Annotated in this window: 37 protein-coding genes and 1 tRNA gene; 15 read left to right on the top strand and 23 right to left on the bottom strand. The window is 61.6% G+C overall.

From position 1 onward, the window contains the following. Window positions 1–174: 174 nt before the first annotated feature. The 6 genes from PLL20_07595 to PLL20_07570 form a co-directional block, all read right to left on the bottom strand. Window positions 175–321 (bottom strand): hypothetical protein, encoded by a 147-nt coding sequence (locus PLL20_07595; GenBank protein HPD29841.1) that lies wholly within the window; start codon window positions 319–321, stop codon window positions 175–177. 127 nt (window positions 322–448) lie between these two features. Beyond that, window positions 449–1,756 carry a trypsin-like peptidase domain-containing protein gene (locus PLL20_07590; protein ID HPD29840.1) on the bottom strand — a complete coding sequence of 436 codons (1,308 nt, stop codon included), beginning with the start codon at window positions 1,754–1,756 and terminating at the stop codon, window positions 449–451. A 980-nt stretch (window positions 1,757–2,736) separates the two neighbouring features. Beyond that, entirely contained in the window at window positions 2,737–3,933 is a 1,197-nt protein-coding gene (locus PLL20_07585; GenBank protein ID HPD29839.1) for an MltA domain-containing protein, read from the bottom strand. A 396-nt stretch (window positions 3,934–4,329) separates the two neighbouring features. Beyond that, window positions 4,330–4,734: a zinc-ribbon domain-containing protein gene (locus PLL20_07580; GenBank protein HPD29838.1), complete on the bottom strand. Its 405-nt coding sequence runs from the start codon at window positions 4,732–4,734 to the stop codon at window positions 4,330–4,332. 303 nt (window positions 4,735–5,037) lie between these two features. Continuing rightward, complete coding sequence (locus PLL20_07575; protein HPD29837.1) at window positions 5,038–5,703, bottom strand: MBL fold metallo-hydrolase; 666 nt, start codon at window positions 5,701–5,703, stop codon at window positions 5,038–5,040. Continuing rightward, a complete protein-coding gene (locus PLL20_07570; protein ID HPD29836.1) occupies window positions 5,700–6,887 on the bottom strand; it encodes a hypothetical protein in 1,188 nt (395 codons plus the stop codon). The genes PLL20_07575 and PLL20_07570 overlap by 4 nt, the downstream gene beginning before the upstream one ends. Before the next feature lie 558 nt (window positions 6,888–7,445). Between PLL20_07570 and PLL20_07565 the strand changes: the two genes are divergently transcribed. Further along, window positions 7,446–7,727, top strand: a complete 282-nt coding sequence (locus PLL20_07565; GenBank protein HPD29835.1) for a hypothetical protein — start codon at window positions 7,446–7,448, stop codon at window positions 7,725–7,727. Between the two features lie 87 nt (window positions 7,728–7,814). Here PLL20_07565 and PLL20_07560 read toward each other — a convergent pair whose 3' ends face one another. Next, window positions 7,815–8,606 (bottom strand): GDSL-type esterase/lipase family protein, encoded by a 792-nt coding sequence (locus PLL20_07560; GenBank protein HPD29834.1) that lies wholly within the window; start codon window positions 8,604–8,606, stop codon window positions 7,815–7,817. A 567-nt stretch (window positions 8,607–9,173) separates the two neighbouring features. On the opposite strand from PLL20_07560, the gene PLL20_07555 reads away from it, so the two are divergent. From PLL20_07555 to PLL20_07545, 3 genes are all read left to right on the top strand, one after another. Further along, a complete protein-coding gene (locus PLL20_07555) occupies window positions 9,174–10,880 on the top strand; it encodes a glutamine--tRNA ligase/YqeY domain fusion protein (GenBank protein HPD29833.1) in 1,707 nt (568 codons plus the stop codon). Between the two features lie 380 nt (window positions 10,881–11,260). Then, entirely contained in the window at window positions 11,261–12,889 is a 1,629-nt protein-coding gene (locus PLL20_07550; GenBank protein ID HPD29832.1) for a beta-N-acetylhexosaminidase, read from the top strand. Between the two features lie 67 nt (window positions 12,890–12,956). After that, a complete protein-coding gene (locus PLL20_07545; GenBank protein ID HPD29831.1) occupies window positions 12,957–16,226 on the top strand; it encodes a DUF6259 domain-containing protein in 3,270 nt (1,089 codons plus the stop codon). Window positions 16,227–16,327: 101 nt separating this feature from the next. On the opposite strand, the gene PLL20_07540 is transcribed toward PLL20_07545, so the two are convergent. Both PLL20_07540 and PLL20_07535 read right to left on the bottom strand, forming a co-directional pair. Then, window positions 16,328–18,451, bottom strand: coding sequence for an ABC transporter permease subunit/CPBP intramembrane protease (locus tag PLL20_07540; GenBank protein HPD29830.1), 2,124 nt, complete (start codon window positions 18,449–18,451; stop codon window positions 16,328–16,330). Then, complete coding sequence (locus PLL20_07535; GenBank protein HPD29829.1) at window positions 18,448–19,272, bottom strand: ATP-binding cassette domain-containing protein; 825 nt, start codon at window positions 19,270–19,272, stop codon at window positions 18,448–18,450. The genes PLL20_07540 and PLL20_07535 overlap by 4 nt, the downstream gene beginning before the upstream one ends. Before the next feature lie 329 nt (window positions 19,273–19,601). Between PLL20_07535 and PLL20_07530 the strand changes: the two genes are divergently transcribed. After that, window positions 19,602–20,378: a ThuA domain-containing protein gene (locus PLL20_07530; GenBank protein HPD29828.1), complete on the top strand. Its 777-nt coding sequence runs from the start codon at window positions 19,602–19,604 to the stop codon at window positions 20,376–20,378. Window positions 20,379–20,381: 3 nt separating this feature from the next. Here PLL20_07530 and PLL20_07525 read toward each other — a convergent pair whose 3' ends face one another. From PLL20_07525 to PLL20_07515, 3 genes are all read right to left on the bottom strand, one after another. Continuing rightward, window positions 20,382–22,334, bottom strand: a complete 1,953-nt coding sequence (locus PLL20_07525) for a carbon starvation CstA family protein (GenBank protein ID HPD29827.1) — start codon at window positions 22,332–22,334, stop codon at window positions 20,382–20,384. Between the two features lie 219 nt (window positions 22,335–22,553). Next, window positions 22,554–23,156 carry a hypothetical protein gene (locus tag PLL20_07520; protein HPD29826.1) on the bottom strand — a complete coding sequence of 201 codons (603 nt, stop codon included), beginning with the start codon at window positions 23,154–23,156 and terminating at the stop codon, window positions 22,554–22,556. A 12-nt stretch (window positions 23,157–23,168) separates the two neighbouring features. Continuing rightward, on the bottom strand, window positions 23,169–24,575 hold the full coding sequence (locus PLL20_07515; protein ID HPD29825.1) for a class II fumarate hydratase: 1,407 nt from the start codon (window positions 24,573–24,575) through the stop codon (window positions 23,169–23,171). Window positions 24,576–25,029: 454 nt separating this feature from the next. Between PLL20_07515 and PLL20_07510 the strand changes: the two genes are divergently transcribed. The 3 genes from PLL20_07510 to PLL20_07500 are packed head-to-tail and all read left to right on the top strand — an operon-like array spanning window position 25,030 to window position 27,571. Continuing rightward, window positions 25,030–25,998 carry a prepilin-type N-terminal cleavage/methylation domain-containing protein gene (locus tag PLL20_07510; protein HPD29824.1) on the top strand — a complete coding sequence of 323 codons (969 nt, stop codon included), beginning with the start codon at window positions 25,030–25,032 and terminating at the stop codon, window positions 25,996–25,998. 37 nt (window positions 25,999–26,035) lie between these two features. Further along, window positions 26,036–26,569 (top strand): hypothetical protein, encoded by a 534-nt coding sequence (locus PLL20_07505; GenBank protein ID HPD29823.1) that lies wholly within the window; start codon window positions 26,036–26,038, stop codon window positions 26,567–26,569. A 36-nt stretch (window positions 26,570–26,605) separates the two neighbouring features. Further along, complete coding sequence (locus tag PLL20_07500) at window positions 26,606–27,571, top strand: PepSY domain-containing protein (GenBank protein HPD29822.1); 966 nt, start codon at window positions 26,606–26,608, stop codon at window positions 27,569–27,571. 179 nt (window positions 27,572–27,750) lie between these two features. Here the strand turns inward: PLL20_07500 and PLL20_07495 are convergent, their stop codons facing one another. Then, window positions 27,751–28,668, bottom strand: a complete 918-nt coding sequence (locus PLL20_07495; GenBank protein ID HPD29821.1) for a GTP-binding protein — start codon at window positions 28,666–28,668, stop codon at window positions 27,751–27,753. Window positions 28,669–28,673: 5 nt separating this feature from the next. Then, a complete protein-coding gene (locus PLL20_07490) occupies window positions 28,674–30,044 on the bottom strand; it encodes a uroporphyrinogen decarboxylase family protein (GenBank protein HPD29820.1) in 1,371 nt (456 codons plus the stop codon). A gap of 616 nt (window positions 30,045–30,660) precedes the next feature. Between PLL20_07490 and PLL20_07485 the strand changes: the two genes are divergently transcribed. After that, window positions 30,661–31,299, top strand: a complete 639-nt coding sequence (locus PLL20_07485) for a hypothetical protein (protein HPD29819.1) — start codon at window positions 30,661–30,663, stop codon at window positions 31,297–31,299. A 254-nt stretch (window positions 31,300–31,553) separates the two neighbouring features. Here the strand turns inward: PLL20_07485 and PLL20_07480 are convergent, their stop codons facing one another. Beyond that, window positions 31,554–33,134: a UbiD family decarboxylase gene (locus PLL20_07480; GenBank protein HPD29818.1), complete on the bottom strand. Its 1,581-nt coding sequence runs from the start codon at window positions 33,132–33,134 to the stop codon at window positions 31,554–31,556. Between the two features lie 27 nt (window positions 33,135–33,161). Continuing rightward, window positions 33,162–37,610 carry a hypothetical protein gene (locus PLL20_07475; protein HPD29817.1) on the bottom strand — a complete coding sequence of 1,483 codons (4,449 nt, stop codon included), beginning with the start codon at window positions 37,608–37,610 and terminating at the stop codon, window positions 33,162–33,164. A 161-nt stretch (window positions 37,611–37,771) separates the two neighbouring features. Between PLL20_07475 and PLL20_07470 the strand changes: the two genes are divergently transcribed. The 6 genes from PLL20_07470 (at window position 37,772) to PLL20_07445 (ending at window position 45,285) form a co-directional block, all read left to right on the top strand. After that, complete coding sequence (locus PLL20_07470; protein ID HPD29816.1) at window positions 37,772–38,251, top strand: metallophosphoesterase; 480 nt, start codon at window positions 37,772–37,774, stop codon at window positions 38,249–38,251. Further along, window positions 38,248–38,670, top strand: a complete 423-nt coding sequence (locus PLL20_07465) for a PEGA domain-containing protein (protein HPD29815.1) — start codon at window positions 38,248–38,250, stop codon at window positions 38,668–38,670. Before PLL20_07470 ends, PLL20_07465 begins: the two co-directional genes overlap by 4 nt. 414 nt (window positions 38,671–39,084) lie before the next feature. After that, window positions 39,085–39,157: transfer RNA gene (locus PLL20_07460), tRNA-Ala, on the top strand. 260 nt (window positions 39,158–39,417) lie between these two features. Next, entirely contained in the window at window positions 39,418–39,804 is a 387-nt protein-coding gene (locus PLL20_07455; GenBank protein ID HPD29814.1) for a hypothetical protein, read from the top strand. Window positions 39,805–40,303: 499 nt separating this feature from the next. After that, window positions 40,304–42,337: a DUF2961 domain-containing protein gene (locus PLL20_07450; GenBank protein HPD29813.1), complete on the top strand. Its 2,034-nt coding sequence runs from the start codon at window positions 40,304–40,306 to the stop codon at window positions 42,335–42,337. Window positions 42,338–42,747: 410 nt separating this feature from the next. Further along, the gene (locus PLL20_07445; protein HPD29812.1) at window positions 42,748–45,285 is read left to right on the top strand and encodes a DUF1080 domain-containing protein; all 2,538 of its coding nucleotides are present in this window, start codon (window positions 42,748–42,750) and stop codon (window positions 45,283–45,285) included. 275 nt (window positions 45,286–45,560) lie between these two features. On the opposite strand, the gene PLL20_07440 is transcribed toward PLL20_07445, so the two are convergent. From PLL20_07440 to PLL20_07410, 7 genes are all read right to left on the bottom strand, one after another. Then, window positions 45,561–46,505 carry an NAD(P)H-binding protein gene (locus PLL20_07440; GenBank protein HPD29811.1) on the bottom strand — a complete coding sequence of 315 codons (945 nt, stop codon included), beginning with the start codon at window positions 46,503–46,505 and terminating at the stop codon, window positions 45,561–45,563. Between the two features lie 225 nt (window positions 46,506–46,730). Next, window positions 46,731–48,359, bottom strand: a complete 1,629-nt coding sequence (locus PLL20_07435; protein ID HPD29810.1) for an NADP-dependent glyceraldehyde-3-phosphate dehydrogenase — start codon at window positions 48,357–48,359, stop codon at window positions 46,731–46,733. A gap of 129 nt (window positions 48,360–48,488) precedes the next feature. Continuing rightward, window positions 48,489–49,472, bottom strand: coding sequence for a DUF2156 domain-containing protein (locus PLL20_07430; GenBank protein HPD29809.1), 984 nt, complete (start codon window positions 49,470–49,472; stop codon window positions 48,489–48,491). Then, the gene (locus PLL20_07425) at window positions 49,462–50,589 is read right to left on the bottom strand and encodes an SDR family oxidoreductase (protein HPD29808.1); all 1,128 of its coding nucleotides are present in this window, start codon (window positions 50,587–50,589) and stop codon (window positions 49,462–49,464) included. Before PLL20_07425 ends, PLL20_07430 begins: the two co-directional genes overlap by 11 nt. Before the next feature lie 938 nt (window positions 50,590–51,527). Continuing rightward, window positions 51,528–52,565: a sugar phosphate isomerase/epimerase family protein gene (locus PLL20_07420; protein ID HPD29807.1), complete on the bottom strand. Its 1,038-nt coding sequence runs from the start codon at window positions 52,563–52,565 to the stop codon at window positions 51,528–51,530. Window positions 52,566–52,786: 221 nt separating this feature from the next. Further along, window positions 52,787–54,058 carry a YkgJ family cysteine cluster protein gene (locus tag PLL20_07415; protein HPD29806.1) on the bottom strand — a complete coding sequence of 424 codons (1,272 nt, stop codon included), beginning with the start codon at window positions 54,056–54,058 and terminating at the stop codon, window positions 52,787–52,789. Window positions 54,059–54,121: 63 nt separating this feature from the next. Beyond that, a partial coding sequence (locus PLL20_07410) for a hypothetical protein (GenBank protein ID HPD29805.1) occupies window positions 54,122–54,542 on the bottom strand: 421 nt, incomplete at its 5' end.

Genomic DNA, 54,542 nt, shown 5'->3' with positions numbered 1-54,542 from the left:
CTGATCAGACCGAGGGGAACCGAGGGGATAAACCCCTCGGCTCGTCAAGACGTCAAGACCGAGGGGATAAACCCCTCGGCTCGTCAAGACCGGGGGGGCCAGCGTCCGCGGCGTGACCGCAATCGGGCGGTCCTCCCTTGACACGACGGGCGGCGGTGCCGCGAGCCGGAGGCTTCAACGCTTGGCGTTGGCCGTCGCGTCAAGGGTTCCGGCGTCCCAGGTATAGTCGAACGTGCCATCATGCAAGAGGTTTCCGTCATCGTCACAGGCAAACGCCTCGGCCAGACCGAAGTGCAGCCACAAGAAGCGCGAAAAGCGCAAAAACAAGACTCATGCTCACCTTCGTCTCCGCGCCCCTCTGCGTCCACTGCGGTGAAGTGCTGATTGCTGACGGCCGATCGCTGACCGCTTCTCAAAAACTAGCTGGGTCCCCGTTGCGACGCCCTGGTCACGGGTTCAGGATCTTGCGGATGCTTTCGGCGCCGACGGCGAAGCCCAGACCCTCGGTGCCGCCGCCGGAGAGCTTCCAGTCACAGACTCCGATGACGAGGCCGTCGCGGTCGATCAGCGGCCCACCGCTGTTGCCGGGGTTGATGGCCGCGTCGGTCTGGACCCACTGGGCCAGCTTGCCCGCCCGGACAGCGCTGACGATCCCCTTGGTCACAGTACCGGTCAGGCCCCTGGGTGCCCCTAATGCATAGCATTCATCGCCGAGGCTCGGTTCGGAGTCTCGTAGCCGAAGTGGCTGCAATCCGATGGATTTGCTCAGGATCAATACAGCAAGGTCTGTGTCCGAATCGAATCGCAGCACCACGGCAGAGGCTTTCTGCCCTTCGGGCGTTCGTATCAAGATCAGGCTGGCCCCCTCGACTACGTGATTCGCCGTCAGGATGGTCCTGGGAGTATCGATGCAGAACCCCGAGCCGATGGCCTCATCTGCCTCGATGAACACGACCGACCGTGCCGCTGTCGCCACGACTCCATCGGAAGCCGGGCGTGAACCGGCGGGGCCTGGGTGAGTCGCCGCTGCGAGTTCAAATCTGGCCGCCTTCGCCTCGATCAGCGAGCGCATTCGCTCCTCGAATTCCGCATAGGGCAGCTTCTCCGAGGCGGCGGCAGACCATTCCGCATCGATTTCTGCCACCGTAGCGTCATCCATCAACAGAATCTTCTGGGCGACTTCATCCCAACCGGGCGAGTGCTTCAGTACCCAGCCCATCGCCGAGGGAAAGGAAAGCGTGCCAGCGTACGTCGCACCTGGGTAGTACGTCGTATGTGCAGTGTTTCCGTACACGTTGGTGTAAGCGTTGCCGGGCGCGGTATAAACAAATGGTCGCTGACTCACGTCTGTCTTGGTGATCAAGAGCACATCGCCGCCTTCCCTGGCTGCGCGCCGCGCCATCTTCTGCTTCAACTCTGGCAGCGAGGTGTAGGCATTGCCCCGGCCAGCTATGATGCCGATAAGACGATAGTCGTGCGAGCCAAGCTGAGAGGTCAGTTCGTGCCTGGCCTTGATGCTCAATGCTGACCTCTCCCGAGGGCTGTTGTGGGGCAACTGCAACTGGGCGGCGAACTCCTCACTTCGGCCAGGATGACCATCCACCACCCTTGCACTTTGGACAGGCTCGATCTTCCACTGCCCCAGCGGCCTGTAGTCGATATTGCACAGGGCGCAGCCCCATATACACAGGGGCAGCAGACTGGTGACGATAATCACACGGCCCGGGATAGATTTCCGCCTTCGCGAAGCTGTCATGCTGATGTCCGCCTTTCTTGTCCAGCCTTGATTCCCATAGCTTTTCTGCCGACTAACATTTTGCCGCTTTTCAGCCGAACGTAAAGCCCAGTCGCTTGTTGGCGAGCCAGAGGATGGGGAGCTCGGTCTTGGCGAATCCGGCGGCGATGAGGTAGGGGTTATGGGCACGTTTCTGGAAGTGAACGTGAATGTTGTCCGCGTCCCTCCGCGTCCACTGCGGTGAAACACTGTTTCTCCGGCCGCTGAAGGCTGATCGCTCTTGTCAACCGCTGAGTACGCTGAGAAATGTGCCCTCCTGTTACCACCTTTACTGAAAATGGCTTCTGAACCCTTTTCCGGGCCCAAGACCGAGGGGATAAACCACCGAGGGGATAAACCCCTCGGCTCGTCAAGACGTCAGGACCGAGGGGATAAACCCCTCGGCTCGTCAAGATGTCAAGACCGAGGGGGTAAACCCCTCGGCTCGTCAAGATGTCAAGACCGAGGGGATAAACCCCTCGGCTCGTCAAGACCGGGGGGGCCAGCGTCCGCGGCGTGACCGCAATCGGGCGGTTCTCCCTTGACACGACGGGCGGCGGTGCCGCAATCCGGAGGCTCCAACGCATGGCGTTGGCCGTCGCGTCAAGGGTTCCGGCGTCCCAGGTACACTTGAAGAGGCCGTCGGTCTTGTGGTTGCCGACCTCATCGCAGATGAACGACTCGCTCGTCGAGGTTACCGGGCAGGTCTGCGGGTTGCGGGTGTTGGTCTGGTTGCAGCGGTTCAGGTCATCGGCACAGTAGCGCAAGGTCGGGGTTGTATAGTCCCCGATCGTCACGTTCTGCCGGTTGCCGATGCGGTGGTACCCGTACAGTCTCCTCTCGGCGGTTCCCCGCGATACAGCGTCAGCGGGTAACGTACAGAAGAAAACGGCCGGACCAGCATGCTGGACCCGGCCGTTTGGGTGGTGTTGTCCGCACGGTGACGCGCGGGGGTTTGACCGTTATTCCTTCACTGCGATGTAGTAGAGTTTGCCTTCAGAGAAAGTACGTCCGGCGAGTTCGCCGATCTCGGGGCCGGTGCCGATGAACAGGTCGCCGCGACCGGCCGCCCGGATCGCACCGCCGGTGTCCTGGTCAAACGCGAAGGCCTTGTAGCGGTGGTCGGCAATCTCGCCCACGCCGTTGAGGCGGGCCGGGAGAACCGTCTGAATATACGCCGGGCAGGCCCGCGGATAGACCTGCTTGTCGGTGGCAAGCGAACGATACGGCGAAACCGGCACGTTCAGGCTGCCAAAGGGGCCGCCCTGGCGCGGGGTAAAGAACACGTACCGTTTGTTGACCGCCAAGCTTGAATCCAGCTCCTCCGGATGCTCCTTGAAATACCGGATGAGACCCTGCAGAGACAACTCCTTCGGCGGGATCATGCCCCGATCGACCAGTCGCTGGCCGACGGAGGTGTATTCATGGCCGTTGTCGCCGGCGTAGCCGATTTCCAGGAACGAGCCGTCCTCGAGGCGGAGTTTCCCGGATCCCTGTACGGTGACGATGTACGCCTCGAAACGGTCTCGCAGGTAACACAGTTCCAACCCCTGACCAGCCAGTGCGCCGTGCTCGATCTCCGGGCGGGTCAGGTACGGACCGCCGCCCTTGCGTTGATAGGTCATCGTGGCCTCATTCAACTCAAGGTCGGGTGGCCTCTTGTACAAGGGGTACTTGAACTCCGCGTCGGGCTTCAGGCGAGCGTCGAAGATCGGGCGATAGTAGCTGGTAAAAAGTACCGTACCCTTGTCGTCGCATCCACGCGATACGTAGATGTCGAACCGCTCCTTGATCAGACGGTCGAGTTCTTCGGGCGACTTGGCCTCCCGGAGCGTATCCATGAGCGTCTGGACGCTGCGGATCGCCCGATCATGTGTGATATCCAGGTATGGGAAGTACCTCTTCGACGACTCCTTGCTTAAGTACTCCAGGCTGTTGGCCGCCGCGTACTCGAGATTGGTCTGGTGGTAGTAGGCCTCGCTGAAGTCCGGGTACTGTGCCGGATCAGTAATTTTAACCAAGGCCATCTCGCCTGGAGGCAATTTCTTCCAATAATCAGGCGGCTCCGGTTTGATCTCCACCGGCGGCTTTGGACAGCCGAAGATCCCCGCCACCATGAACGTGAGACCGAGATAGATCCAGCGACGCGTGACCATCATAGAAACGTCCTCCCTGGCCAATCCTGCCTGCCTGCGACGCGACGGCCGCCGGCCGGCAACCATGACACACTACTGATCCACGATTGTGCTCTCGCCCCTTGATCCCACCCCCGGCGAACATCACCATTATCGGTGGTTTGAACGGCCTTCAGCAACGAACTTGCGTGACAATCGGAGCAAGAAACGCGTACGGATTGCCGGCAACCGATCCGACGGCCCCTTGTGCGGTTGGACGAGGAGCTCTGTCGACGGTTATTCGCCACACAGACGATGCCCCGCTGTCAGGACGGCGAATTTCCGACAGGCAATGCGGACAGGATGCCAATCGCTTCAGTTGCCATCAGCAGCTCGTGCCAGAATGGTGACAAGAATCGGCCGAGGCGTCCCCTGGAGTTGTCAACCTGTCTTGCGAAGTGAACCGCCGCCAGTCGGCGCGGAGTCAATGACATTGCCGACATCGCCCGACAGAGGAACGCGCGGCTCCGTCGGCACTGAGCGTGGACGTTCGACAGGCGTCTCTTCGTGAGACTCGGGATGACTCGGGTCACTGCCACTGATGATCCGAGGCCGGGGAGCCAGGAACTCGTCGTCTGAACCTTCGTTGAGCCAACGAAGAATGTCATCTTCCGTGGGCGGATGGTGAAGATCGCCAGGCCTGCGTCTGGGGGCGAGCTGGGCCACGCGAAATGAGGTGCCGCACTTGGCACAGCGGGCCCGGTGGCCGATGCCGGAGGCAGGCACGCGGTACCTCGCGCCGCAGGCGGGGCATCGGGTCTCGATCTTGCCCTCATGGCCTGGCATGGCCGGTCCTCCGAGAGCCTCCTTCCCGGCGGTCTGACGTATCGAGCCGCACGTCGCCGACCACCCGGCGCTGATACTCCGGGCATCGAGTGCGGCACCTGCGTTATGACAACTTTGAGAAGTATCTGGCTGGCTCCACCACCCTCAGGCGGTGGCCCCTCTTCGCGGTGCCTTCACTCAATTCTATGCCCGCAGCGCCGCAGATTTCAACGCGTTTTCCGGCGGGATTCGGCCACGGACGTGCGGCACCATCCCGACGAAAACAGCGCGGACCGCTGCGCCGCGCTGGAAGCGCCCAACCAATCATTCGGCCAGGAAGGGGTTCGACTTTCGTTCAATCCCGATGGTGGTCGGGGGCCCGTGTCCGGCGTAAACAACGGTTTCATCCGGCAGGGTCAGGAGGTTGCGGCGAATGTTGGCAAGCAGTTGCCGACCGTTCGAGCCCGGGAAATCCGTCCGCCCAATACTGCCCGGAAACAGGGCATCGCCCGTAAACACCACGCCCGCCTGGGCACAGTAGAATGAGACCCCGCCGGGTGAATGCCCCGAGGTGTCCAAGACCTGCCAGGAAAGGTTCCCAAGCAGCAAGGTCATTCCGACGATCAGCTCCAGGTCGGCGGGGGTCTCGACGCTCAAATCGATTCCGAACATGGCGGACAGGTTTCGGCGTCCGTCGGCGAGCATCGGCCTGTCCGACGGGTGAATACCCACCTGGGCCACGGGAAACGCGCCGTGAACCTTATCGATGCCGGCGATGTGGTCCCCATGCCCGTGGGTCAGAAGGATCTTCTCCACGGTGATACGCTCGGTGATCGCGTAATCCACGAGGTTGTCGACGGCGGGTGCAAAACTCGGATCGATCACCCAACCGACGCGATTTCCATCATCGGATGAGACACTGACGACGTAGGCGTTCTCGGCGAAACTCGGATCGACAAAGGCCTTAATGCGAAGGTCGTTGCGGCTCACTGCTTTTTCCTGTTCTCCAGAAGTTGAAGAAGCGTCCTGGCCCGCTCGGCGCCGGGCGTTTCGCCGTAAAGATCGATGATCCGGCGGCACTGCCGGGCTGCCTCGTCAAACTGACGCTGCACGACCAGCCGCTGGGCGTTCACGTACATGGACAGTGCCTGCTCAGCCCGGCGGCCGGCAAGGCGGTCGGCAATTTCGCGGCGAACGGCGGGGTCGGACTCCAGGTGCAGACGCAGGGCCTTGGCCTCGCGCGCAAGCGGTCCGGCGACGAACCGGCCCTCGATTTCCTGCAGGACCTCCACGGCATCGGCCGCCCGCCCCTCGGCCATGAATGCCCGGGCTCTCGCCAGTTCGAGCCTTCCGGGAGCCTCGATTTCCTTGATCAACTGCTCCGCCCGACGCACGTGCAACGGTTCGTGCCAACGTCTTTGCAGGCAGATTCGATCGAGCGCCGGCAGGTCGGCGACGAGGCGGGCAGCGGCCATCCGGTCAAGAGCAGCGCCCACTTGATCGGCACAGCGATCGAAAAACCAGTCAATCGCTTCCTGGGCCACGTCGCTGTCGAGCACGTGGCCGATGCGAGGGCGATCCAGATCGATCCTGGCACCGGCGGTTCGAAGCCGTTGGAGACCCTCGCGCATTTGCTCGTGGTTGATGTCCGCGATGCCGACCGCGTAGAACACCGGTACGTGCGCCTTGGCCTTGACCTGCTCGCCGGTGATCCAGGGGGGGACATAGTTGGCCAGCGCGGCCACGGCCGTGACGGGAACCTCCTCGACATAAAGAAGCTCAAAACTCATTGCCCCGCCGGCCGAGAAACCCGTTAACAGCACTCGCTGCGCGTCGTAGCTGACATTTGCCCGCAAGTGCTTGAACATGGCGTGAATGACGGCCGTATCACTGTTTCGCCATCCGGGACCGACGCCCTGTGGTGCCGTAATCAACGGGGGAATCCGCATGCTGCGAGCGGCCCAGAACCCGACCGTCTGTTCCGCGGTGTCGTCGGTGCCGTGCAATGCAACAATCAGCGGCGGCAGTTGGCCCGAACCGTAACCGGCGGGCTTGCGCAACACGTAGAACGCGGGGCCGCTCTTGCCTTGAACCGGCAACGGGATCCGTTCGATCGCGGGAGACGAAAGGAGCGGAGCGGGACCACTGGCCGGCTTCGAGGCAGTAGCAGGCAAGGAGGTCTCCGTCGGCTCAGAGCCTGGACGAAAACCAACAGGACCAGACGGTAGGGCAGCGTCGAGGTCGCCACGGCGACCGAGACCTGCAGCATAGCTGAGTCGCGGGCGGCAGGTCTCCGCCGTCTCCTGCGGCTCCGACCATGCCCTGGCTTGCCCACACGCGCTCTCAGCGGGTCTGGTCTTACCCATGGCCGGAGGCTGACGAGCAGCAAGTACCGCAACCAATACAAGACCCTCGGCAACCAGAGACCGAAGCGACCCTCTGCTCAGCAGCTTCAAAACGGGTATCTCCATGTACCAGCCGCAGTTCATTCTACAGGCTCGCCGATCGGCTTCAATTCGGTTGTCTTCTCCTGATCTAAGCGGCGTCGCGTGCCGTACCCTACTCGCGCGAAGAGGAATGCTCAGTCTGAGCGAGTGCCGACGAGGGCGTCGGCACCCCGAGTGGGGCCGGCTCTACGCGTCGGCGTGGCGGGTTTCGTCACGCTTTGGGGACCCTGTGGGAACCTTCTCCGCCTCCGTGCGTCTGATATAATGAGGTCAGGAGGTGCTATCATGACCAGTCACCTCGTTCGGCTTGGCACTCTGCTGGGGCTTGCCGCAATCACCGGGCTCAGTTCCACGGCCATGGCTGCAAGGCCGCAATTCGCATATCGGCCTCCCGCGATGCGATCGGCGGTTCCACCGATCATTGTGAAAAAGGTGCAACCCGGCCCGGTCATCATCAAGCCGTCTCAGGCAGTCATCATTCCCATTCCAACGACCTGGGACGCAGTGATGATGCCGATCCCGACCGACATCGATGCGAAGATCGTGCTGCTGAGAACCAAGCCCTGACCGACCCCGACGGGCCGGCGGCAGCCAGGTTGCGGCAGGCTCTGGCAGCGTCGAGGTTGCCGTCGGCGACCGAGACCTGTCCTATTCCTACAGTCGGAGGCCGTTGGCCCGGGCGGCATCGTTGAGCACGCGAGCCATGATGGCGTAGCCGGCGTAGTGCGGATGCAGGCCGTCGCGGGCCAGATCCCTGGGCAACTCGCCGGCCGAGTTGCTCATGTGCGCGGCGTAATCAACATAGATGCAATGTTTGGCGGCACACATGGCTTTCAGTTTCTCGTTGATCTTGGGCAGGATCGGGGCCTTGCCCGCATGGTTGCCGGTGTCCGGGTTGGTCGGAAGGATCGAGCAGATAAAGACGTTGATGCCCGCTTTTTGAGCGGCGTCCACCATCGCCTCCATGTTGGTCATCACCTGGGACATTGTCTCATCTTCGGTCTTCTTCGCGCTCAGCATACGGGCAACGTCGTTTGTGCCGGCCAGAATCACGACGTTCCGCGGTTTGAGCTGGATGACGTCCGCCTCGAAGCGTCGGGCCATATGCGGCGTGATGTCCCCGCCGATGCCGCGATTGAGGATGACCCCGTCGCTCGGTGCAAAGTAGGCAGCCAGTTCCCACAGTTCGGTTATCGAGTCGCCCATGAACACCGTGCCGACGGCCACGTCCTGGCGGATGACCTCCTCGTTCCAAAAGTCAAACCGCCCGCGGAGTCGATCTGCGGGGGCGTTGTCGCCGAACATGCCCGGCTTAATCAGTTGCTGCTTCTGCTCGTCGGTGCGGCCGGCCCGCTTGATAGCCGGGCTGATCCCACATCCACCGGTTGCCACCAGACCCAAGAGGGTCGCCGCCACCAGCCAGTCTCGTCGATTCCTGATTTGCATGTTTGTCTCCATTCTTCGCTATGAAGTTGAACATTCGTTGCGCCTGCAGCCGGGTATCAGTGTAACCTCCTCGGTGCCCTCTTACGAGGAGCGAGACAGGGGGACCGAGGATCGGGCAACGGGGGCGGCAGCAGAATCGGCCTATCTGCCCTTCGGGAAAGACCGCTGAAGCGGCGTGTTTCCCGTTCGCGTTCACCGCCAACCTTTGATTTCTGCGCAAAGAATGCAACGCGTCTCTTCTCCAGAACGGCCCTTTTTCAGGGGTTTCCCAAACACTGATGCTTGCAGTACCTGCGCAGAGATCAATAAGGCCGGCCGCCTTTTTGCGGACCACAACCCAAGCGCTCTGCGATCCAGAAACATGCGCGCAAAACGCGCACCAGTTGCGACGGAAGAGGCCAAGGCGCATGCCCACGCAAAGCCGTGGGGATGTCACCCGGCACGGGGTGCGGCGTGCCGGAGCCCGGATATGGATCACGGATCAAGGAGAGGTATAATGCCAAACCTGCCCGGCGATGCGGGGTCGGCGTCGGATCCTGCTCGCCTTTTTCGAAGGAATACCAGGACATGGCCACGACCGAAGGTGAATTATTCCGGACCTTTATTCACGACATTATTGATGAGGACATGCGCACGAACCGCTGGGGCGGCCGGGTAGTGACCCGCTTCCCGCCGGAGCCCAACGGGTACCTGCACATCGGGCATGCCAAGAGCATCTGTTTGAACTATGGGCTGGCCCGCGACTACGGCGGCAAGTTCAACCTGCGCTTCGACGACACCAACCCGGTCAAGGAGGAGCAGGAGTACATCGACTCGATCATCGAGGACGTCCGCTGGCTCGGTGCCGACTGGGAAGACCGATTGTTCTTTGCGTCGGATTACTTTCAGCAGATGTACGAGTGGGCAGTCCAGCTTATCAAGGCGGGCAAGGCCTACGTTTGCGACCTGAGCGCCGACCAGGTTGCCGCCATGCGCGGCACGGCGACCGAACCGGGCCAGGAGAGCCCTTATCGCAATCGCAGCGTCGAGGAGAATCTCGATCTTTTCGAGCGGATGAAAAAGGGCGAGTTCCCCGACGGTTCGCGGACGCTGCGGGCCAAGATCGACATGGCCTCGCCGAACTTCAACATGCGCGATCCGGTCATGTACCGCATCCTCCACGCGACTCACCCGCACACCGGCGACGAGTGGTGCGTCTATCCGATGTACGACTGGGCCCATGGGCTGGAAGACTCGATCGAGCAAGTCACGCACTCGATCTGCACGCTGGAGTTCGAGAACCACCGCCCGCTGTACGACTGGTTTCTCGACCAGCTGGGCATTTACCACCCGCAGCAGATCGAGTTTGCCCGGCTCAATCTGACCTACACGGTGATGAGCAAGCGCAAGCTGCTGCAACTGGTCAAGGAAGGGCTCGTGCGTGGTTGGGACGATCCGCGTATGCCGACGATCTGCGGCTTGCGGCGCCGGGGCTACACGCCGGAAGCGATCTGGAACTTCTGCCGGCGGATCGGGGTGAACAAGTACGACAGTATTGTGGACATCCAGCTTCTTGAGCACTGTATCCGGGAGGACCTCAACAAACGAGCCCCACGGGTCATGGGCGTGCTCCGGCCGCTGAAGGTGGTCATCGACAATTATCCTGACGGGCAGGTCGAGGAGCTCGACGCGATCAACAACCCCGAGGACCCCGGCGCCGGGACCCGGCACGTGCCGTTCTCGAAGGTGCTGTACATCGAGCAGGACGACTTCCGCGAGGTCCCGCCGCCGAAGTACTTCCGACTGACCCCCGGTCAGGAGGTGCGGCTCCGCTACGCCTACTTCGTCAAGTGTACCGGCTGCGTGAAGGACCCGGCCACGGGCGAGGTCAGCGAAGTCCACTGCACCTACGACCCGGCCACCCGCGGCGGCGACTCGCCCGACGGCCGTAAGGTCAAGGGGACGATTCACTGGGTCTCGGCCGGCCAAGCCGTCGACGCCGAGGTGCGGTTGTACGACCACCTGTTCAGCAAACCCGATCCCGACGACGTTCCCGAGGGACAGGACTGGAAGACCGGCCTGAACCCCAACTCGCTGGAAGTGCTCACCGGCTGCAAGGTCGAACCGAGTTTGGCCAACGCCGCCCCCGGCAGCCGATTCCAGTTCGAGCGAATGGGCTACTTCTGCGTTGATCCGGATTCAACGCCCGGCAAGCCGGTCTTCAACCGCACGGTGACCCTCAAGGACACCTGGGCGAAGATCGCGGGCAAGCAGGAAGGCAAACCCAAAAGGTAGGGCATGGTCGAAGCCGCCAAAGGCGGCGGAGACCTGCCGAACGATCTGATTTCAGATTGGCGATTTGAGATTTGAGATCCGGCCTGGTGGCGGGGTTGACCCGGCAGCGACAGGGTCGTAACAGTGGAGTCGGCGTATCCCGAGCAACGAAGCAACACTTTGCAGGGCGGGACGTGCTCACCGGCCGTTTGCCGGAGGAGTCGGTGGATTCTGTGCCGGCGAACGAGGGCCGTATGACATCGATTTGCGAGCGGATCAAGACGGCCCTCAGAACGGCCGGTCAGTTGGGTCCAGGCAGGGCTCTCATGCTCCCGGCTTTGTCAGGGGTGGTTATCATGGCCGCATCTGCCCTGACGTTTTGAATACCACAGGAGGTTCACATGTCCAAGTCAACGCTGCCGCTGATCATGGCGAGTGCAAGCATCGCCGCCGGACAGGCCGGGCTCGCCGCTCAAGGCTCCGCCTTGCCGGTTATTCCCCAACCCGCCAGAGTGGAACGCGCGGACGGCGTGTTCGTCATTGACGAGAACACTGCGATTGTCGTCGACGCCGCGAGCATGGCCGAAGCGTACAAGCTGCAGGATTACCTTGCCCCGGCGACGGGTCTGCGCCTGAAGCTTGTTGAGAACGCCGGATCGCAAGGTGCCATCACACTGAGAATCGCGGACTCGTTCGCCGCTCTTGGCGAGGAAGGATACGCGCTCATCGTCGCTCCCGACGGCATCCTGATCGGGGCCAGAGCCCGCGCCGGCCTGTTCTACGGCATTCAGACGCTTCGGCAGTTGCTGTCGCCCGCAATCTTCCGCTTAGCGCGGGTAGAAGGCGTGCGTTGGGAGGTCCCGTGCGTCCGGATCGAGGATCAACCTCGCTTCAGGTGGCGCGGCTTGCTGGTCGACACCGCTCGCCACTTCGTACCGAAGTCAGCGCTGCTCAAGTTCATCGATACCATGGCTCTGCACAAGTTCAACAGTCTGCAGCTTCACCTGACGGACGACCAGGGCTGGCGAATCGAGATCAAGAAGTATCCCAAGCTCACGGAGATCGGGGCATGGCGGGACGAGACCCTTGTCGGTCATGCCCACGCGAAACCCTGGCAGTTTGACGGCCGCAAACACGGCGGGTTCTACACCCAGGATGACATCCGCGAGATCGTCCGTTATGCGGCCGATCGGCATATCAACGTCGTTCCCGAGATCGAGATGCCCGGCCACGCGCGGGCGGCCATCTCCGCCTACCCGCATCTCGGATGCAACCCCGACACGCCGCTCAAACCGTGGACCGTGTGGGGCGTATGCCCGGACATTTTCTGCCCGACGGACCAGACCGTGGCGTTCCTGCAGGACGTTCTGGCAGAAGTGATGGAGCTTTTCCCCAGCCCGTACATTCACATCGGCGGAGACGAAGCGGTCAAGGATCAGTGGAAGGCCAGTCCCGTGGTGCAGGCCCGCATCAAGGAACTGGGTTTGAAAGACGAGGCCGAGATGCAGAGTTGGTTCGTCAAACAAATGGACGCCTTCCTGACCAGAAAGGGGCGCCGGTTGGTCGGCTGGGACGAGATTCTGGAAGGCGGCCTGGCACCCGGAGCGGTGGTCATGTCGTGGCGCGGCGAGAAAGGCGGGATCACGGCGGCCAAGTCGGGGCATGACGTGGTAATGGCACCGACGTCACACACCTACCTGGATTACTACCAGGGCCCGAAGGATAGTGAGCCGCTTGCCATCGGTGGTGACCTGCCGATCGAGAAGGTTTACGCGTATGAGCCCATCCCGGCTGATCTGAGCGAAGAAGAAGCCCGGCGCGTGCTCGGAACGCAAGGGCAGCTCTGGTCGGAATACATTCCCAACCCGAGGCACCTTGAATACATGGCCTATCCTCGCGCGGCGGCACTGGCCGAGGTCGCATGGTCCGCCAAAGGGCAACGGAACTTCGATTCATTCCTGGAACGGCTGCGACAGCACGTGCAGCGGTTGCAGGTGATGGATGTCAACTTCCGGCCGCTGGACAGGTAAGCACCGGCATTGCGTGACCGAATATGGGCCGGTCGCCAGACCGGGCGGGTTTGTCTCGGAGTGTGCCATGCGATTCGAGTTCTTTCGGGCTGCATCGGTCTGTCTGGTCCTTGCGGCGGTTCACGTGTCACCGTTGCCGGCCGGAGAGGCTTCTCGCGAGCGCCAGCGCGTGGAAATCGGGTGGCACGACGATTTCCGAACCGACAGCGGCTGGCTTCGTGAGAATAGCGATGCGCCGGATCACGGGGATCATGCCGCAATCGCTTTCGGTTCGGATGGCGCCGTCGTCAGCGTGGCTTCTTCGAATCGAGCGACGGCTTGGACACGGACCACCAACCCGATATGGGTGAACGTGTTTCCGTTCCTTGAGGTCCGGTACAGCATCCGTGAAAGCGGATCGGGGGCACAGGTCTGGCTGCTACTGTCCGACGACTCCACCGGCCCGGTGACGCCCGGTGCTCTGAATCCGGAGAACCCGCTCGCCGGTGACCACGAGGCGCTTGTGGGGCCGTTATCGCGTGACCAGGACCGTGCCGTATTCGACCTGCGGGCCCTATTCCCATCGGATCGGGTGGCCCGGATCAGCCTGCGGATCACCACGGAAGCCGCGCCGACCACCGTTGAACTGCGGCGACTTGCATTCTGGGCATCGGATCCGCGTCTGCCATCGCCGCAAGCGACTCGACCGACCTGTACAGCGATTTTGCCCCCAGAAGATGACTTTTCAACGAGCCGCCCTTCGCAACGAGGTGTCTGGCAGCCCGTTCAATTGCCGCAACGCGATGTGATCTCCGCAGCATGGCTGACCTCGGCTCTGGAGACGCCGGTCGACTGGCCGGCCGGCAAAGACATCGAGCGAGGGGGCATCCTGTTTCGGCTGGGTGATGCGGACCGGGCGGCGATGTGCAGCGGGGTCATGGAGAGGGAAAGTCTGGACGTGAGCGGAAGCTCACAGGGCTGCGAGTTGGCCCTGCTGTTGGCGACGCGCATGTTCGGCAGCGGCGTCGCGTGGTACGGGCAGGCGTCGGTCAAGCCTCGCACCACGATCACCTCGCCCCATCAGCTCGCCGTCCGGCTGGAGTATGAGGACGGAAGCACCAGCATTCATCTTCCCTGGTCGGTTCGCCGCAAGACGTGGGCCGTCGATCGCTCGCCGGACGTCTACATCGTGCCGATGGATGCCGACAAGAGCCTCGTTCGTTTCAGTGTTGTTGACGGGATGAGCTACGGCCAGGTGTTTCTGCTTGCAGCGAGCTTGAACTCCACCTCATCGCCGTCATTTCCACAGTTGCGCCCGAAAGCCGAACCACGACGAACGCGCCAGGCTCCGGTGCCTGTCACCTCGCCGACACAATGGCATCGCGCCGGGAATCGCTTCACCGTCAACAACGCATGGTTGCGTCTGGCGGCTGAAGTAGAGACCGGTCTGCGTCTGGAGCAACTTGGGCTCGTGCCTTTCGATCGGGAAATCCTCAACGCGAAGTCTCCCGCACCTTTTGTCGAGGTCCTCGGCGAGGATGGCCGGGTATTGTCTATGCGATTCGAGGCCGGTAACGCCGGAGACACGGCCGGTGGGGCTCGTCTGGACTTTCGTTGGTCTCTGGCCCCGTCGGAACACAAGCTCTCCTTGTCCGTGTCCGTTGAGGATGCCGGCCGCATCCGCATGGTTCCGACGCTGCACAACCAGACCGCCCAGACGTGGAAGACGGCCCTTCGTATCGCACAACTTCGAGAATGCCGCATTTCCCCCATCCCAGGCGATAGCGGCTATCTGGTCGGGACACGAAACGCCCTGCAGAGTCGTGTGCCCACTTCCATCCGAAAAGACTACAGCGGCGTATGGCCGTTGCCCCTTGTCGATCTTTTCGCCGAGCAGGCCGGTGGCGGGTTGGGCTTGTTCGTGATCGACTCGAACCTGTTGCCCAAGGCGATCGAGTTCAAGCAGACCGATAGCGGGGCCGACATTGCCATCGAGATTCGTGAGCTGACCGTCCCGCCCGATGGCCATCTTGTTCTCCCTCCGGTAACGCTCATGGCACACACCGGAGACTGGCACGATCTATTCAATGCGTACCGCGCCGAGGCGGTTGCCGAGACGCCGCCGGATGACAAGCGGCTTGAAGAATCGTTCTACTGCCGGCGAGACTACCCCTTGGGGGGGACTGGACACCTGTTCACCCCCTTGTCGTTGCGGTACACCCCCGAGCGCCTGATCGCCGAGTCCAACGAGGCCTTTGGCGGAATCCACATGATCGACATCTCTGGATGGGCCTACAGCCGCGCGACCGGGCGCGTCGGCGACTATCTCTCGAACGATCTTGGCGGGCTGAGCGAGCTTCGTCGGATGGTGGAGCGCTCACACGCTGAGGGGATCAAGGTGGGCCTGTACTTTGAGGGGTACCTTATTGACCGGCGGTCGGACCTGGCCAGGAAGGCGTTGCCCGACTGGCAGTCGGTGGACAAGACGGGCAAGCCGCGCTGGTGGTCGGGGGACATGGAGTTCTTTGCATGTCCGGGCGTCGAGGCGTGGCGGCGTGAACTGGCCGGCAGGATCGCCAAGGTGGCGCACGAAACGGGCGCGGATGCCGTCTATGTCGATCAGTTTGGCCTGCTTGGGCCGGGCAAAGCCTGCTGGGCTCCGAACCACGGGCATCCAATCCCCTCCAACCCCATTCTGGAAGAACGGGCGATGCTGCGGACCATTCGTGAAGCATTGGATAAGCAAGCCCCGGGCACCGCGATATACATCGAGTACACTCCGGTCGACGGCCTGATGGATCTCGTGGACGCCGCGTTCGACTATGGTCTGTGGGACGTCGATGCCGGCTGGCATCCGGCCTCGCTGCCCTTGTACCGGTATGTGTTTCCCAAGCTCGCATCATTCGAGATGGTCGGCCACGGGATCCGGCCCATTCCGGTCGAGGTTGACGACCTGCACCGCTGCATCTTTCACGGATTGGGAATCTGGCTCAAGGGCAGGGCGGATTCATGGTACACGCCGCAGTTCCGCGAACTCGCCCGGCAGGCATACCCGATCTTCCGTGAGCATGCGGACATCTTCCGTTCGCGGCAGTGCGAGCCGCTGGTTCCGACGCTGCAAGAGGACCTCTACGCGAACCGTTTCGCCGGCCGTGACCGAACGATCATCACCCTGTACAACGCCGGCTGCTCGTCAGTGGCCGGCGAACTGATGCAGGTCCCGCTTCCGCCGGAATGGTCGGTGGTCAGTCTCCTCCCGCGCGGCGAGGCCGACGCCCAGCGCGACAAGGAACAAGTGACGATTCGTGGCACCGTCGCACCGCGGTCGGTGGCCGTGTTTCTGCTCTCTGCACCCTGACGGACTGTAACAGGCCCCTGGACCGGCATCTTGCCGGTCCAATCGACCGGCCGAAAGGTTCTGCGGCGGGTCTCGGTCGCTGTAGCGACCTCGACCATGCCCTACCCTGAGAAGCCGTTGGCAGTGCTGGACCGGCGTTGCCTCAGCGTTGCCAGGATGGCCAGGCCTGCCAACAGGAGGACTGCCGCGGGGATCACCACGTGGATGGGCAAGAGCCTTTCCGGCTCGCGGTCAATGCCCGCCAGTCCCAGCCAGGCGGCCGCGCGGGGCATGTTGGGCAAAACCATGAGAGCGGAGTTGTGCATGGCGTGAGCCAGGATTCCCGGCCACAACGAACGTGACTGCCAGCACAGGTACCCGAGCAACATGCCCATCAGTGCGGTGACCGGTATCTTGTCCACGACGAAATGGAAGGCCCCGAAGATCAGGCCAGCGCCGATCACGGCCGTCCATTTGCCTGATGCACGCCCGAGGCCGCTGAGGAGAAAGCCGCGAAACAAGAATTCCTCGGTGACAGCCGGGATCAACGCCAGAAGAAGCACGATCGTCCTGAGGGATGCGTTCTCGGCTCCTTCTGACAACACGCGGTCCAGTTGCGCAAGAGCTTCCGAAGGCGGTATGACGCGAGTCTGCAAGGCGAAGCACTCGGTGGCGACGGCCCAGCTCGAGACTCCGATCAACAGCGCCGCAAGCCAGGCCCGTGCCGGCGGCAGCCGCAGGCGGAACGTGTTGACCAGGTCGATTTTGAGGAAGGCCGCCACGGCCAACGGCAGCAGCAGGAACAATCCGCCGAACTGGACGACCGCCAGCCAGATCAATCCGCTGATGAGGCGCTCCAGCAGGAGGTTGGAGAACAAGGAATTGATGAAGAAGACCGCCGGAAACAGCAAGGCGATCAGGACGACGGCTTGGGCCACGGTTGGGGCCGGCGACGGCTGCATGAGTCGTCGTAGCAGGAGCGTCCGATAGGAACCGGCATCGGCAAACAACACGGCCTCCTGACCGAAAAGTCGCGCCGCGACGCCGACGGCTGCTGCCGCGTACAGTGTTGTGGACAGCAACACGATGACCACTTGCGGCCAGGTGCAGGTTTGCTGGAACAGCTCGCGGGCGAGAAGGACCATGTTGCCCACCGGCATCACAAGGAAGATGCCCTTGAGCTGGATGCTGGGCAGCGTCGCAGCAATCGCCGGCACCAGGGCGAGAATGATCACCGGCGTGACGTAGGTCTGGGCCTCCTTATAGGAGCGGGCGAAGCTGCACACCGCGACGAGAATAGCGGAGGACAGCAAGGCGAACGGAATCATCGAGAACACGATGATCGGCAAGGTCGAGGCGGGGAACTGAACGGGCGCCTCGGCGTTGGCAAATGCCTTGGTCAGGCCGCCGAAGTGCATGGTCGCCCCGACGCTCAGCACGTTGACGAAAGCGGCCAGCAGTCCGATGGTTGCGACCACCAGGAACTTGGCCGTTACCAGGTGCAGGACGGGCACAGGTGTTGCAAGCAAAGCTTCGAGCGTTCCGCGTTCCCGCTCGCCGGCCGTCAAATCGATCGCCGGATAGATTGCCCCGGTGATGGTCATCAATACCAGGATCACGGGGACGATCAGGCCAAGGGCCCAGCCGCCGCGCTGTTGCCCGGTGGCCGTCGAAAAGGTCTCGATACTCACCGGGTTGAGCACCAGGTCCACGACGGGCTCGGTGCTCGGCATCATGAGGGGGCGAGACTCGAGAAGCCTCTCAAGCGAATCGCGCGTCATTCGCTCGCGATATCGGTTCAGCGCCGCCGTGAGTTGCTCCATGGCCGTCCGGCTGCGGGCATTGACCTCGTTGAAGGCGATATGAACCGTCAGTCGCTCGGGAAAGGGGCTTGGTCGAGGCGACACCTGCAACTCCACGTGAAGCTGCACCTCGTCGCCGAGCAGCGTGAGCGGCGTGTTGCCGGGCCGAATGTCGAAAGTCGGCTGATCCTTGGCGTCGGCGTCCTGTGCGAGTACCACTCTCGCCAGGAGGTTGTCCGCTTCTTCCATTGTGGGCGTCTCGACGACGAAGGTCTGGGATCGCAGCTTGGCCTCATCGCTTTCGACCGCTCGCACGAAGCCGAGCATGAGCGCCGGGTACATCACCACCGGAATGATGATCATTGCGAGCATCGCCCGCCGATCGCGGAGAATGTTGAGCAATTCCTTGCGGTAGATGGCCCCGATTCGCACATATCGGTTCATGCGACCACCTCTTCGCCCGGCGGCTTGAACGGCAGCGTCGGCGCCATTGCCTGGCCGACGAGCCGGAGGAAAACGTCCGTCAGCCGCCGGCAGCCGGCCATCTCTCGCAACGTCTGCAGGTTGCCCTCGGCAATGAGTCGACCCTCATGAAGCAAGCCGATGCGGTCGCAAAGGGCTTCCGCCTCATCGAGGTGATGCGTACTGAGCAGGATGGCCTTGCCCAGCTCGCGCTCGTGACGGATGAAATCGAGAATCAGCCGGTTGGTCAGCACATCAAGGCCCAAGGTCGGCTCGTCCATGACCAGCACGGGGGGGTCGGCGATCAGGGCCCGGGCGATGTTGGTTCGCTGCTTCTGGCCCGTGGACAGCGCCCCGCAGCGCAGTTCGGCGAAGTCCGCCATTCCCAGCCAGTCAATGAGCTGATCGACTCGCCTGGTGATCAAGCCGCGCTCCAGGCCGTTCAACTCCGCAAAGTAGACCAGGATTTCACGAGCCGTGAGCCGGTGGTAGAGGCCCGTGCCGGCGGTGAGGAAGCCGATGAATCCGCGAACCGAGGAAGGGTCTATGGTGACGTCCACGCCGTTGACGATGGCCCGACCGGCGGTGGGCCGCATGAGGCCGGAGACGATCCGCAGGGTGGTGGTCTTCCCGGCGCCGTTGGGACCGAGGAGGCCGTAGATCTCGCCGGCATTCACGTGGAAGCTCAAGTGATCCACGGCCCTCTTGGGCGGACCGATCGGGGTGGGGAACTCCTTGGTCAATTCCAGGACTTCAAGCAAGGGCACGAAAACGCCTCCAACATCGCAGCGGTCGGCCGGCATTGTCGTGCCTCCGGCGACGATTGACAAGAAAAGGGAGCCCGCCAGCCCGCATGGGTAGGTACGAAGCGGACGGCCGAAGGTTCACGTCGGATCGCCGCCGCAGCGGGCGCATCTTGTTTTCAGGCATCGGTTTTATCCGTCCGCCGCTGCTGTGGGATGTGTTCTGCGTCAGGCGGAGGGTTCGGCAGATAAGTCGCCGGAGGCATCGCCACCGGATCGGCTGGTGAAGGCGCCCCCTGCGTCCGGAAGGCGGGTTGGGGCAGTTGTGCTCGGGCAGCAATCGAGTTAACGTCTGATCAGGATGAGCCTCAATGTGAAAGGAGAATCTGATGACAACTCGTCGTATCATCATCGTTGTGGCGGCAAGCCTGTGTCTCGTCGGTTTGTCGGCCGTGGTTCCCGGTTTTCCGCAAGCCAGCCTGGCCGCTCAAGTTCCAGCCGAGCCGGCGGCCTCACCGGCGTCATCGGGGCCGGTCAAGACCCTGCTGGTCACCGGCGGGCCGATCCATGACGGCAAAGCCATCGGCGATCTGGTCGAGGAGACAATGAAGAAGAGCGGGCTGTTCGACGTGACGCGTGCTCACGAGGACCTCGATGCCTTTCTGGCCGATCGCATTGCCCCGTTTGATCTGGTCGTCTTCTACTACACCCTTGGCGAACTGAAAGAAGCCCAGAAACGCGGACTGATGAGCCATATCGCTTCGGGTAAAGGCTACGTGACGTTCCATTCGGGGGCAGACTCATTCCGCGGCGATCCGGATTATCAGGCATTCGTCGGCGGCTATTTCAGGACGCATCCGCACTATCGGCAATACCAGGTCAGCATCACGGAGAATGACAGCCCGATCACCAAGGGCATCGACGAGTTCATGATCACCGACGAGCAGTACATCCTCGACTACGATCCGCGGGTGACGGTACTGGCCAACGCTTTGTTCAAGGGCAAGCTCATGCCGGTGATGTGGACCAAGCCCTGGGGCAAGGGGAGAGTGTTCTATCTGGCGCTGGGCCACGATGTCAAGGCCTGCCAGCAGGAGATGTTCAAGAAGCTGCTGCTCCGCGGGTCTCTTTGGGCCGCCGGCCGACCGGTGGTCGATCCGAAGTGAATTTCACGGCTGAATGGGGAATGCACCGCGAGCATTTGCCCTTTCGGCCAGCCACCGCCGCAGAGCGAGAGTCACCACCGCAACGGTGGCCACGAGTACGATGATCGCTACCACCGTCAAGGCCGGCTTCTTCGGCCATGTGGTGAGCACCGGCCAGTAGCTGGTGAACAGGAGCCGGACCAGCATCCAGACGGAGGTCACGAGCATGAACAATGCCGGCAACAGCGTGTACCACACCGCCCGACGATGCGCCATCAACCAGACGGTTGCCACGATGAGCGCCAACGCGGCCAGGAGTTGATTGGCAGAGCCGAATATGGGCCAGACCGCCGCGTAGCCGCGCATCGCCAATAGAAGCATCAATGCGACTGCAATCCCGGAGTTGACCCAGTAGAGCCGCAGGCAACGCAGCACTGCGTTCAGGAGCCCATGAGTCGCGATGACTTGGAAGCGTGCTTGCGAGGCTGCGGCCACCTTGTCAGGGCTCAGCCCTCCCGATCCGGCGACTTCGCCGACTTGGGCCTCACTGATGGGGCTTCCGGAAGCCGTCGCGGCAAAGACGTCGTAGCGGGCGAACAGCGTCGACCAGCCTTCTTCGATCATGTAGCGGGTCAGCCGGACGGCGGTGTCCAGCGTGGTCACCAGGAACCCCTCGAGCAGCAGCATCGCGCCCAGGGCCCCGGCCGCGATCGGTATGCCCAGGCCGATATGGGCCGTGTAACCGACTCCCATCGCGAAAGTCAGGACAGGATTGCCCTTGCCCGCCGTCGGATAGCAGTACGTGCTGTAGCTCTGCATTGACAATCCGACGATGAGTGCGCAGACCACACAAACCGCCAACAGGCTTTCCAGAAGCATCCCGAAGTAGCCGACGTGACGGGCGGCTTTCTCCTTCTCGAGTTGCTTGCACGTCGTACCGCCCGCGCACAGGCTGTGGAAACCGCTGACTGCTCCGCACGCGATGGTCACGAAGAGCACCGGCCATCCGGGGCCGAGCTTGGCGCTGCCCCCGCTCCAGTTGTTCATGGCGATCGCCGATGCTCCCGCGATCTCGCCGCCGCCTCGCACTGCCGCGGCGATGAGTGCCACCGCAAGGAAGATGATGCCAACGTACAACATGTGGACGTTGATGAAATCCCGGCTTTGCAGGAACATCCATACGGGGACGCCGGCGGCGAAGAGCACGTATATACTGATCAGCAGCTTCCAGGTCATGGGTTCAACGGCCATTGGCAGGTATAGGCCGATCGCTACCGACACGGCACAGATGAGGATCGCCAGGCCCGAGCACAGCCAGACCGGCCAGCGTCGCTTGATGTACAAGAAACCGATCAGCGGCGAGAAGGCGGTAATCACCACGACGGAGGTCGACGCGATGCCCCCGATGATCGCGTGGGGCTCTTCCTGGCCGGTCATGTCGTTTACCCATGAGACTTCGCGAAATATCGTTTCGCCGGGCTGCATCTTGAGCGTGGCCACGGGCACCTTGGAGGTAAGCGCGGTGGCGGAAAGGTCGAGAAACGCGGCGCACACCAGCACCAGCAGAGCAACGAGCAGAACCAACATCATCAGAAAGGCGGCAGGTCCGACGTAGCGACGGGCAATCACGGTCAGGTTTTTGCCGCCTTCGCGCATGGCGATGTGGGCCACCACGTAATCGTGGACCGCCCCGAGAAACACGCCTCCGAGCAGGATCCAGATCAACGCCGGTCCCCAGCCATAGAGCAAGGCCAGAACCGGGCCGATGATCGGACCGGCACCGGCGATCGATGCGAAGTGATGGGCGAACACAATGGGCGTGCGGGTCGGCACGTAGTCACGCCCGTCGTTTATGGCCACTGCCGGGGTGACCCGATCGGCCCGCTCGCCGAGTACCCGTCCGATGATGGGCGCGTAGATCCAGCCGCCCAGCAGAAGAAACACCACGGACACGCCTAGGATGGCCAGCACGATCATGGAAGACCTCCGACCGGAATGGAACTGTTCCTTTCAGCATAACATCGGCAATCACGCCAAGTCCAGATCATCGCTCCCCACTTGTGTGGCGGCACCGCCGTCGGGACAGGGACGCGTCCGCCTTCTGGAGAATCGGGCGCGATCGTTGCGGCAAGGTGTACCACGGCCGGGCAAACAGGGGGCCGAATCAGGCGGAATGCGAGGCTGGTCGTGTCACTTTCAGGGAACGGTGGAAAGACACTGCCGTGCTGCCGGTTTCCGCTGGCTCAGGGTGACGACCAGCAAGACCGCTCCGTAGCCGCCCTGGATCAGGGCAAGGTACAGATACGAGCGGGTGGGCAAGCTGGGCATGCCGCCTAAATCGGGCCGGACAAGCAGATGCATCGCGATGACCGTGCAGCACGTGGAAACCAGAATCGCCAGTGACGCGATGATCTGTGCTGTCAGAGGCCGGCGCCCGAGAATGATCATAATCGCGGTCGTCTCCAGGATGGCGGCCGTCAGGTACATCACCCATTTCCACGCTTGGGCAATGATGAATGTCGTGCCAATCTGCTCGTTAAGGGCAGCGCGCTCTTGTTCGCGACGAATCCCGTCGTCCGGGTGAAATCCCGGTCGAGTGGTGAGGATCTTGATTTCCAGCCGGAGCATGTCGACTTCGAGCACTCGCGAGGAGTTGATCTTCAGCACGTACTGTTCCGAGCCGTACCAGCCGGCCAAAGCAAAGGCCACTGCGACATTTGCGGTGAAAACGGCGAGTACTCGGTGGCGAAGTGGAACCTGGATTGCCGGACTGCCTGAATCTGCCTTGGATGCGCCCATGCGTCTCCCCGTTCATTTTCCTGCCGACGGCTCGGTCATCGAGGCCGGGTCGAGTAATCGATGCAGGTCGGTCTCCGACAAAACACCCTTGGCCAGAGCAACCTCCCGCACGGTGCGGCCGGTCTGGTAGGCCTCTTTGGCGATCGCGGCCGCCTGGTCATAGCCGATCACCGGTGCCAGGCTGGTGCACATGGCCAGGGACTGTTCGATCATCTGCTTGCACCGCTCCGCATCGGCTTCGATGCCTGCCACGCATCGATCGGTAAACACCCGGACGCCGCCGGCCAGGAGCCGGATCGATTCGAGCAGGTTCCTGGCTATCATCGGCATCATGACGTTCAATTCAAAAATGCTGTCGCGTGCTCCGACGGCTACCGCGGTGTCATTTCCGATCACCTGGGCACATATCTGGATGAGCATCTCGCTCATGACCGGGTTAACCTTGCCGGGCATGATGCTTGAGCCGGGCTGGGTGGCGGGTATCTTCAACTCGCCGATCCCGCACCTCGGCCCGGAGGCCAGCCAGCGGATGTCGTTGGCGATCTTGGTCAACGACACGGCCACCGCTCGCAGCAGCCCGCTGGCCTCGCAGACGCCGTCCTTGGCCGCCTGGGCCTCGAAGTGGTTGGCCGCCTCGACGAACTCGATTCCGGTTTGCTCGCTGAGCCGTTTGGCCATTCGCCGACCGAACTCCGGGTGGGTGTTGATGCCTGTCCCGACGGCCGTGCCGCCAATGGGCAGTTCCCGAAGGGCCGTCACAGCCTTCCGTGCCCGCTCGGCACTGAGCCTGGCCTGGGCCGCATAGCCGCTGAACGTCTGCCCGAGCCGGATGGGGGTGGCATCTTGCAGATGGGTTCGCCCGATCTTGATCACCGGCCAGAGGGCTTTGGCCTTTTCCTCCAGTCTTGAGGCCAGCCTCTCCAGTGCCGGTATAAGAGCCTCCTTCAAGCCTTCGGCTGCCGCCACATGGATCGCTGTCGGAATCACGTCATTGCTCGACTGCCCCATGTTAACATGGTCATTTGGATGAACCGGGTCGCGCGATCCAACCCTCCCGCCAGCGAGTTGAATGGCCCGGTTGGAGATGACCTCGTTGGTGTTCATGTTCGTGCTGGTTCCCGAGCCGGTCTGGAAGATGTCCAACACGAAGTGATCATCCAGCTTGCCGTCGATGACTTCCTGGGCAGCCTGAACGATCAGGGCGGCCCGTTCGTCGTCTAGAAGCCCCAAGTCGTGATTGACCTCCGCGGCCGCCTGTTTGATGAGGCCCATCGCTCGGATGAAGCGCCGGTCGAACCGATACCCGCTGAGCGGAAAGTTTTCGACCGCCCGCTGGGTCTGCGCCCCCCACAAGGCCCAGCCGGGCACCTGCATTGTGCCCATGCTGTCCGACTCTATTCGCATTTGCTCGTGGCTCATCGTTGAGTCCTCGCTTGGCGACCGTTGACCGGCCGACAGAACAGGCATTGTCCAAGATCGGGCGGCATTTGACCAGCGCCGGCTCCTGTGGCGGGTTTGACGGTTTGGACGGGGGTCAAATAGATGGAGTGCCGGAACAGACGGCCGATGGTGACATGCCAAGAATCAGAAAACCACCTATCCGGCTGCATATTGCGGGTCGGCGAGGCAGACGGTAGTATTTACGAGCCGGTGACGCAGCAGGGACCGATTCTCACGCATCCGTGAGGTCGGCTGCCGGGCGTGCTTCCGGATTTCGGGGTTCTGGACCAACTGTGCGGGGCTGAGGGGGGAAAGGGCCATCGTGGTATTCTTCCGGTCACGGATGACAGCATGTTTCCAGAACCTCTGGCGGGTTCGGGGCTGAGCATTTTCTTGCATGGAGGACGCAACCTCTTATGGGGAGGACGCAACAATGACATGGGTGACAGCGGGCCGGCGATATCGGTCGCACAACCGGGGTCAGGTGGTTCGCGATCGCCGCGCGGGTGCGCGAAAGGGGATCAAGCGGGCGCCCAACATGTCTCGCGCGTTCACGCTGATCGAGGTGCTCGTCGTCATCTCGATCATCGGCTACCTGATTGCCCTGTTGCTTCCGTCACTGAGCAATGCGCGGGAGCTATCCCGCAGCGCCGTTTGCGCCCATAACCAGCACCAGCTCGCCGTGGCTGCGACGGCTTACACCGTTGCCAACGCGGATTGGATGAACCCCATCGAGGACTGGTGGCCTTCATCAACAGACCCCGATCGCGTCGAGGTCACGTTTCGGGTTATTCTGTTTCCCTACGCGGGGCGCTCCCAGCACGTGTTCGATTGTCCGGCCGAGCGGATGTACATCTACTCAGATGGGTTTTCCCAGGCGGACGAGGACCGCACTCGTTCGCTCAATGGCCCCACCACCAGTGACCGGGAACGGTACCCCTACATCTACGGAATCAAGCATCCGCTGGAACGATGGAATTTCGGCGGCATAGGTGTCGCCGGGGTTCACTGGGTCGGCAAGAAGCAAGCCGCCTTGCCCAAGTCGATACCATTTGGACGGGCCATCGAGTCGGGTTATGCGGAGGGACTCAGGAAGTACGCACAAGTCAAGGTCCCTTCGAGGCTGATCTGGTATGGTGACGGCGCAGGCTATGACGGTGTCGTGGCGAAGTACGGTGATGACCTTGGGTGGTGGATCAGACCGAAGGCGATCGACGGCACGCAATGCAATCCCGGGTTCAACCGACTGGCGGACGAGAATTACGGTTGTCAACGGCACAACAAGAAGGCCAACTACGCCTTTGCCGACGGCCATGTTGATCGGTTAAGCGCCAACGACATCCCGTGCAACTCCAGCGAGTGTTGGTGGTCGTACGTCCCGGGCTATCACCGTCTGCCGTGACGGCCCGTGTCCTACTGAACCGCGTGTGGACCGGCATATGAGTTCCAGAACCAAGGCGATCATCAAACTGAGCGTTGCCGCAGGATTGGCGATCGTCGCGGTTGCGACGGCGATCTCCAAGATGCGCCTCCTTGTCGCGAGCGGCGAGGAGGGTTTGCACGTCTGGTTCTACGACCAGAGCGAAGCCGTTCTCTATACCGTCCCGCGCGGGACTTATCCGCCCCACGAGGGAGTCGGCGGCGAGAAGAACGACGGCGTTCGGGCCGTCGTGGTTGCCGCACGCGACGAGTGCAATGAAAGCTCGAAACGCCGGATCGCATACCTGGAGACCTACACGCCGGAGTACAAGCAGCTTGTGGAGGGCATTCGTGCCGCCCGGGCTGAGGGCCGAGCCTACGGCCGGCCGATCCCAAGCGCGGAAAGCGGCTTCTATGAAAAGAACACCCTTGTTCGTCGCGTCGACGATTCGAGGTGGTTCGACATGACGACGGTCGAGGCCAGGCAGATCGTCTCTCAATGGCGAAACGAGCGCGGCCCGGAAGGCAAGACGCTGGATGTGTGCACGCCTTGACCGGTTTGAGTGTTGTTTCTTTGCAGGAGAATACCCATGACCACGTGGTTTATGGTACATGCCGTCATTACATTGGGTTTGCCGGCGGCGTCGGCGATCGCGGCGCCTGAAGAGAGTTCCGAGCTGGGGCGGGCCCGGGCCATGATCGAAAAGGCCAGGATCACCATGGTTCAAGCCGTCGAGATCGCGGCCCAGGAGGTGAAGGACGGCAAGCCTTTGCGGGCCGAGATACAAATGGAAGACGGCCAGGCGCAGTACGAGGTTACGATGATCGCCGGCACGCAAGTTGTGGAAGTCGAAATCGATGCCATGAGCGGAAAGGTGCTGAACGTCGAGCGGGAAGAAATGGAGATGACGGCGAGCCACCGCTGGACGTTCGACAGGGAGCCGGCCGGCGCTTTGCCTCCCAACTGGGTGATCAAGCAGAACAATCCCACGAAAGAGCCGGCCAAGTGGGTGATCGAGCCCGATGCCGACGCCGCGAGCAAACCCAACGTGCTCAACGTAAAGACCGCGAACGACAATGCCACTTTCAATCTGGCGATTATCGAGAACGCCGTTTACAGGGATCTCAACCTCAGCGTCAAGGTTCGCGGAAACACCGGTGCGGACGATCAGGGCGGAGGGCTTATCTGGCGTTGCAAGGATGAAAACAACTATTACCTCTGCCGGATCAACCCGCTCGAGAACAACTATCGCGTCTACAAGGTGGTCGACGGCAAGCGCACCATGTTGCAGTCCGTGGACTTCGAGACGCCTGCGGGGAAGTGGTTTACCCTCCGCGTGAGAATGAAGGGCAACCGGATCGCCTGCTACTGCGACGGCAGGAAGCGGCTCGAAGTGAAGGACGACACGTTCAAAGACGCCGGAATGATCGGACTGTGGACCAAAGCCGACGCCTGCTCTTCTTTCGACAATCTGCAAGCCTATCCGATCAGTGCCGGGATGCCCGGGGAGGAGGAACAAACGCCGGGACAGGTCGTCGTGCCGACCAGACCCTAAGGCGGACCGCCTTTCTGCGGGCCGCGCCCCAAACGTTCTGCGATCCAGAAACATGCGCGCACAATGCGCACCAGTTGCGACAAAAGAGACTGACGGCAGGAACCGCGAAAGGGGCGGGGATGATCGTTTTCTACGCGGAAGGTGAACGGGCCACTTCTCGTCGCGCCGGTCACTCCGGGTCATGTTCGCGGCTGTGCTTCGTACGCGCCGGTGCGGAGACCGGTCACGATGCGGTCCACGGCGGGTTGTGCCTGCGGCGAACTGATGAATACCAGCGTGGCCGGGCCGGTTGTGGGCGCGGGTCGTGTGGTCAAACGGCCAGCCGCGAGATCCACATAGATCCAACCGGCCGACGAGAGCACGAAGCCCTTCACGCGATATACTCGGTCGCCAAGCGTTCGCAGATCCGCAGCCAGACGCTCCGGATCGACAGTCCCGTTGACCGCCGCCGTGGTGACCGAGTAGTTGGGGTCCAAGCAGCGGGCATAACGGCCTTCAAGCGTTCGGACGGGGGTTTTGGCAAAGACATCCAGCTCAACGCGGCCGTGTTGGGTTCGCACGATCCTAGCTGCGGCGTTCATCGTCCGGATTTCACCCTCGGTTTCCCGAATCCGGTTCTCATCGTAAATGTCGGTCTTGTTCACCAGGATGACTTGGCTGGCCTCGATCTGGGCCACGATGTTTGGGAGGATATGGATGAGCTTGAGGAAACTACCGGGATCGACCACTGCGATGATCATCCGCAGGTCGTAGACGCGATCGAGTCCGGTCTCTCGGAGCATCTGCTGTATGACCTTGGGGTCGGCGATGCCGCTGGCCTCGATGACGACGCCTTCGATCGGGCCGCCGGCTTCGGGCCATTGCTTCGGGATCTTCGTCAGCCAGTCAACAAACTCGCCCGCGACGCAGCGACAGAAGATGCTCCCGCCCGGGATGTTGACCAGCCGGTTGTGGCCGAGCTGAAGGATGCGGCCGTCGATGTCGATGGCCCCGCAGTCGTTGACGACATATACGAACCGGCGATGCGGGTTGGTCTCGACGATGTGTTGCAGCAGCGAGGTCTTGCCGCTGCCTAGAAACCCCGTGATCAGGCTCATGGGGATCACTTGTCCCTCTTTTCCTTCGCTCTGGTCTCGATGGCGTCGATCAGCGTGTTGATGTCCGGAATGATCGACGGGAATTTCACCTGGCCGTCAATGCAGATGGTCGGGATCTGGCCTACGCCGAGTTTGGCCATGTGTCCCAGGCCGCTGCGAGTGGTGATCTTGTGTTCGCGAATGACCACCTGGTCCGGGAACTTCCGAGCAGCCTGCTCGACGGCGTCGACCATGTACTGGCAAGGCGCGCAGGAGGCCGAGTCCAAGGTCACCACGTCGACGATGACCTTGTCCTCCCGCGTATAGTCAGGCAATTGGACCTCCTCGAACACGTCGGGCGTAACCTCTTGGCAGGCCACGCGGGCGACGTTGCGTTGATACTCGTCGTGCACCATTGCCGCGACTGCCTGCAGATTCTCCTCCGGCGTGGCGTACGGGAGGTCGCAGCCAGGCGCGAGGATGAAGCCGGTTGATCCGGCGGCATCGATGCATCGCAGGGCGTCGCGCTTCGCGTCGGCCGGCGTCCCCAGCAACAGCACGGTCGTCAGCTTGAGGTTGCCACCGAAAGACTTGTTGTGCTTGTGGGCCAGGTCGCGAAGCAGCTCGAAGGAGATGTTCTCGTCCACCGAAACGTTGTCGCAGACCGTTTGGCACATCAGCTCCAGATTGCGGGTGGCGTTGCCGCAGACAAAAAGAGAGGAGAGGGCCTTTCGTTGTCGCACATGCGCGAAGATCGCGTTGACATGGCTGGTCACGAACTCGGTGAAGTGACGCGGTGAGATCTGGCTGGTCATCGGGTCGACCACCGCGATGACGTCCGCGCCGTTGTCCAGGTAGAAATCGGCGGCTTGCCTGCCCACGTCGGTGCAGAAATCGAGCACCTCACGCACCGCATCGACCTCATCAAACATCTTCAGGAAGATGCCGGTGCCCATGAGGTGCAGCGCCAGGGTAAACGGACCGGTAATCAGGCCATAGAAGGCAATCTCGTCGCTGAATCGCCTCCTGAGCTCGGCCATTGCCTCGGCGACAAGGGGGAAGCGTCCCTTGGCAGGGTCGAATCCGGGCAGGCTCGACAACGGGGCTTGGGCCAGCGGGTGCGAAGTGACCGAAGGCGGCGTCTGATCACCCCAGTGCATGGCGCAGCCCAAAACCTCCGCTTCCATCTGGAGGTCAAACACCACGGGGAGGCCGTCGGGCTTATAGAGTTCGACAGCCCTGCTCAATCCAGCCACGATCCGCTCGCTCGATCTCAGGTAGTCCCAGGCGGTCGCCCCGATGAGCTTGCCGCCGTGAACGCCGACAAACGGCACCCAGGCCGGCCGGGGGGTGGTTTCGTTCCGAAGTGCCTGGAGCAGTAGTTGCTTACCTGTCACGCTTGATTCTCCCGTTACATCTCACAGTCAGCGTCCTACCGGGGCGGCAACGCCCCGAAAAAACTGACGCAAGCAGGAGATAATACGGAAACGACGGCATGGGGGCGAGTGCAACGGGTGCCGGCTCGACGCTGACTCTTGAAGTGGATTGGAATGCGTTTTGCCCGATCCAGCAAAGGATCATGGGGCACTCGGGAGGCAGGAGCGGTGATTGCAGCCGAACAAGTCTGATGGGGTGCTTCTCAGATGGGGCGTTCGGTTTGACCGCGCCGTTTGCCCGTTTGGGGACTGGCAGGAGTTTATCCGCAGAAGTAAAATCGTAAATCCTTTGCCTTCAGTTGGTTACGCCCAGAGGGCTCTGGAGCGACCGAGTCTTCCTCTTTGCAAGCGGTGTGGCTGGTCCGATTTGCCGACAAGCCCTTGCGGGACTTGGCATTTCCGTTCGAGGTTCGGTTTAAGGCTTTGTTTTGCAAGACTTTAGGGTTTCTGTTCCGCCTTCCGTACCACCTTCCACATGGTTGCATGGCGAAGATAGTTAACACGATCAAACTTTTTTTGAGGAGGGGTGTCTAGTCTGGTGACCGCGTTGTGCGGCATGCAGAAACGGAGGTCAGCCATGAGGAATATGAACAGCAAAGCAATGATGGTGATGGGTCTGGCGGGAATGATGGCTTGGGCGGCTCCAGCCAAAGCGGGGGACTTTGCTCTGACCATCGGCTTCGAGGGGCGCAACGGCAACCAGTTTGGTCTGACCATTGCCAACGGCTGTGTAACTCCGGTGGTGGTGACCCAGCCGGTGGTCGTGCCGGTCGAGCGGGTCTGGGTACCTCCGGTGTACCGGGATGTGATTGAGCGGGTGTGGGTTCCGACCACCGAGATCCGCTATCGCGATGTTCCGGTGGTGGACGCTTGGGGACGAGTGATTGAATACCGGCGTGAGGCCTATACCGTTCAGAGCGGCTACTGGCAGGAAGTGGTCCGTCGCGAGCTGGTTCGGGAGGGCTACTGGAGAATCGTGGATCCGTGCGAGCACCAGAAGAAATACTACGGGACCGGCGGTCGTGAATGTGGCGAGGTGAGGTTCAGCATGCATCTGGAGAAAGGTGATCGTGACCGGGGTGATGGCCGGCATGGTGTGATGATGGAAAAAGGCCCGGTCCCCAAGCCCCAGATGAAGGCAGGGATGATCACTGAGAAGGTGGCGAAGGTCGCCGACGACGGCAAGCTGGTAAAGGTGGGGTCGGTGAAGAAGTGAGGGTCATTGGCGAGCGAGAGCGACGTGCGAGGGAAACACACCACCGGCAATCGGGCAGCCCCCCGGTTGCCGGTGGGCGTTTTCATGGGGGGATCGGGAAGAGATCACCAGACGGCAGTCGGCGTGGGGAGAAGCTGCTTGGGCCTTCTGGATGTTGGAATGTTCCTGATTCTCGAAGACAATGGCGAGCGCATGCGAAAAATGGGCTTGCGGACGCTGCCGTTGGTCCGCGAGCGCAGAGGGCCCGCCGCCGCTCATTCCAACCCTAATTCCCGCCAGCGGCGAGTGACCTGTTCCTTGATCCGCGGTGACATCTCCAGGCGGGCGGGCCAGCGGCGGACGGGGCCCTCGCCGGGGATCTTGCGCGTTGCGTCGATGCCCATCTTGCTGCCGGCACCTTCGAACGGGGCGGCATGGTCGAGGATGTCCAGCGGTCCTTCAGCGATCACCGTGTCGCGACGCGGGTCGACGTTGGCACCGAGGCAAAACAGCACTTCCTGTTCATCGTGCACGTTCACGTGCTCGTCGACCACGACAATGAACTTGCTGAAGGACATCTGTCCGGCCCCCCACAGGCTGTGGATCACGCGACGGGCCTGATAGGGATATTCCTTGCGGATCTTGACGAACGCGCAGTTGTGAAACGCCCCGAACATCGGCAGGTGGTAATCGATCACCTCAGGCACGAGCAACTGCACCAGCGGCAGGAAGATGCGCTCGGTGGCCTTGCCGAGGTAGTAGTCCTCCATCGGCGGGTAGCCGACGATGGTCGTCGGGTAGACGGGGTCTCGCCGATGGGTGATGGCCGTGACCCGGAGCACTGGGTAGGGGCCCGAGAGTGAGTAGAAGCCGGTGTGGTCACCGAACGGACCCTCGATGAAACGGTCCTGCGGGTCGACGTAGCCCTCGATGACGATCTCGGCATTGGCGGGCACTTCCATGGGGATAGTCTTCGCCGCGACCATCTCGATGCCCTGTTCATTTAAGAAACCTGCAAAGAACAGCTCGCTGAGTCCGGGCGGCAGCGGGCTGGTCGCCGCGTAGGGCAAGACCGACTCGCCGCCGAGAGCGATTGCGACGGGCATCTTCTCGCCGCGGGCGGTCCAGCGGCGGTAGATGCGGGCTCCGTCGTGGTGCACGTGCCAATGAACGGCGGCCAGTTTGGGACCGAACACCTGCACGCGGTACATGCCCATGTTGAGCACGCCGCTGTCCGGATCCTGTGTGAGCACGCCGCCAAAGGTGATGTATCGGCCCGTTCGACCGGAAGCCCCTGATGCCTCCGCGATTGGCTCGGCCGGCGGATGGATCTGCGGCGGCTCGGAGGCGGGGTCGCCATCATTGGGCCAGCATTGCGGAATCGGAAGACTCAACAGGCTTGCATCGTCCGTGTGGATCACCTCCTGGCAAATCCCGCGTTTTGAGGACCTGGGCGCGAAGGTTGCCAGCCGCAGCAACTCCGGCAGCTTCTTAAGTCTTTCCAGGAACGTGCCGGGCATCTCGGGCTTGATCATCTGACGAAGCCGGTCGCCGATCTCGTCCAGGTCGCGGCAGCCGAGTGCCAACCTGATACGGGCGTAGCTGCCGAAGGCGTTGATCAGCACCGGCATCGACGAGCCGCGGACCTTCTCGAACAGCAGTGCCCGCCCGCCCAGGCCGCCGTGGGTGCGATCCGTGGCGGGGGCCCCGGCCGGGCCTTCGAGGCTGGGCGACTTCATCACCCGGTCCGCGATTTCGGTGATCTCGAGGACAGGATCGACCTCGGCCTTGACCCGTCGGAGCTGATCGAGCCGCTCGAGCTCGGCTACGAAAGACTGAAGATCGTTGAACGCCATGATCGCCGCTCCTGCCCCGCAAGGACCTCACTGTTCGCCGCGCACCCGCTTGCGAACGGCGTGATATGCCGTGACCACGGGGTTGTTCTTGACCAGCAGGCTCATGATGAACTTGCGCGGCACGTAGACCACCTCTTCGTTGGCCAATGACCCGTCGGGCATCATCCTGCCCGTCTTGGTGAACAGCGGGATGCGTCCCTGGCCCGATTCGGCCCAATACCTGCTGTCGAAATTGGCCAGGAAATCAATGCCCACGTCATACGACATGAACCCCTGGGCGTCGCACTCGCCGACCATGTAGACATTGTAAAACCTGCCCTGAAAGATCATCTGGTGACGGATGCGCCCGTCCTCGAACTTCTTGAACCATGAGTGCATGTACGAGAACTCGAAGGTAGCGAAATTGAGCCCGGGAAAGATGTTGGTCATCCAAAGGGGCGCAGCCCGCCCGGCGACCGAGCCGCCCTCGATCATCAATTCGCCCTCGCCGACTTCATAGTTGGGCTCGTCCGCGGCCGGCAGGAGCTTCTGATAGGTCTCGTCGATGATCGTCAGCGGTCCGGTGGCTTTCATGCCGGGGAAGGTCAGAGCGAGATAGCGATCGACCAATGGGCCCGGCTGGATCCGGTTGGCGGCGTATTTGAGGTAGAACGTCGGCTCTGTTCGCTTCAGATCGGTCGTGAAAGAACCCGCTACGGTTCCGCCGTCCACGATCGCCCCGAAGCTCATGTTGACATAACCGTCCTTGATTGCGACGCGGTTGACCGCCGCTTCAGCCTCGACCTGTACATCCTTAGGCAGAACGACCGTGCCTTCTTCGACGCGGATATCCAAATCCAAGTCGAGGCGATGCAGGAACTCGACGATCCGCCGCCTCACCCTCGTTGCCTCGCCCGCGGGCTGAGAGTCGGTTGATGGCGCAAGCGGAAGCTTTATGATCAGCGCCGCCAATTCGGGCTGGTTGAACTGTTCGAGCACCATTCCGAGGCGGGCGCGCCTGGGCCGCTCGCCGTCCTCGGCGTAGAACACCCCCGCGATGCACCCTTTCGATTGGCCCCATGAGCAGGCCAGTTGGTCGAAGCGGAGCAATTGCCGATCAAGGACGATCTGCCCATCCAGTCCGAGGGGTTTGTCGCCGATGCCGACGAGCAATCGGTCGAAGCCGACTTCGATAAGCGACACATCAAGCTGTTGCAGCGTGCCGCCGGCAACAGCCCTTCCGAAAGCGGCGCCCTCCAGCATTTCAAAACGGCAACCTGGCAGTGCCTCCCGGACAGCGACCGGGTCCGTTAGATGAACAGAGCAGTCGACGTCGAGTTTACGCGGTTGCCACGCACCGTCTTCGTCGGCGGTTACCTGCAACAACCCGCCCATTCTCAGCGTGTTGCCGTTGAGATCGAACTCGATGTCTCTTGCCTCGATGTCGATGCACTGAGATTCGGGAAGCCGGGCCGCCGCGAGATGGAACCGGAGGTCTGCCGGTGTTCCAGGAGGCTTTGAAAGCGTTGGAACCCACCGTTGGCCAAGATCGCATGACAGACCGATTTCCCGTCCATCCAGCTGTCCCTTCAAGGAAAAGAGGTTCTCATCCAACACGGTCTCAAGACGCCAGCCGGCATTACCCGTGAGGTTGAGCCACTTGCGCCATTGCTCCCAAACAGGGTTCTTCGTCCACGACGGATCGTCGACCTCGATTCTGCCGGCAAGCTGCAAAGCTGCCGACCTGAGTCGGGGGGGTAATCGTTTGCTTGCGACAGCATGCCGAGCCCAGTTGAGGAGATGAAAGGACGGATCCCCCGGATCAATGGAGACCTGCCCGGTCAGTTTCTCGATCGTGAAACGACTTATTTGGACGGAACCATCGACCAAACGGAACCGCCGGTCTGCGGTCGATCCGGGGAGATGCTCACTACTCCACTCCAGGCGCATTTGTGCCGGCGTCCCGGGTTTCTTGACCAGCGGGGCCGTGCGGCCGGTCGTGAATCCGGCCTTGTCTGCATCAAGAGAGACAAACCCGTTGGAACGGCCGTCTGATGACAGACACTGACACTGCATCCGGACGCCGCCGGAGATCCGGGCGTCGCTCAGAAAGACGCGGAGCGCCGGTGACAAGGAGACGAACCGCTCGAGGTCTTCAATACGCGCACCCACGGTCACGACTTCGAAGTCGTCACCTCCGTCCTCCTCCCGGCCCTCCGAAAAGATCACTGAGCCGCTGATTTCTCCCGCCGGCTGCCGCAGCAATGCGTGTAGCGATTGCTCGCATTGTCCGTCGATGGACTGGCACTCATGGGCAAACGCAATATCCAGCGGCTCATCGGCCGGCTTGTCGAGCAGATCCCGCCATCGCGCCGTCAGACCGCGGGCGCTCAGCAGCAGCTCATTACGTACCAGCCAGTCGCCGGCCCCGCTGACGAATCGACCCATGATCGAGAGAGACGCGTCCCCTTCGAGATTTCCTTGGCCGATCGCGGCGGTCACATCCGGAAACAAGCCGGCCAGCGGTTCCACGCCCTTCACGCTCAGCGGCAGCATCCACCTCGCATTGAGAACCGCCGTGGTACCCGCTCTCTCGTCGCGGAGATCCACGAAATCAACCGAACGCCCTTCCTCCAGGGTCGCAAGAACTTCGGCCTGGGCCTGTTCTGAATTCAGTTGAACACCTGCCTGCCCGTATGTGATACTGAATACGGGATTTTCCAGCCTGCCCGCGAACTGATGCGGAATCCCGAGTCCGGCGGTCAGCGAGAAGGGGTGACCGGCGGGCTTGACCATCCGACGAGGTCCGAGATTCACCGTCGTCTCGGCCGGCACGTGAATCGATACGTCAAGACGCGACTGCCCATCCTGCGGAATGAGCGAGAATGTCATCTCCGCCGGTCCGCGTCCCCGGAGGAGCTCGCTCGGGACACGCTCCGGCGGCCGCAGGCGTGAGATCTCGGCCAAGTCCTTGGTGCGGACCGTCAGTTCCCACCGAAGGCTGGGAAACACGGCCGCCAACCATTCCCATCCGTCACGAGCCTCGATGGCGGGAACGACCATTTCTCCATGAGACTCAAGGGTCGTGCTGCCGATCGACAACGACAATTGTCTCTGCGTGTACTTGCCTGTCTGGTGATCGTGGGTAATATCCAGGCGAAGCCGCTTAGTCATGCCCGGATCGGCGCACAGATACTCCGAAGCCGCCGGTCCTATGCCAAGCTTCAGTTCTCGCCCATCGACGTCGGCTATCAGGCGGTTGTCATTCTGGTGGCTGGTGAAATCGAGCGAGAGATTGGCAGCCCCCTCGATCCGAGCCGTCGCGGATTGTGTCCACTCGGCCACATCCGGGAACTCGTGACCGAGCGCAACCCAGTCTTTCACCCGGCCAGACAGGCGGATGGTCAAGGGCGTATCCCCGGCCGGATCCATTGCGAATGCCGGCTGATCAGCATCACCTGCGCCGCGAAGATGAATAGCCTGCGTTTCGTAGTCGAATTCGTACAAGGCAAAACGGTCGGTAGGGGGGTCCCACAACCCTTTGCCCGTGAAGCGAGCATCCGGCACCTGGGCAGGCTCCGTGGTCCCGCTCTTCAGGATCTGCACGCTTTTGAGCGCGAGCGAGAGGTCGTACTCAATGCGCAGGTCGGGTTGCACGGAGAAGGCAAGTGTGCCGTCTGTGGAGCCGTCCACTTGCTCTATCGGAAAGTGCATGGCCACCAACAGCGGCAGGTCCGTAATCGCCAGGCCTTCCCACTCGACACGGGCTTGTCCGTGAAGCACCATGTCTTTGCGGAGCTTCGGCGTGATCACTCTGCCGTCGATCAGAAGTCTTGCCGTGGCGGTTTCCCCTGGAGAGAGCACAGGGTCATTACGATGAATGATTGTCTGCCCGGACACCTCGAGGACTCCGGCGGGCTTGTCGATCCGGCATGTCAAATCATCGATGCGAAAAGTCTGCACCAGGGTAGGCATCCGGAGGTGACATGAGGCGCGTCGAATACGATACTCCCACGTGGGGAAACCGCTTCGGCTGGTGGAGCGTGCCCCGAGGTCTTGGAGGCTGATCAGGCGGCCTTCATCGTCGAAAGCCAGCCAGATCTCCGGTTCGATGATCTCGAGACGATCGACTCTGCCGGTTCTGAGAGTGGTAAGCGGCGTGAAACCGCAGGCGATGCGGCCGATGCGTGCCAGCAGCTCATCAGGTTGGTCGCTCCGTTCCGCGATGGTCAGATTCTCAATTGAGACTCCGTGCCGCCATCCGACGCGGATCGCTCCGATGCGTACCTTGCGGTTGAGGTCCGTTGAAAGCTGGTTCTCGAATTGCCTGGCCAGCCAACCCGTGGGCAACCAGTAAGGCAAAGTCCCATAGGCGATGACCACGACGGCGACAAATGAGAAGAAGACGCGCAACAGCCACTTCCGGACGGATTGCCGGACAGAGGGTTGAGAAGCTGGGTCGGTGGCCGCGTCCGGCCTGGACTGTTCATCGCTCATGAGACAGCCGATTGTAGTTGGCGCGCCGCCCGACCACAACCGAGTTCATGTCAGGACGGAGGTCGTGCCACAGCTCGAAAGGTGCTTGTCCGGTGCCGGCGATCGGAGTATAAACTCTTCACGGCGGTGATGTTGTATCATTCGGTACCGGGTGACCGGCGATGAAGATAGGCATTTTGTCCGATACTCATGACCGACTGCCCGCCATTGCCCGGGCACTCGAACTCTTCCGGCAGCGGCAGGTCGAGGCTGTAGTCCATGCCGGTGACCTCGTGGCTCCTTTTGCAGCCCGCAGCATGCAGTCCTGGAGCGGGCCGCTGCACGTGATCTACGGGAACAACGACGGTGAGCGTGACGGCCTGAAGCGGACGCTTCCGCAGATCCGGGACGGGCCTCTCTGGATCGAGACGGGGGGAAAGCGTATCCTCGTGCATCACTACCTTGATTGGTGTACGCCCCACGATGTGGAGCGGGCTGATGTCATCATCACGGGGCACACCCATGAGGTGGTCAATGAAAGGCAAGGCGACAGGTTGTTACTCAACCCTGGGGAGTGCTGCGGATGGCTGTCCGGAAGGTGCACGGTGGCGATCCTGGACACCAACAGCCTCTCCGCTGAGATTGTCGAGGTGACTCCATGATGGACCGACTCGGTTGGCGGCCGGCCCTGCTTGGCCTGGCAATCATGATGCCGGCCGTTTCCGGCTGTGTACGCCGGACCATGACCATCAACACCGCACCACAGGGAGCCCGCGTCATCCTGAACGATCAGGAAGTCGGCACCTCGCCGGTGAGCATCGATTTCACCTGGTACGGCGACTACAGTGTCATTCTCGAAAAAGAAGGCTACAAGACGCTTCAGACAAACCAGTTCGTGGTGACGCCGTGGTACCAGACTCCGGGTGTCGATTTCTTTGCGGAAGTGCTCTGGCCTTTTCCCATCCACGACAAGCGAGAATACACCTTTGAGCTCGAACCGGCCGGCGAGCCGATTTCCCGGGACGATCTCTTGAAAAACGCCGAGGAGTTCCGCGACCGAGCCATTTTTGGGGAAGATTGACCGCGAGGAGTCCCCGGCCCGGCCGTGATGCTGTCTCGGACTGTGCTTCGAGGCCGGCTCCCTTGAGGTGCGGCACCCTCCGGTCCTGCCCCTTTTTGACGCACGCGAGCGGTGGGAGGCCGCTTGGCCCGGCTCATAGGAGTCTGCCGTGGGTTTCGCTTGACCCACCCGAGTGGTGGAGGGCCGTTTGACCTACCTTTCTCCCCGGCCCGCCGGACCCTTGAACCCACCCGAGTGGTGGAGGGCCGGAGAGAGCCGCCAGGAGTGTCTGGACCCCGGCGTCGGGTCGCGCCGACAGCCCTCTTGACGGATCGACCCTCTGCCGATGTAATAAGAGAGTCTGACCGGGTCGGGAAATCCCGACGGGGCAGAACTTTATTGAACGCGGACACCGCAGACAGAGATAATCCCGCCGGGGCCGTAGCTCAGTTGGGAGAGCGCTTGCATGGCATGCAAGAGGTCGTGAGTTCGAATCTCATCGGCTCCAGTTGACGTAATTCCCGCTGACTTCGCGAGTTGCGAAGACCCACCGTCCGGCGGAGCGGCCGTAACCAAGGGCCAAATGCGAGTCGTACCACCTGCGACGAGGTCGGTCGTCTCCGCCAAACCCAAGCGAGCGCCGCGCTACCGGATTAACAAGGGCACAGGTCAAGGCTCAGACCTCCTGATCTCGGCCGTTAATCGGGTTTTTCCCATGAGGGAATCCACGGTTTCTATCGACCCCGGCGGGGTCGGGGTTCGTCGGTCATGACCGCTGAGATCGTCGGCCAGGCCCAACGACGGCTCGATCTCGGCCGTCCCCGCCATGAGGTGGCCGAAGAAAGCGATCTTCAGTACGAGACCCCGGGAGCACGGGGCAAGTTGATGGGCTTGGACCGGATTCCTGAAGTGTGTTGCCTGGGCAAGAGACTGTCCCAACTCAGCGAGGATGAGGCACCGCAACAATGGGCGGCCGTGCTGAGCCAACGGTGGATGGAACAGAACCCTGACGACTGGCACAGTAGATGCGATACGCCCTTGATGAATCGTAACCGTCAATACAGTCCCATACTCCCCAAGGAACGTCGTGGTGTCGTCAGACATGGCGCCTCCTTTCATGAACCGATCGCAAAGCCATGGAGACTACACGAATAACACTCCGGATGTTCTATCATCGGCGCGGTCATAGTGGCAGGAATCGCCGACGGGCGTGTCGGCGCTACTGGGGAAAAACGCCGAGGGGGACGCTCGCCGCGGCAAAGCCGGCCGGCTTAGCCGAGTCGGCGTTACTGAAGAACGACCTGAAGCAGACCGACTTTCAGCGGGCCGGAACGAAAACGGATTGTGATCCAGGAACCTGTGTGCCACATGCGCGCCAGACACGCGGCAGACTGATCTTCAATCTCCTAAACCTCCTTCCGACGTTCTCCGCGCGGCGTGCCCGCGCCAAACAGACTCGCCCCTCGTCCTGACAAGTGCTCCTATCAGTCCTGCCCTTGGGATCCACATGACCTTGCCGAAGTCGTGCCCCTCCCGAGCCCGCCTCCAGACAGTCGTTGCCGCGCTACTTGCCTTTTTGCCCGACCCGGCCACAATACCCCTTTGCCGCAGTGGCTTGCCGGACAGATGACCTTCATCAAACAGGAGAGCCAAGATGAAACCCACATCCATGAAAGCCTTACTGGCACTCGCAATGACGACCGTGTGGTTCTCGTCGGCCATCGCCGCGATCGATACCGAATCGCTGCTCAACGAGATGACCGACCTGAGACGATTGGCAACCCTGCCCGAACCGCCGTATGTCACAAAGCAGTTCTCGAGTTGGGACCGAGCCTCCAAGAGCCACAGCGACTTCCAGGGTTACTTCGCCAACGGCGACTGCGGCCAATACCTGCGAATCGAGGACAAGGACGGTCGCAAGGAGCACGTCATGATGGACACCCCCGGCCCCGGAGCAATCGTTCGCATCTGGTCAGCCAATCCCAAGGGCACCCTGCGGATCTACCTCGACAAGGCCGACAAGCCGGCTATCGAGACCCCGATGACCAAACTGCTGGGCGGCGAAGTGCCCGGCTTTCCCAAGCCGATTGCCGGGGAGCGGTCGCGCGGGTGGAACCTCTACTTCCCCATCGCCTACGCCAAACACTGCAAGGTGACCAGCGACGAAGGCGGCTTTTACTATCACGTCAACTACCGCACCTGGCCGGCCGGCACCGAGGTCAAGACCTTCACCATGGAAGACACCCAGAGACTCGCCGACAAGATTAAGGATGTGGCCGACAGGTTGTCCAACCCCCGCCAGGGCGGGGGCCCACCGGACGAGCGAACCAAGAGCCCCTTCGAGGTCAGCCTCGCTCCCGATAAAGAGGCCGTACTCTGGGAGATGGAGGGCCCGAAGGCCATCTGCGGCTTCCTCGTCCGCCTCGATGCCGGTGATCTCGACGCCGCCGCCCGCCAGATTGTCCTCTACATGAGTTTCCATGGCGACAAAAAAGATGAAAAGACCGGCCAGCCTGTCCTCGAAAAGACCGTCGAATCCCCCATCGGCGACTTCTTCGGCACCGCACCCGGCCTGACGCCCTACGATTCGCTGCCGCTGGGCATTACCAAGGACAAGCCGCAGGACCTCTGGTGCCATTGGTGGATGCCGTTCAACAAGAAGGCGGTCATCAGGATCAAGAACCTCGGCGAGCAGGAAGTCCGCGTGTCCGGCGCGGTCGCCGTGATGCCCTGGGAGTGGAACGACAAGAGCTTGCTCTTCCACGCCAAATGGCGGATCGAGAAGAACCTTCCCAGCCGGCCGATGACCGACTGGGGCCACCTGGCTTGCAGCGGCCACGGCCGTTTCGTCGGCGGCTCACTGCACATCATCAACCCGGTAAAGGATTGGTGGGGCGAGGGCGATGAGAAGATCTATGTCGACGGGGAGACGTTTCCCAGCCATTTCGGCACCGGGACCGAGGATTACTACGGCTACGCCTGGTGCTGCAATGAGCGGTTCGTCCACGCCTACCACAATCAGCCGCGATGCGACGGCCCGGGCAACTTCGGCAACACCAGCGTGAACCGGTTCCACATCATCGATGACATTCCATTCACCAAGTCGTTCAAGTTCGACATCGAGAACTGGCACTGGAACCCGGTTTGTGACACGACGCGGGCCGCGATCAGCTACTGGTACGCCAAGTCGGGCTGCTGGGACGACTGGTTCTTCGGCCCGATCACCAGGGACGACGTCAAGATCGAACCCATGCCCGTCCTGCCGATCAACAAGGTGCCGGGCGCGATCGAAGGCGAAACAATGGAGGTGGTCGAGAAAACCGGCGCCACCAGCACGCAGGAACTGGGTGGATGGAGCAGTGAAAACCATCTGTGGTGGACCCAGGGCAAACCCGGCGACAAATTGACGCTGGCGTTCCAGGCCAAAGAGGCCGGCAGCAAACACGTGATCGTCCGGCTGACCAAAGCCGTCGATTACGGCATTGTTCAGCTTTACGTCAACGGTCAGAAGGCCGGCGACCCCATCGACCTCTTTCAGGCCGACGGCGTGGGCCGGACCGATGAGCTGGACCTCGGAACGTTTGACCTCAAGGAAGGCCGAAACCTCCTGACGGCGGAAATCGTCGGAGCCAACAGCAAGGCCAAGAAGGATTACATGTTCGGCCTCGACTACCTGTTGCTGAAGTAAAGCCGCAAACGACCGGTCTGTCGAGCCTGTGCCGGCAACCATCGAGTCGATCACCGACCGCGCCCTCATCTCAAAGGACGTGGTCGGTGTTGCTTGGGGTTTACGCAGGTTGTCGCCAAACAGAAGCGTTCGCCACAAGTTCGACCGTCCTGCTTGCTGTGGTGAGCGTAGCCGGCGGATCCCACCAAGGCAGACCTCGGATTCCGTTCGTGATTCGCACATCGGGCTTCGTTGGTCGTCCGGGTCTGGTCATGGATTATTGACCTGGGTTACGAGAGAAGGCGACCCGATGCAGCCGGCTCACTCCGCCGTTCAACGCTGGGCACCGACTGGACGCGCGACGGAATCTGAGTATTCTCCATGCGTCATCTCGATCGGCGATTGCGCCCTGAACGACGGGAGAGCTCGCAATGATGAACCTGATTCGGCAGACTCCGGCCCGGCGCACGGTTTGCGCATCGCTGTTGATCGCGGCGTGTACCTCAGGCGTGTGCGCGGCGACCAGCCCCGACATTGATTCAGCCGTGGCCGTTGAAAAGCGAAAACGCGAGTTTCTTGGGCGTCTCGCTGACGACTGGGCGGCTGCAGGCCATCCCATCCAGTGGAAACACGAGGAGTGGAAATTCGACGAGATCGAGCCGAACTGGTCGGGTGCGCTGGCCGCCATGCATCTGAAACGCAATCGCGAGGAGGTCTCAAAGGCCGACGCCTTCTTCGCCGCCATGCCATTGGACGAAAAGATCGATCCCGATATGCGGGTATGCGAGGCCATTCACGCCTACTACCTTTTCCGCGATGATCCTTCGCTGAGCCCGGCTGCAAGGAAGCGTCTGCTCGACATCATGCATGCCTTGCCGGCACCGCGAAGAATCAATCCCTCGATTTGGGAATTCGGGGCCACGGAAAACCATGCCTTCATGGGGCACACGTGGAATCTGATGACCGCCCAACTGGACCGAGACCACAACGCCGTGGCGGAGATGTCCCGGCACATCGCGCTCTTCATCATTGAGCATATCAGAAAGGGTTGGCTGGAGTACAACTCGCCGTGCTACGTGGAGAAGGAAATCGGCTGTCTCGTCATGGTGGCCGAGTGGGCCGAAGACCCCAGGTTGCGCCAAATCGCCGAGCTTGGCTTGGACGTGTTGTTTGCCGAACACGCGGCCCTGAACCTCGAAGGCATGCTCTGCGGCCCCGCCTGCCGCGTTTATCAGCCCGCCCACGACGGCATACTCCCCGCCGAGTTCAATCACAATAGCCGTCGGGACGCTCAATGCAGCGGCAGCTACCCGTGCATGTACATGCTCTTCGACCAAGGCCGGCCGCATTACTATGGCGTGCTGGGGGCGCCGCTTCTGGCCACCAGCCGATATGTGCCGCCCAAAGCGGTCACGGCGTTGGCAACGGCCGGCCCCGAGCGAGGCTGCTACGAGTTCAAGGCTCGCCGGCCAGGCCGCTACCACAACCTGCTCCGGGCGAAGCCCGGCCAGAGTTCGCCGCCGCCCGAGGTGTTCAGCTCCAGGGTGTACGCCTGGGTCACCCCCGATTTCATTCTCGGCTCGTTCCAGGAGGTCGACGGTCTGTTCGGAGCGTCCCGAGCCCTGCCGCTCAGCAGCGTTCTGCGGATCTCGGGCAGCACACGGCGGGCGGTCTACGCCGACCTCGTGCCGGCGGAACGGGAGGCGTCGGCGACCTCGACCGTTGATTGCGTCCAATACAAGAACGTCGTCCTCGGCCGTGGGAGCGTGGGGCAGGCTTATCTGGCCACAAAGGAATTCGACGAAGTCGCCGAACAGCAGGGCTGGATCTTCGCCCGGGCCGGCGGGACTTTCCTCGCTTACCGGGTGATCGGTGCCGCCTGGAAGTGGGCCGGCGCAGACGATCCCTCAGTTTTTGGTGATTTCGTCAAGTTCGAGAATCCACAGGCGCCTTTCGTTCTCGAAGTCGCCGGAACCAGCGACTACAAGGGCGATTTCTCGCGATTCCGCGCGGACGTGCTGGACAATACTATCAAGCAGGAAGAAAACACGGTGAGCTACGAAAGCTGTTCGCAGGGCAATGCCGGGCCGTCAGCGGAACGCTTCACCCTGACACTGAGGTACGGCCAACTGCCTCTTCTCGATGGCCAGCCGTTGGATCTCGAAGGATACGGCACGTTTGAATCACCTTATCTCAACTCGGCATGGGACTCGGGTATCGTCAATCTTCGATACGGCAGCGAGCGGCTGATGGTCAACGTCACACGACTCGAACGGGTGATCCGCACCGAAGAAACGATTACGCCGCTGTCATTGCCTTACCAGACTGATTGCGAGAAGCCGGACGCGGCGTGGGTACCGTTCCTGAACTACTGGCGGCTGAAACCGCAACAGTGGTATTGGAGCAACGACGGCGGCAAGCCCGGCGGATGTCTTCGCCACGATGCGGCTCGCGGAGTCGACAACGCCGAGCGAGGAGCACATGACGCGATGATTCTGCTGCGTGGTGGGGAAACATGGGCAGACTACAGCTTCGAGGCCGACGCCCGATCCGACAAAGGAACGTTGGGTCTCTGGTTCCGGGCCGACATGGAGGATGAGGGCGGCGGCAACGGCCGACGAGTCCAAGGCTACTACCTGGTGATCGACCCCGCACACAAGAAGTGCAGGCTGTGGCGGGCTCGCAAGGACGGCCTGCAATCCGCTGACGCAAAAGGCGAACCCGGACCGGCTGAGGTCAACCATTTCTCCAATCCCCTTCTCATCGCAGAGCAGCAAACCCCCGATCCGATCGCTGCCGGGTCGTGGATCCATCTGCACGTCGAGGTGAAGGGGAGCAAGATCGCCTGCTCGGTCAACGGACAGACGGTCATCACCACCGAAGACGGCACATACCCATCCGGCTCGGTGGGCTTGTTTGCCTACAAGGGTATGGACGTGCGATTCGATAACATTCGAGTCTCACCTTGATAGTTCACGGTTCTTCAGAAGACGGCAACAAGGTTCGTGGTCACGGCTTCAATCGCCTCGGACTGCGTGCGAAAACCGACGGAGCGGTCCGGTAGGGCAGTGTCGAGGTCGCCTTGGCGACCGAGACCTGCCATATTCTGCAGCCAACACCGGCAGGTCTCCGCCCTGCTTCGTCCGTCAGACTTCGCAGGGCTCCGACCATGCCCTGCCGTCTTCACACACATTCTTACGCCCCACGACTGACGACTGAGAACTGAAGAGTGACGACTCGTCTCTCAATTCGAGGCATAGCGGCTGGTACGGTCGCGACGCCTGGCCAACTCACTCGTGTAACGCAGTCCGAGCGTATCGGCGTGACGGCGGACCCAATCAGTCAGGCGCGTCTGGCCGGCAGGCGGCGCATTCACATACAACAGGCCTTGCATAAGCCCCTCAATCTCCTCCCGAGTCAGCACGACATCCCCGACCAGCCTCCCGATCACCCGACTCAAGACGTACCCGCACGTCGGCGAGACTGAAATGATCCGTCGAGGTTTGCCGATGATCTCGCCGATCGTCGCGACGAGCTGCCGGTAAGTGAACGTTTCCACTCCGATGGCGTTGATGACCACATTCTCGCGACTGAGGCCCTGCTCGACGGCCAACCGGGCCAGATCGTCGACGTAGATCGGCTGGATGCGATACTGCCCGTCGCCGAACACCCCAAAAAACGGGAATCTTCTGAGCAGCCAGGCGATGTTGTTGATCAGGATGTCTTCCTTGCCGAACAGGACGGCCGGCCTCAGGATCGCGTACGAAACGCCGAGGTCCCGCAGATACCGCTCCAACGCGGCCTTGCCGCGAAAGTACTCCAGCGGCGAATCCTCAGACGGATTGGTGATACTCACATGGACGATCCGCTGAACGCCGGCGGCCTTGGCGGCCTCGAACAGCGAGATCGTGTTCCGCACCGCTTCCGCGTGGGAGAAGCCCTTGTGGTTGAAACGCACCCAGTAGGTATTGTACAGCACGCTCGCTCCCGCCAGAGAGCGCCTCATCTTCTCCGGCTCGCCGAAATGGAAAGGATGAACCTCGATGCGATCGCCGAAATCGTGCCGACGGGCGGTTGAGTTGGTCAGCGTGCGGACGGCACAATCCCGATCGAGCAGCCGCCTGGCGATGTACCGGCCGGAATAGCCGAACGCGCCGGTAACGACGTGAATGTCTTGATAGCTCATCATACTGTCAGACTGTTAGGCCGTTAGACTATTCGGAAGAAGCTGAGGGCAACGAATTCGATAGTGCCGTCCTTCATCGTCATGCCTCGGCCTACCACCTATCCTAAGGCGGACCGCCTTTTTGCGGGCCGCAGTCCAAGGGCTCTGTGATCCGGAAACATGCGCGCAAGCCGCACAGATATCCGGCCGCAAGGTTCTAAAAGTCTAACAGCCGAAGAGCCTGGCAGTCTAGAAAATGAAATCCGTCGACAGAAAGCGCGAGTGACGTCCGATCACGATCTTCGAGATGATCTGCTCGTTGTAGTCGGTGGCCTTGGCGGCAACCAGGCTGCGAATCGAGAACACCCTCAGAGCATCCGAGACCGACAGCGTTCCCTCGGCCGAGTCCTTGCGGCCGGTGAAGGGGAACTTGTCCGGCCCGCGTTGACACTGGCTGTTGAGGTTCACCCGGCACACCTGGTTGACGGCCGAATCGATGATTTCGCTCAACTGCTCGGGATCCGAGCCGAACAAGGCCACCTGCTGGCCGTAAGGCGACTCGGTCAGCCAGTCGATGACCTCCTGTTCATCGTCGTACGGCACGATCGGCGTGACCGGCCCGAACTGCTCGACCTGGCAAATGCGCATGTCCGGCTTGGCGGGGTAGACAACCGCCGGATAGTACATCGTGTGGTCGATCGTCCCGCCGGCCTCATTGATCACCCGAGCACCAGCGGTAACGGCATCGCTTACCAGTTCGGCCAGCCACTCGGGCTTACCCTGTTCCGGCAGCGGCGTGATCGTGACCCCCTCCTCCCAGGGCATGCCGACTTTCAGTTTGCCGAGCGCGTCGCAGAACTTGCCGCAGAACGTCTCGGCCAGACGGCGCTGAACAAAAATGATCTTAATCGCCGTGCACCGCTGGCCGTTGTACGACGTTGCGCCCAACAGGCACTCCTTGACCGCCAGATCGAGATCGGCATCGGGCAGGACAACGGCCGCGTTCTTGGCCTCCAGACCGAGAACGCACCGCAGGCGGTTGGGCCGCGGGTGCTGATGCTTGAGGATGGATGCGACTCTGGCCGAACCGATGAACGCCAGCACGTCGACCCGGCCGCTGGTCATCAAGGGCCCGACAACGACCGGTCCGTCTCCGTAAACCGTGTTCACCACGCCGGGCGGGAAGGAATCGGCAAAAGCCTGCAGGAGCGGCGCGTGCAGAAGCACACCGTATTTCGGCGGCTTGAAGATGACCGTGTTGCCCATGATCAGGGCCGGGATCAACGTCGTGAACGTCTCATTGAGCGGGTAGTTGTACGGCCCCATGCACAGTACCACACCAAGCGGGCTGCGGCGAACCTGGGCCACGAATCCCTGCTCGACCGCGAACCGCGAACTGATGCGGTCCAGATCCTTGAGTGCGTCAATGGTATCGGCGACGTACTCGAGCGTGCGATCGAACTCCTTGGTTGCGTCGGGCAGGGTCTTGCCGATCTCCCACATGAGCAGCTTGACCACCTCGTCGCGAACCGCCTGCATGCGCGGCATGAACGCCTCCACGTGACGGATGCGATCCGCAACGGACATCGTCGGCCAGTCGCCGCAACCCTTCGCGTAAGCCTTACAGGCCGCATCGAGAGCCTGAAGCGACTCGGCCTCGGCCATCAGCGGGTAGTGCCCCAGCCTGTATTGCACCGCCCCGTCGGCACCCGCCACGCAAACGGGCGACAACACCTCCTCGCACGGCCCTGTCCAGGTATGTACCCGCCCATCGATCAGGTAACGGGCCCCGGCCTCGTAATAGCCGATCCTGAGGTTTTCGGGAATCTCTTCGGTCCGCGGGAAGACGGGCGCGGGTGAGTTGACCATTGTGGCCATGGAAAGCCTCCAACAAGCGGAAAGGCGACAAGAACGTCCGTCGTCGGCTCAACAGTGTATCACCGCGCGGCGAAGACACAACACGCCCGCAGAATGAGCCATCCTGCCATGCTTGCCCGAGTGGCGGTATCACAGCACGTTGGACAGACTCAGCACCGAGAGAATCTCGCGGAAAGGGTAGCGGTTGGGGTGCGAGAAGAAGACCGGAATCTCGGTACCACAAAACCGGGACTTGGTGAAACATACGCCCTTGAAATTGTAGAAGCGGTTGCCTCGTTCAAAGAGCAGCTCCAAGCCGAGAGTCACCAGCCGGCTTTCCGAGCGAGGGGTACCGTTATTGACGGCCAGCGGCGAAAGACCAAGGTTGAGAATCTCGGCGCCCTCCTCCTTGAATCGTTCGGCAGCGGCGGTAACCAGGCAGTAATAGACCCCCTGTCTGAAATCCTGGCTCGACCTCGTGATATCCGGCGTGTACCCGATGACTCGGCCCTGCGAGTAGATGGGGTCGAACACGGCAAAACCCGTCAGTCGTCCGTCGCGCCGGGCAACGAACATGCGGGTGTCCCCGTTGAGCTGCATGTCAAACGGTCGCACGAGAAAAGACATTTGCCTGCTCTTGACCCGCCTGGTGCCCAGCCATTCCTCGGAGATTCGCGCGAGCTCCTCACGCGGGCTGCTGCCGTCCTCCTCAACGGTGATGCCACGTTCCATGGCCTGGTTGCGGGCCGTTCTGACCACCTGTTTTCTCTTGCCGGTCAGGTTCCAGCGGGCCAGCGGCAACAGCGTCTCCACGCCCATGTGCAGAGAACGCAAACCGAATTCATCGCGGAGCATCGTCGCGGTGTGCTCACGGATCTGGACAAAACAGGTCTGAGGGTGCTCGCGAAGGACCTCTCCCACGATCCGAGGTATATCGGCAAACGCGCAGACGGGGTCTCCCAGGACAAAACGCGTCCCGCAATACTGCCGGTAGGCAATATAACCCACGGCCGGCATGTCGTGGTACCGCATGCCCGGTTGGAGCGTGGAGTAGGCCATGCAGTGTGTGCCGAACTGCCGAAGATAGTCGAGCCGCTGCTGAAACGAGAAACGCTGCACGGTGTCACCGAGCATTGGACACGAGCGTGTCCTCCACGAACCGCCGCATCAGAAAGTCAAACAGCTCCTCAGTCATCGTCACGCGAGACACGTCCGAAATCGGGCGGTGATTGCAGACCCAACTGGGCTCCGTGTACTTGGCATAGGGAAAAAATGGACGCGTACTCCGATACGCGGCCCGCTCGACCTTGTTGTCCGTCACCAGACCCGTCGGCGGCAACGAGGCATCATAGTAATAACCGGCGAGCCGCATCGCTCGCTGCATTGAATCAACGATGTACGCGATCGGAAGGTTGCGACTGTTGACCACATTGAACGTCTGATTCTCGGCCAGACTCCCTGAGGCCCGGATTGCCATGCAAACCCGTATGACATCATCGACGGTGACCACGTTCTTGGTCACGTCGCCCGAGCCGTACAGCCGCGCATTCACGTTGATCCATCGGCCTGTGGCCGCCCGGTGCCAATACCGGGAGTATTCAGCGCTCCCCCCGACGGCGTGAAGGGCCGCATGGTAAAGGGCGAGCAGATAGCCGTACATCATCCTCGCTTCACCCATCGAGTCGCCGTTTCGTGAGTCGCCGACCAGAATACTCGGGCGAATGATCGTGAAAGGCAGCCCCGAAGCTCGTACGATCCTTTCGCACTGCCACTTGGTGTTCTCGTAGACGTTCTTGAAACCCTCACTGGCGTCAATGTTGTCCTCGTCGATGACGTCCGTGCGTTTCCCGCAGACGTAGGCCGTGCTCATATAGTAGAACCGGTCCAGCCTGTCGAAATGCCTTGCCAGCGACAGGATGTTTTCCGTACCGCCCACGTTCGCCCGGCGTATCTCGTCCGCCCTGGTGTCATCGAACGTCGTGGAGGCCGCCAGATGCCACAGCTCGTCGATCTTGCCGTTGAGTCGTGTCCGGACCTCCTGCTCGACCCCACAACCCGATTCGGTGATATCCCCTCGAACAAAATGCACGCGCGACGAAACAAGATCGCCGAAATGGCGCCTCAGGGTGCACTCAGCCTTGTCAGACCTGACAAGCACGTGAAGCGTGTCGTCGCTCTCCAAGAGCAGACCCTTGGCCAGTGCTCGACCAAGAAAACCACTCGCTCCCGTGATGAGTATCTCTTTGGCCATCTCAATCGACCTCCCCCTGTCGACACGCCCGCGGTCCTGACAGGCCGCAAACCGCAAGCCGCCAACCAGTCGATTTCGCGAGCTGTCCGCAACTTTCCCGTTTCAAGTCCTTCGTACCACTCCTCCTCAATGCCACACTGCGGGATGTCAGTGTAGCAGCAATCGCGCTTTTTTTTCAAGAGTTTTTTGCCCGAACTTCGGTACAACCACCCGATTTTGTAGTTGCAGGCATCCGCCTTCTCAAAGAAGACAAAGCGCAAAAATTGCGTATGTCTCACATGGGGCTCATCTTAATCACCCAAGTTACCACCTTTCTCCCGTTGCGCACCTTGCCAAAGTGCCCCCACGACCCAATCATCTGTCACCTCCAATAACAGCACCACGGGTTCGGTCCGATAATGGCGCACCCCGATCACCATCCACTATATTTGCCAGAAAATGATACGCATCAGAGTAATCGAATTCTGAAGAGTTGCTAAGAGACACGCGACCGCTATGGGCATCCATGGAAGCGCTGACGCTTAGGAAGTTATCCTAGGTGGCGGCGATGCGTCGTGAGCCCGCTCAGCGGTCGCGACAGCCCTTTTGGCAATCGATAACTCTTTACGGACAACGGGATTCAAAAGAAAACCAAGCACATACTCGTGCGGCTATCAACAGCCCGGTTTCTCCTGTTTTCGATTGGGCGGTGATGCCCCCATAACGAGGGGTAGAATGCCTTCTGGTCACCTCGGCGAATAACCGTTACTTCCGCCTTCGATGTGGACGCTGATCGGCCGAGACGAAGCCTTCCCGACCCCGCGCTATCGGAGGACATCTTTCCCAAACTGCCGTTTCTGACGTGATGACGACAAGAAGAAAGCCTGCAGACGCAGGTCCGCAGGCTTTTGCCGTTGCCTATGGTCCCGCCGGGAAAGACGGGTTTCGCATCATGCCCCTCATTTCTTGGCGAACTGCGCGTCGAAGACAATCTGGGACGAGGGAAAATCGACCTTGCGGACGAACGCGCAGGCCTCGGCAGCACCGTGCTCGCGGTCCATGCCGGCATCCTCCCATTCCACGGACAGCGGGCCGTCATAACCGATTTGGTTCAGCGTTCGAATGATCTCTTCGAAATTGATGCAGCCATGGCCAAGCGACCGGAATTCCCACGAACGGTCCGGGTGCCCGAAGTCCAGGTGCCCGCCGAACACCCCCGCTCGTGTCGGCGTACTCGACCAATACACGTCTTTCATGTGCACGTGGAAAATCCGGTCGCCAAACTCCCTGAGGAACCGAACGTAGTCGACCCCCTGATAGCCGAAGTGGCTGGGATCATAGTTGAAGCCGAATCGCTTGTGCCCTTTAACCGCCTCGATCGCTCGAGCGGCGGAAGCGATGTCAAACGCGATCTCGGTGGGATGAACTTCCAGTCCGAAGTAGACATCCTCCCGATCGAACACATCAAGGATGGGAATGAATCGCTTGGCGAAATCCTTGTAGCCCGCGTCGATCTGACCGGGCAGGACCGGGGGGAAGGAATAGAGCAGGTACCAGATGCTGCTGCCGGTGAAACCGTTAACGACCACGCGCTTCAGGTTCTTCTTAACGGTGCCCGGGGCGGCATCGAAGAACTTGCGGGCGGCGCGGGCCGTGTCCATCATCTCGGCGGCGGCCCGGGTGCGGACGCCTTCGGGCTTCCCATCGCCCCAAACGTGCGGCGGAAGGATCGATTTGTGGCGCTCGTCGATGAGGTCGCAGACCGCTTGGCCAACCAGATGGTTGCTGATCGCGTAGCAGGCCAGACCGTTCTTTTGCAGCACCTCCCATTTCCGTTTACAGTAGCTGCGGTCCTCGAGAGCCTTGCTGACCTCGAAGTGATCTCCCCAGCAAGGCAGTTCGATCCCATCGTAGCCGAGTTTCTTAGCCTTCTTGCAGATGACATCGAACTTCAAATCCGCCCATTGACCGGTGAACAGCGTGACGGGTCGTGCCATTTCAGGCCATCCTTTCATCAACGAAGACCAACCGGCGCCCAAGCCGGCGCCCCTGCGAATCCGCACTTCAACCCAGCGGCACAAATCGCCCGTAAGAACCTCATACTTCTTGTTCGGGCCGAAACCGCCTGCCGCCAGCCTATTCAGGCCGCAAATGTTACCACGGGTCGGACAGGGTTGGCAATCGGGCAGGTCGACACAAGCTGTCTGTCGCCCCGTCGTCAGGGACCGTACTCGGCCAGGATCGCAGCCGGGATACCCGGTCGAGCCAACGCCCGGAGGCGGAATCGCTCGCTGATTCGGCCGAAGACCGGCGAAATACCGAACGTATGGTGTACCTGGCGAAGCCCCCCGATCACCGCCTCGGCGGTCAGGGTAGGCAATCCTTTGGCCAAGGCCTCAAGCCGGGCAAACCAGCCGACAACGGCAGGCATCAGCCAAAGGGCGGTTAGACCGGCCAAGGTCTCGTATCCGAAGTAGGCCGGCCCGGAAAACGCGTGGGTCTCCAGTTTCACGCGCATCGACCGACAGATGGGTTCCAGGGCCTCGTCGGCGGCCGGGCCGACCCGGCCCAGATCCTCAAAACGGACTGACGGCCACTCGGGCCGGCAGGCGGGAATGGGGCCGCCGCCGGCCGAAAAACTGCGGGATTCCCTGTATCGTCGCCACGAACGTATCCACCTCCCGGCCAGGCCGAGGGCCCGATCCTGCGGCCCCTCGGTCAGCGAATGGAGAAACACCCATTGGCGAAACAGCTTGCCGGCCCTGGCCGGCGCGACAGCGGACGGCAGACCGGGGGAGGCCTTCCGAACCTCTTCAAAGACCGCATCGGCCAGCAGTGTCATCAGCTCATCGAACCGGTCGTCGCGGACCTTCGCGATCTCCAGACCGTAAACCAGATCGAGAAGCCGGCATCCGGCCAACAGTCGCAACCGAATCGACAGGCTTTCCCGTCGCAGAAGACCCTCAAACGCCGCCGCAATGGAGGTGAATTCTCGCGCCGTCAAGCTTCGCTGACCCCGCCAACTCGGGGCATGCGACATGGGGCGAGCCCCGATCTCGGTTGCCAGCGACGCGATCTCGGCGGCGTGTACGCTCAGAGGGCGTCCCTTGTTTGCCGCAACCGAGGGGCAGTCGAAGCGAAGATCGACTCGTACGACATCCGCGCCGGGACTTGGAGCAAAAGGGTACAGGCGACAGGCCAGCGGCTTGATTTCCCGACCGCTCTCGGCCTGCAACCGGCAGAGACCGTCTTGACGAAGAAAGATGCAGCCGCCCTCCGGCCGATGGGCAAGACAGTAATATCGGCGACCGGAGAGCCGATAGCTCTCGAAAAGCCTTGTCCCGGCGAGTCTGGCCGCCCAGCCGGCCGAAATGATCCGCCGTCGCTCATCGGCGTCAACGTTGACAACCAGGTTGCGGCAGCAGTAACCGCACCGATGGCAGTCAAACCGCTGGAACAACGGTAAACGGATAGGCACCGTCTTGGTCATGGGCTTGCCACGGCACGCACACCGTGCGCAGGACCCGCTCGGACAACCGGTCTCGGGCTGCGCTCAGCCTCCACCAATGCCGCCCTGGTTGACGGTGACGAGATTCGGGAACGCCTCTTCCTCGATCTCGCCCTGAATAATGATGGTTGGCTTCACGAGCAACAGAAGCGTCCGTTCGTCTTTCACGCGTGACCTGTTGGTGTAGGCCCGCTTGAGGATCGGGATCTTGCTGAGGATCGGGACACCCGCTTCAACTTCGGTCTCACCGGCCTGCTTCAGGCCGCCCAAGAGCAGCCAGCCGCGATCGGGGACGGTCACCGTCGTCGCAATAGAGGTGGTGCTGATATTCGGGAGTTTCATGGGTCCCGTCGCGTCGACCACGTCTTGCAGTTCACTGGCATAGACGGTCGGAATCAGCTCCATGGTCACATATTTACGATCCCCCGAGACGGTCGGCTTAACCGAGAAGGTCCGTCCAGATGGT

It is taken from the genome of Phycisphaerae bacterium, assembly GCA_035384605.1.
Classification (GTDB): Bacteria; Planctomycetota; Phycisphaerae; order UBA1845; family PWPN01; genus JAUCQB01.
This window is presented reverse-complemented; position numbering and strand designations above follow the sequence as displayed.

Coding starts and splice junctions, on each gene's coding strand:
- PLL20_07590 (HPD29840.1), bottom strand. CDS start 1,756: ATGACAGCTTCGCGAAGGCGGAAATCTATCCCGGGCCGTGTGATTATC.
- PLL20_07585 (HPD29839.1), bottom strand. CDS start 3,933: ATGATGGTCACGCGTCGCTGGATCTATCTCGGTCTCACGTTCATGGTG.
- PLL20_07580 (HPD29838.1), bottom strand. CDS start 4,734: ATGCCAGGCCATGAGGGCAAGATCGAGACCCGATGCCCCGCCTGCGGC.
- PLL20_07565 (HPD29835.1), top strand. CDS start 7,446: ATGACCAGTCACCTCGTTCGGCTTGGCACTCTGCTGGGGCTTGCCGCA.
- PLL20_07560 (HPD29834.1), bottom strand. CDS start 8,606: ATGCAAATCAGGAATCGACGAGACTGGCTGGTGGCGGCGACCCTCTTG.
- PLL20_07555 (HPD29833.1), top strand. CDS start 9,174: ATGGCCACGACCGAAGGTGAATTATTCCGGACCTTTATTCACGACATT.
- PLL20_07550 (HPD29832.1), top strand. CDS start 11,261: ATGTCCAAGTCAACGCTGCCGCTGATCATGGCGAGTGCAAGCATCGCC.
- PLL20_07545 (HPD29831.1), top strand. CDS start 12,957: ATGCGATTCGAGTTCTTTCGGGCTGCATCGGTCTGTCTGGTCCTTGCG.
- PLL20_07540 (HPD29830.1), bottom strand. CDS start 18,451: ATGAACCGATATGTGCGAATCGGGGCCATCTACCGCAAGGAATTGCTC.
- PLL20_07535 (HPD29829.1), bottom strand. CDS start 19,272: ATGCCGGCCGACCGCTGCGATGTTGGAGGCGTTTTCGTGCCCTTGCTT.
- PLL20_07530 (HPD29828.1), top strand. CDS start 19,602: ATGACAACTCGTCGTATCATCATCGTTGTGGCGGCAAGCCTGTGTCTC.
- PLL20_07525 (HPD29827.1), bottom strand. CDS start 22,334: ATGATCGTGCTGGCCATCCTAGGCGTGTCCGTGGTGTTTCTTCTGCTG.
- PLL20_07520 (HPD29826.1), bottom strand. CDS start 23,156: ATGGGCGCATCCAAGGCAGATTCAGGCAGTCCGGCAATCCAGGTTCCA.
- PLL20_07515 (HPD29825.1), bottom strand. CDS start 24,575: ATGAGCCACGAGCAAATGCGAATAGAGTCGGACAGCATGGGCACAATG.
- PLL20_07510 (HPD29824.1), top strand. CDS start 25,030: ATGACATGGGTGACAGCGGGCCGGCGATATCGGTCGCACAACCGGGGT.
- PLL20_07505 (HPD29823.1), top strand. CDS start 26,036: ATGAGTTCCAGAACCAAGGCGATCATCAAACTGAGCGTTGCCGCAGGA.
- PLL20_07500 (HPD29822.1), top strand. CDS start 26,606: ATGACCACGTGGTTTATGGTACATGCCGTCATTACATTGGGTTTGCCG.
- PLL20_07495 (HPD29821.1), bottom strand. CDS start 28,668: ATGAGCCTGATCACGGGGTTTCTAGGCAGCGGCAAGACCTCGCTGCTG.
- PLL20_07485 (HPD29819.1), top strand. CDS start 30,661: ATGAGGAATATGAACAGCAAAGCAATGATGGTGATGGGTCTGGCGGGA.
- PLL20_07480 (HPD29818.1), bottom strand. CDS start 33,134: ATGGCGTTCAACGATCTTCAGTCTTTCGTAGCCGAGCTCGAGCGGCTC.
- PLL20_07475 (HPD29817.1), bottom strand. CDS start 37,610: ATGAGCGATGAACAGTCCAGGCCGGACGCGGCCACCGACCCAGCTTCT.
- PLL20_07470 (HPD29816.1), top strand. CDS start 37,772: ATGAAGATAGGCATTTTGTCCGATACTCATGACCGACTGCCCGCCATT.
- PLL20_07465 (HPD29815.1), top strand. CDS start 38,248: ATGATGGACCGACTCGGTTGGCGGCCGGCCCTGCTTGGCCTGGCAATC.
- PLL20_07455 (HPD29814.1), top strand. CDS start 39,418: ATGACCGCTGAGATCGTCGGCCAGGCCCAACGACGGCTCGATCTCGGC.
- PLL20_07450 (HPD29813.1), top strand. CDS start 40,304: ATGAAACCCACATCCATGAAAGCCTTACTGGCACTCGCAATGACGACC.
- PLL20_07445 (HPD29812.1), top strand. CDS start 42,748: ATGATGAACCTGATTCGGCAGACTCCGGCCCGGCGCACGGTTTGCGCA.
- PLL20_07440 (HPD29811.1), bottom strand. CDS start 46,505: ATGATGAGCTATCAAGACATTCACGTCGTTACCGGCGCGTTCGGCTAT.
- PLL20_07435 (HPD29810.1), bottom strand. CDS start 48,359: ATGGCCACAATGGTCAACTCACCCGCGCCCGTCTTCCCGCGGACCGAA.
- PLL20_07430 (HPD29809.1), bottom strand. CDS start 49,472: ATGCTCGGTGACACCGTGCAGCGTTTCTCGTTTCAGCAGCGGCTCGAC.
- PLL20_07425 (HPD29808.1), bottom strand. CDS start 50,589: ATGGCCAAAGAGATACTCATCACGGGAGCGAGTGGTTTTCTTGGTCGA.
- PLL20_07420 (HPD29807.1), bottom strand. CDS start 52,565: ATGGCACGACCCGTCACGCTGTTCACCGGTCAATGGGCGGATTTGAAG.
- PLL20_07415 (HPD29806.1), bottom strand. CDS start 54,058: ATGACCAAGACGGTGCCTATCCGTTTACCGTTGTTCCAGCGGTTTGAC.